Origin of the sequence: Rhodopseudomonas sp. NSM, assembly GCF_052445935.1 — a bacterium.
Lineage (GTDB): Bacteria > Pseudomonadota > Alphaproteobacteria > Rhizobiales > Xanthobacteraceae > Rhodopseudomonas.
The window spans coordinates 57672-113871 of sequence record NZ_JBQTCH010000010.1 but is presented as its reverse complement, the minus strand read 5'-3'; the positions used below and the strand labels follow the sequence as shown (position 1 = coordinate 113871).

Below are 56200 nucleotides of genomic sequence, written 5' to 3'. Positions count from 1 at the left end.
AGCACCAGGATGGTGCCCTGCAGCAGCGGCAGGTCGCGCTGGAAGATCGCGGAGTTGAGCAGCAGCCCCGAGCCCGGCCAGGAGAACACCGTCTCGATCAGGATCGAGCCGCCCAGCATGTAGCCGAGCTGCAAGCCCATCACCGCCAGCGCGGTCGGCGCTGCGTTCTTCAGCACGTGGCGGAACACTTGCGTCTCGCGCAGGCCCTTGGCGCGCAGCGCCTCGACGAAATCCTGCGACAGGATATCGCCGGTGAGCGAGCGCACGGTGCGGGTGACGATGCCCATTGGAATGACCGACGTGGTGATCGCCGGCAGCACCAGATATTTCAGATGCGCCCAGTCCCAGCCCCATTGTCCCGAGCCGCCGGGGCCGGCGCCCACGGCGGGAAGCCAGTTGAGCTGCACCGAGAAGATGATCACCAGCACCATGCCGAGCCAATAGTGCGGCACCGACACGCCGGTGATCGCGATCGAGGTCGAGACCTTGTCGATCCAGCTGTCGCGGAAGTAACCGGCCAGCAGGCCGAACATCAGCCCGAGCGAAAAGCCGATGATCGCCGCGGCGATCGCCAGCGTCACGGTGTTGCCGACCGCGCGCAGCACTTCGGTCAGCACCGGGCGGCCGGTCGCGATCGAGGTGCCGAGATCGCCGTGCAGCGCCTTCCACAGCCACAGCCCGAACTGCACCGGCAGCGGCCGGTCGAAGCCGTAGGCGGCGCGCAGCTGCGCCGCGAGTTCCTGCGACGCGTCCGCCGGCAGCACCGCGACCAGCGGATCGCCGGGCGTGATGTGCACCAGCAGAAAGCACACCAGCGCGACGCTGAGCACGATCGGAATCACATAGACGATGCGGCGGGCGATGTAGACGAGCAAGGTTCACCTTCGATTCAACAGAGCCGGCGACGGCTCTTCTTCCTTCTCCCCTCGTGGGAGAAGGTGGCGCGGACGAAGGCCGCGCCGGATGAGGGGGCGAGGCGGGACGAGAGCCCCCTCACCCGTCTGCGCGCCCAGCGGCGCGCATCCACCCTCTCCCACGAGGGGAGAGGGAAGACGCAAGGCGCCGCCTTACGGCGCCATCGACACCGGCGAGAAGTCGACGAACCAGCTCTTCGGCTGCACGAAGCCCTTGACCTTCGGGCTCATCGCGCGCGGGCCGACGTCGTGGGCGACGTAGAGGAAGGCCGCGTCGTCGATCGAGGCGGCGTTCAGCTCGGCCAGCGCCTTGTCGCGCTCGGCGGCGTCGAAGCTGGTCCGCGCCTTCTTCACCAGTTCGTCGAACTTCGGATTGTTGATGTAACCCCAATTGTTCGACACCGGCGGCGCCATCGACGACTGCAGGAAGCGCACCAGCGCGAAGAACGGGTCCATCGCCGCATAGGTGACGTTGGTGGCGTTGGCGCCGTTGGCCGAGGGATCCTTGACGCCACGCCGCCAGTTGGTGAACAGCGTGTTCCATTCGATGACGTCGAGCTTGACGTCGAAGTAACACTCCGCCAGCGCCTGCTGCAGATACTCGTTCATCGGCAGCGGCAGCATCTGGCCGGAGCCCGACGCCGAAGTCTGCACCTTGACGCTGAGCTTCTTGTCGGGGCCGAAGCCGGCTTCCTTCATCAGCTTCTGCGCCGCCGGCAGATCGTACTTGATCTGGAACGACGGATTGCCGCGCCACGGATGGCCGGGCTCGAAGGTGCCGGTCGCCGGCACCATCAGGCCGGCGAGCAGCCCGTCACGCAGGCCTTCGCGATCGATGCACAGATTGGCGGCCTTGCGGACGCGGATGTCGTTCCACGGCGAGCCTTCGATCCGCGAGAACTGCCACGGCCAGACATGCGGCTGCTCGTTCTTCTCGATCTTGAAGCCGCGGCCCTCGATCTCCTTCACGGCGTCCGGCGCCGGCGCCTCGATCCAGTCGACCTGACCGGACAGCAGCGCCGCGGTGCGCGCATTGGCTTCCGGCATCGGCAGCAGCACCATGCGGTCGGTCTTCGGCACCCGCGCCTTGTCCCAGTAATTGTCGTTCTTCACCAGTTCGAGCCGCTCGCGCGGCGTGAACTTCGCCATCTTCCACGGGCCGGTGCCGGCGGCGTCCTTGGCGAACGCGGCCCAGGCGGCCTGCGACTTCGCCTTGGCGTCGGCGCCTTCGGCCCGCTCATACAGCACCTGCCATTTCGACGGGCTGACGATGAACAGATTGGTGAGGTTGATCGGCAGGAAGCTGTCCGGCTCCTTGGCGGTGAGTTCCACCGTCATGTCGTCGATCTTCCTGGCCGACACCAGCGTCGGCATCCGCGACGCGGTGACGCCGACCTGGCTGGCGTCGAACTGCGGCGCGTCCTTGTTCAGCACCTTGTCGACATTCCACACCACCGCGTCGGCGTTGAACGGCGTGCCGTCGTGGAAGGTGACGCCGGGGCGCAGCTTGAAGATCCATTTGGTCTTGTCGGCATCGTCGACCTTCCATTCGGTCGCGAGCCCGGGAATCACCACGCTCGCCTTGGTGGCGGACGACAGGTCCCACATCGTCAGCCCGTCATACATCGTCAGGCCGGTGAAGCGGTTGCCTTCGAATCCCTGGTCCGGCTGGCCGAGCGTGCGCGGGATATCCGCCGCCGTCATGCCGATCCGCAGCACGGTTTCGGCGTTGGCGTGAAGCGGCACCATCACCGTCGATGCCATGGCGAGCATCGTCAGAGCGGTTGCCAGTCGGCCGGAGTTGAGAAGCGGAATTCGCATCGTGATGGGTTTCCTGTTGAACGCGACTGGTCAAAACTTATGCAACGGCCGTGCCAGAAGACGCGACCTACCGATCGACGCCTACTGATTCAGCAATCCAGCCATGAAAGCGGTGAAATGCATGCGAGGGCGATGAACTGGCATCAGGCTTGCTCCAGGTCGGGCTTACCCCGCACCTTGGAGCTGAGTTCATGGGTTTTCGGAAGTCGATCGTCCTCGCGGCAATCGCCGTCGCCATTGGTTCTGCGTCCGCGCGCGCCGAATCGGTGGTGCGTTATGGAATCTCGATGGCGGACATTCCGCTCACCACCGGCCAGCCCGATCGCGGTGCAGGTGCCTATCAATTCACCGGCTACACGATCTACGACCCGCTGGTGGCGTGGGAGATGAATGTCGCCGACAGGCCCGGCAAGCTGGTGCCCGGCCTCGCCACCGAATGGAAGGTCGACGAGTCCGACAAGACCAAGTGGCGCTTCACGCTGCGCAAGGGCGTCAAGTTTCACGACGGCAGCGACTTCAATGCCGACGCGGTGATCTGGAATCTCGACAAGGTGCTCAACGAAAAGGCACCGCAGTTCGACAAGCGGCAGAGCGCGCAGGTCAAGACCCGGCTGCCGTCGGTCAAGAGTTACGCCAAGATCGACGATTCAACCATCGAGATCACCACCAAGGCGGTCGACTCGTTCTTCCCCTATCAGATGCTGTGGTTCCTGGTGTCGAGCCCGGCGCAATACGACAAGGTCGGCAAGGACTGGGACAAGTTCGCGGCCCAGCCGTCGGGCACGGGTCCGTTCAAGCTCACCAAGCTGGTGCCGCGCGAACTCGCCGAGCTCACCAGGAATAGCGACTATTGGGACAAGTCGCGGCTGCCGAAGACCGACAAGCTCGTGCTGGTGCCGATGCCCGAAGCGCTCACCCGCACCAATGCGCTGCTCGCGGGGCAAGTCGACCTGATCGAGACGCCGGCGCCCGACGCGGTGCCGCAGCTCAAATCGGCCGGGATGAAGATCGTCGACAACGTCACGCCGCATGTCTGGAACTATCACCTCAGCGTGCTGCCGGGCTCGCCGTGGACCGATGTGCGGCTGCGCAAGGCGCTGAATCTCGCAATCGATCGCGACGCGGTGGTCGGACTGATGAACGGCCTCGCCAAGCCGGCGGTCGGCCAGGTCGATCCGTCGAGCCCGTGGTTCGGCAAGCCGACCTTTAAGATCAAATACGATCTCGCTGAGGCCAAGCGGCTGGTGAAGGAAGCCGGCTATTCGCCTGAAAAGCCGCTGAAGGCGAAGTTCATCATCGCCACCGGCGGCACCGGCCAGATGCTGTCGCTGCCGATGAACGAGTTCCTGCAGCAGAGCTTCAAGGAGATCGGCATCGACGTCGAGTTCAAGGTGGTCGAACTCGAAGTGCTGTACACCGCGTGGCGCAAGGGCGCGGCCGACGAGAGCATGGCCGGCATCACCGCCAACAACATCGCCTATGTCACCTCCGACCCGCTCTACGCGATCGTGCGGTTCTTCCACTCCGGCCAGGTGGCGCCGGTCGGCGTCAACTGGGGCGGCTACAAGAACCCCAAGGTCGACGCGCTGATCGACGAGGCCAAGCAGACCTTCGATCCGGTCAAGCAGGACGAATTGCTGGCGCAGGCGCACGCCCAGATCGTCGACGACGCGGCGCTGGTCTGGGTGGTGCACGACACCAACCCGCACGCGCTGTCGCCGAAGGTGAAGAGCTTCGTGCAGGCGCAGCACTGGTTCCAGGACCTGACCACGATCGGGCTGCAGTAGACCGGTTCATCGCTTGACTGAAGCCACGCCGCATTCTCGCGTGCTACTCGTCATCCTGAGGTGCGAGCGAAGCGAGCCTCGAAGGATGCGGCCAAGGTGCTTGCGGCTCATCCTTCGAGGCCCGCTGGGCCGCGCATGGCGCGGCCCAGCGGGCACCTCAGGATGACGCCGGTGATTCCATCAAAATCAGAGCTTCTCTAGGCGGCCGTACTCGGTCCCACGCCTTCAAGCCGAGGCTGCGCGGCTCGCGCAGCCTCTCCCCCTCGGCAATCGATCTCTCCCCACGCGCTAGACTCCGCGGCCTGCGCGATGGCCGACGCTCAGCCGCGCGCGAGCGCGGCGTATTCCTGCTGATATGGCGCGTAGGATTCCTTCAGGCTCGCCGAGTTGAGCAGCATGGTGGCGACCAGCCGGCCGCCGCTGTCGTAGGCCTCGGTTCGCGCCCAAAGGCTCTCGGTCCGTTTGCTGCCGGACAGCGCCACGACCTTGCGCTGAACGCGATAACTCTCGCCGACGAACAGCGGCCCGGCGACCAGGCGGATCTCCTGATCGGCGAACAGGCCGACGGCGGGGCCGCGCACCGGCAGGCCGTCCTTCTTGCTGAGATACTGGAACAGCACGCTGAGCATCTCGAGGGGAATGATCGGCCGGCCCCACGGCGATACGTCCTGATAGTAGGGCGACGGCTCGGTGATCACTTTCAGCTTGTCGGCCAGCGAGAACGGATACAGCTCGCCCATGTTCTGGTCGAAATCCATTTTCACGGACTGCGGCGCCGTGGTCATGCCGACACTGACGTCGCGCAGGATCACGGCGTCGGTCAGCGGCTTGAGTTCGGTCAGCCGCAGATCGAGCGCCGAGGGCGGCGCGTCGGCACCGACCGAGACGCTGCCGCGCAGCACTTCGGTGCCGTCGCGCTTGACCATCCGGATCGCGGCGTGGCGCGCGCCTTTCGCCGGCTTGTCGACAATCGCCTGCACGTCCTCGCCTTCGAACGCCGCGTTGCGATAATGCGCCGAGATGCAGCCGCTCTCGAACCAGTCGCGTCCCCACAGCCGTTCGCACAGCGGCACGAACTGGCTGAAATGGGTCGGCCCCTCGATCGTGCCGCCCCGGAAGCCGAGCTTCTGCGCGGTGGCGTCGTCGTGGATCGAGGCGTGGGAGTCGTAGACCTGCGCGTGCAGCATCTGGTGCGGCTGGCGCCACGGCCCGGCCAGCGCATCGCCGGTGTCGTCGATCGGCGTCTCGAAAGCGGCTTGCGTCATCGTTTGCTCCGTCTCAACAACAGGTCTTCAAACTACCAGGCGTCGATGCAAGGCCGCTTGCGCCCCTCGCGCTGCGGCGGCGTCGGCACCGAGCGCAGCCCAGCCATAATCCAGCGCCGCGTTTCGGCCGGATCGATCACATTGTCGATCTCGCACACCGAGGCGATCGAGACCGCCTTGCCGTTGGCGTACATCTCGGCGACCTTGTTCTTGTAATAGGCCTCGCGCTCGACCGGATCGGCGATCGCCTCCATCTCCTTGCGGAAGCCGAGCCGCACATAGCCTTCCAGCCCCATGCCGCCGAATTCGCCGGTCGGCCACGCCGCGGTGAAGAACGAGGCGTGGAAGCCGCCGCCGATCATCGACTGCGCGCCGAGGCCGTAGCCCTTGCGCAGCACGATGCCGAACAGCGGCACCGTGAGACTGGCGCCGGTCACGAACATCCGCGCGACGTGGCGCACGATCGCGGTCTTCTCGGCCTCGGGGCCGACCATGAAGCCGGGCGTATCGCACAGCGACACGATCGGAATGTCGAAAGCGTCGCACAGCTGCAGGAAGCGCGCCGCCTTGTCGCCGGCCGCCGCATCGATCGCGCCGCCGAGATGCTTCGGATTGTTGGCGATCAGGCCGAACGGCTTGCCCTCGATGCGGATGAAGGCGGTGACCATGCCGACGCCGAAATCGCGGCGGATTTCCAGCACCGAATCTTCGTCCGCGATCAGATCGATGACATGGCGGATGTCGTAGACCCGCAGACGATTTTCGGGGATCGCGCGCCGCAGCAGCCGCTGGTCCGCCGCGCGCCAGTCTTTCACTGGGCCCTGGAAATAGGACAGATATTTCTGCGCGACCCGCGTCGCCTCCTCCTCGTCCTCGACCAGAATATCGACCACGCCGTTCGGCGACTGGAACGACACCGGGCCGACTTCGGCGGGGTGATACACGCCGAGCCCGCCGCCCTCGATCATCGCCGGGCCGCCCATGCCGATCGAGGCGTTTTGCGTCGCGATGATCACGTCGCAGCAGCCGAGCATCGCCGCGTTGCCTGCGAAGCAATAGCCGGAGACCACGCCGATCACCGGCACCAGGCCGGAGAGTCTGGCGAATTGCACGAAGGACGGCCCGTCGAGGCCGGTGAGGCCGAGCCGGTCGGTGTCGCCGGGGCGCCCACCGCCGCCTTCGGCGTAGAACACCAGCGGCATTCGCCACTGCTCGACCAGCGTCAGCATGCGGTCGATCTTCTTGTGGTTCATGTGGCCCTGGGTGCCGGCCAGAACCGTGTAGTCGTAGGCGATCACCATGCAGCGCGCGTCGTGCTCGCCGAACTGCTTGGCGTTGACGGTGGCGACGCCGGTGACGAGGCCGTCGGCCGGGGTGTTCTTGATCAGGTCGTCGAGCGCGCGGCGGCGGCGCTGGCCGGCGATCGCGAGGCTGCCGTACTCCATGAACGAGCCGTCGTCGACGAGCTGCGCGACGTTCTCGCGCGCGGTGCGCTGATTGGTCTTGCGCCGCCGCGCGACCGAGTCGGGCCGGTTCTCGTCGAGCGTATTGCCCTGCCGCGCCAGCATCTCGGCGAGGTCGGGGCGGATATGGTCGAGATCGACCTCGGCCTCCTCGACGGCCTGGTCGCCTTCGACGTCCTGCGGCTCGAGATACAGGATCGCCTCGCCCTGCATCAGCGTCACGCCGTCGGCGGTGACGATGCGGCGGATCCGGCCGCCCTGCTCGGCGGCGACGAGGTGCTCCATCTTCATCGATTCGATCACCGCGAGCTGCTGCCCCGGTCGCACCACGTCGCCTTCCGCGACCGTGATTGCCACCACGGTGCCCTGCAGCGGCGCGGCGATCGCGACAGCGCCTTCGGGCGCGGCCTCGGCCGCGGCCTTCGCGCCGCCGTGCTGCGCATCACCACCCGGCAGCGCGATCAGTGGCGCGGCGAGCTTGTCGGCGGCGCCGACCAGCTCCGCGATGGTGCGGTCGATGAAGCTGGTGCTGACCTTGTTGGCCTTGAAGTCCGGATGCGCCAGGATCGCCTGGATGAACGGGATGTTGGTGGCGACGCCGTCGATGCGGAATTCGCGCAGGCTGCGCGCCGCCTTGGCGACGACGTCCGGCCATTGCGACGGCGTGTGCACGATGACTTTGGCCAGCAGCGAGTCGAACGCCGCGCTGGTCCTGTAGCCGGCATAGCCGAACGTATCGACGCGCACGCCCGGACCCGACGGCGGCTCGAAGATCGAAAGCGTGCCGCCGGTCGGATGCGTCGCGCCGCTCGCGTCCATCGTCTCCATGTTGATGCGCAGCTGCATCGCGAAGCCGCGCGGCCGCGGCACCGCTTCCTGATCGAGCCCGAGCGACGCCAGCGTCGCGCCGCCGGCGACCGCGATCTGCGATCGCACCAGATCGATCGCAAGGACTTCCTCGGTCACGGTGTGTTCGACCTGCAGCCGCGGATTGGCCTCGATGAACGCGAACGCGCCGTCGCCCTCGCCGGCTTCGCCATCGACCAGGAATTCGAACGTGCCGAGACTGTCGTAGTTCGCCGCCGCCGCCAGCGTCTTGGCGGCTTCGAGAATGCGTCCGCGCAAGCCATCACTCAGCGACGGACTCGGCGCGATCTCCACCAGCTTCTGGTTGCGACGCTGGATCGTGCATTCGCGCTCCCACAACTGACTGATGCCGCCGTGACGATCGCCGATGATCTGCACCTCGATATGCCGCGCATTGCGGATCAGCCGCTCGGCATAAACGCCGTCGCTGCCGAACGCAGCCTTGGCTTCGGACTGGCAGCGCGCATAGGCCTCGTCGAGATCCTCGGCGCGTTCGACCACACGCATGCCGCGACCGCCGCCGCCGGCCATCGCCTTGATCATCACCGCGGCATGGTCGCCGAGCGAGCCGAAGAACGCCTTCACCTCATCGAGAGTCGAAGGCCCCTGGGTGCCGGCGATGATCGGCACGCCGGATTTCTTGGCCAATTCCTTCGCCGCAACTTTGTCACCGAATAGCCGCAAGGCTTCGGGCGACGGACCGATGAACCGGATACCTTCCTCGGCGCAGCGCCGCGCCAGATCGGGGTTCTCGCTGAGGAAGCCGTAGCCGGGATGCAGCGCGTCGCAATGCGCCGCCTTGGCGGCCGCGATCACGCCCTCGATATCCAGATAGGCCCGCGCGCCGCGCCCGGGAATCTCCCGCGCCTCGTCGGCGATCCGCACATGCAGCGACGCCGCATCGTCGGCGGGATGGATCGCGACGGTGGCGAGCCCGGCATCGGCCGCGGCCCGCGCGATGCGGATCGCGATCTCGCCCCGATTGGCGATCAGCAGCTTGCGAAAAGGCATTCGAATATCCTCGTGAAATCATGACCTTGGTAGCTGGTCCGCGTCGCCGCGGCGGCAATGTCAGAGCGGCGCGCTGGCATTCAGCTCCTGCTTCTTCACCTTGCCGGTCGCGGTCATCGGCAGCGCCTCGATGATGCGGATTTCCGGCACCTTGTAGACCGCCATTCGCTCGGCGCACCATGCCTGCAGTTCGGCCGCAGTGATCGTGCCCTCGGCCTCCGGCTTGAGCTGGATGAAGGCGACCGGCACCTGTCCCTTGCCGGGATCGTCGCGGCCGACCACGCCCGAGCCGAGCACCTTGGGATGCTGCCCGAGCAACGCTTCGATCTCCGGCGGAAACACGCTCATCCCCTTGACCTTCAACATCTCCTTGCGACGGCCGAGAAAGTGCAGAAAGCCCTGCGGATCAATGGTGCCGATGTCGCCGGTGCGCAGCCAGCCGTCGACCAGCGACTCCGCGGTGGCCTGCGGCTTGTTCCAGTAGCTCTTCAGCAGCGACGGCGTCCGCACCCGGATCTCGCCCTCGCCGCCGAGCGGCACCAGTTCGCCGGTCTCGAAATCGGTGATCTTGAATTCGGCGCCCGGCACCGGCAGGCCGACGAAGATCGGCTGCGACACCAGATCGAAGTCGTCGTCCTGAAAGCCCGCCGTGAACGTGTTGGATGTATGCGTCTCGGTCATGCCCCACGAGGCCTCGGTGAGGATGGTGCCGGTGAGATCCTTCCAGCGCTTGCGATAGACCGGGTTGAGCTTCTTGACGAACGAGACGACCCGCACCTGCTTCAGCGAAGACAGATCGAACTCCTTGAAGCGCGGATGATCCATCAGCTCGACCGCACCGTCGACCGGCATCGCGGTGACGTCGACCTTGTAGCGGTCGATCGCCGACAGCACCCCGACCGCATCCCACCGCGCCAGCAGCACCAGCGTCGCGCCGGCGAACAGCGGGAAGATCAGGCCGAAATTCTCGCCCGCGATCCAGAATTCCGGGAAGAAGGACAGGAACACGCTGTTCTCGTCGCCCGCGACCGAAATGCCGTGATTGGCGGCGGCGGTGTAGACCATATCGCGCTGGGTGTGGACGCAGCCCTTCGGCATGCCGGTGGTGCCGCCGGTGTAGTTCAGCGCCGCGATATCGTCGAGCGCTGCCGGCGGCAGCGGCTCCGGCGCCGGCATCGCCGCCAGTGCGGACAACAGATCGGTCGCGCCGGCCACCGCCACGCGCGGACCGCTCACTGAATCGGGGACAGGAATCGTCGGCTGCGCGGGAATGACGTCGGCGAAGCTGGTGACGATCACCTCGCGCAGACTGGTCTCGCCGCGGACCTGCTCGACCACCGGGACGAGCTGATCGAGCGCGACGATGACTTCGGCATCGGTGTCGTTGAGCTCGTAGGACAGTTCGAACGCGCGCGACAGCGGGCTGACCGGCACATGGATCGCGCCGAGCTTGAGAATCCCGAAGAACACGATGTGAAACTGCGGACAGTTCGGCAGGAACACCGCGACGCGGTCGCCCTTGCGGACGCCCTTCTGCATCAGCAGCGCGGCGAAGCGATCGCTGAGCCGATCGAGCTCCGCATAGGTCGTGACGTGGCCGTAGAAGATCACCGCCGGCCGCTGCGGCGCGCGCTTCGCCCAGACACGCAGATATTCGCTCAGCGCGATTTCGCCGTGCGGATATTGCGGCGTCGTGGGAATCCCCTTGGGCCAGGCCTCGGCCCACAGCCCGTGCAGCGTCGCGAGATAGTCGGCTTCGGTGGGGGCAGCGCTCATAGTCTTGTCCTTGTTGTTCTTGTTCTTGTTCTTGATCTTGGTCTTGTCAGTTGCGCTTCATGGTCGGGTCGAGCGCGACCCGGAGCGATTCGCCGAGCGTGTTGTAGGCGAGGGCGGTGAACAGGATCGCGAGGCCGGGCGGATACATCTGCTCCGGCGCGATCTCCATGTTCTGATAGGCCCGCGCCAGCATCGCGCCCCAGCTCGGATCCGGCGGCTGAATGCCGAGGCCGAGGAAGCTGAGGCTGGCTTCGGCGAGCAGCGCCGCCGCCAGCAGCAGCGTGACCTGCACGATCACCGGCTGGATCGCGTTGGGCAGCACGTGGCGCCACAGGATGCGGCCGGTCGAGCCGCCGAAGCAGCGCGCGGCGTCGACGTAGAGCTCGTGGCGCACCACCAGCGTGCGCGCACGGACCAGCCGCGCGAGCTGCGGCGCGAACACGATGCCGACCGAGATCATGCCGTTGGTGAGTCCGATGCCGAGCGCGCCGGTGACCGCGATCGCCAGCACGATGGCGGGGAAGGACAGGAAGCTGTCGATGACGCGGCTGATCATGGTGTCGACCCAGCCGCCGAGATAGCCGGCGAGAATGCCGATCGGCACGCCGATCAGCACCGCGATCGCCACCGCGAGGAAGCTCGCATACAGCGACGCCATGCCGCCGTAGATCAGCCGGCTCAGCGTGTCGCGGCCGAGATCGTCGGCGCCGAGCCAATGCGCCGCCGACATCGGCGCCAGCGCCGCGTCGACGTCCTGCGCGAGCGGATCGTAGGGCGAGATCCACGGCGCGAGCAGCGAGATCACCAGCAGCACCAGCAGGAACGTCAGGCTGACCGCGCCGCGAATGTCGGAGACGAACCACCGCACGAAGCGCCGCATCCGTCGCGGCCGATGCGCCGCAATCATCGCCACATCGGTCATGCCGCGATCCTCGGATCGAGAACGCTGTAGAGGATATCGGTCAGCAGATTGAGCGACACCACGATCAGCACCATCGTGAACACGACGCCCTGCACCACGGGAAAGTCGCGATGCATCGCGGCGTTGACGATCAGGCCGCCCATGCCGGGAATCGCGAACACCGCCTCGACCACCACCGTCGCCGCCAGCATCCGGTTCGCCAGCAGGCTGATCACGGTGAGCAGGTTGACGCTGACATTCTTGAGGCCGTGCCGCCACAGGATCGACGACGGCGGCAGGCCCTTGGCGTGCAGCGTCCGGACCTGCTGCGACGACAGGATCTCGACCAGCGACGATCGTAGCTGCCGCGCCACCTCGGCGATGCCGCCCGAGGCCAAGGCGACCGCGGGCAGGATGGCATGACTGAGAGAAGCCCATGGATCTTTCATGAACGCCACCGCCCCGGTCGCCGGCAGCCAGTTGAGCTGCAGCGAGAAGAACGCCACCAGCAACATGCCCAGCCAGAAATTCGGCACGGCGACGCCGAGCGACGCGATCGCCATCACCACGCTGTCGATCCACGACCCCGGCTTGGTCGCCGCCGCGATGCCGAGCGGCACGCCGATCAGCAGCGCCGTGAACAACGCCAACGCCACAATCAGCAGCGTATGCGGCAGGCAGCGCTGGATCGAAGTCAGCACCGCTTCATTCGACACCAGCGAATTCGACAGATCGCCCTGCACCGCCTTCGCCAGCCACGAACCGTATTGCAGCAGGAACGGCTGGTTGAGGCCGTAGACTTCGCGAATCTCGGCGATCCGCTGTTCCGACGCGTTGTCGCCGGCGAGCGTCACCGCGACGTCGCCGGGCACCAGCTTGAGCAGGCCGAACACGATGAAGGTGGACAACACCACCACCGGGATCGCCTGCAGCATCCGGCGTCCGACGATATGAAGACGTGCAACGTTCAACATGGGAACTCGATCCGGAACGGGCGCCGCAAGCCGTGCGGCGCCGTTCGCTCACGCGAGGGAGATGTTTTCGAACTTCGGCTTGCCGAGCAGATTGGGCTTGAAGCCCTTCACCTTGGACGACAGCGCGTCGAGCTCGAACTGGAATGCCAGCGGCGCCGACAGCGCCTGCTCGACCGTGATTCGCTGGATCCTGGCGAACACTTCGGCGCGCTTGGCCAAATCCTCGCTGACGCGGCTTTCCAGAATCAGCTTGGACAGCTCCGGATCGGCGGTGCGGCCGGCGTTGTAGTACGCGCCTTTGTCGAAGCCGAGCCCATAGGTCATGCTCGGATCGGGCCGTCCGGTCCACGCCGACACCAAGAGGTCGAACTTCTTTTCCTGCGCGAAGAACTGCGCGCTGATTTCCGCGATAGTGCCGCGGGTGAACTTCACGCGGATGCCGGCCTTGCCGAGCTGATCCTGGATCACCTCGCCGCGGCGCACCGAATCCTGATCGGTGTAACCGCCGATCGTCAGTTCGAGGCCGTCTTTGTAACCAGCCTCGGCGAGGAGCTGCTTTGCCTTCGCGATATCGTGCGGATAGGTGCCGGCGACGTCCTTGTTGAACGCCCAGTGCGAACTCGGCAGCGTCATCCGGGCGGGTTCGCCGAGCCCGCTCAGCGCCGCCTTGACGAAGGTGTCGCGATCGAACGCGAAGTTGATCGCCTGCCGGACCTTGAGATTGTCGAGCGGCGCGCGGGCGTAGTTGAAATACACCTGGATGCAATACAGCGTCGGCGAGCTGACCATCGTCAGGTCCTTGGCGCGCTCGATCACCGGCTTCAGCCGCGCCGGCAGTTGGAACGCCATGTCGTTCTGGCCGGCGACGACCGAACGGAGCGCCGTGGCGTTTTCGGTGATGATGTTGAACTCGATGCCGTCGAGATAAGGCCGGCCCTTGCGCCAGTAGTTCTCGTGGCGCGTCACGACGATGATCTCGTTGTCGTTCCAGCGCACCAGCTTCCAGGGGCCGGCGCCGACCGCCTTTCGGTCGGTCTCGTTGCCGAGCGCCTTGATGTTGGTCGGCGACACCATCATGCCGGCGCGGTCGGACAGGATCGCCGGCAGGGACGTATCCGGGCTCTTCAGTTTCAGCGTCACCTGTAGCGGGCCGGTGACCTCGATCGACTCGATGCTGGCGAGATCCGACTTGATATTGGACCGCTGATCGGAGCGGTTGCGGTCGAGGTTGAACTTGACGGCTTCGGCATCGAGCGGCGTGCCGTCGTGAAACTGGATGCCGGCGGTGACGTCGAGCACCATCGTCTTGGGATCGGGATACGACCATTTCGCCATGCCGGGCTTCGGCTTCAGCGTTTCGTAGTCCCATTCCACCAGCGTATCGTAGATCGTCCAGAGAATGCTGTGATCGGAGCCGGCGCCGCCGGTGGCCGGATCGAGCGACGACGGATTGGCGGGCGCCGCGACCTTCAGCACGCCGCCCTTCTTGGGCTCCTGCGCCATTGCCGGCAGACCGACCGCGGCGGCCGCGGCGCCGCCGCCGATCAGCGCCAGAATATCGCGGCGGCGCAAGGTTCGTGATCCCAGATCGAATACGCGCATGGTGTCCTCCCAATGATCCTGATTTTGATTACGACGCGGATCGCGCCTGTTGATTGTCGGCCGGCGGCCCTTCGGCCGTCGCGAAGTGGCAGGCGACGCGATGCCCCGGTCTGACGTCGCGCCAGGCCGGCACCTCCTCGGCGCAACGCGGCTGCACCGACGGGCAGCGCGTGCGGAAGCGGCAGCCCGAGGGTGGCGATACCGGGCTCGGAATCTCGCCTTCCAGAATGATGCGGCGATCGACCCGCAGATGCGACGGCAGCGGGATCGGCTCGGCCGACAGCAGCGCGCGCGTATAGGGATGCAGCGGCCGCTCGACCACGTCCTCGGCGGGGCCGAGCTCCATCAGCCTGCCGAGATAGGTCACCGCGATGCGATCGGAGATGTGCGACACCACCGAAATGTCGTGGGTGATGAACACATAGGTAAGGCCGAATTCGCGCTGCAGATCGGCGAACAGGTTCAGCACGTCGCCGCGGATCGAGACGTCGAGCGCCGCGACGACCTCGTCGCAGACGATGACCTTGGGCCGCAGCGTCAGCACCCGCGCGATGTTGACGCGCTGCTTCTGCCCGCCCGAGAGCTGATGCGGATAGCGATCGGCCGCCTCGGCGGCGAGACCGACGCGCTCCAGCACCTCGATGCCGCGGCGGCGGCGCGAGGCGGCGTCGCCCTCACCGAGGACTTCGAGCGGCTCGACGACGCTGTCGATGATCGTCATCCGCGGATTGAGCGCGGCATTCGGATCCTGGAAGATGATCTGATAGTCGCGGCGATGCTTGCGGAACGCCCGGCTACCCAACGTCGCCGGGTCGGTGCCGTCGTGCAGGATGTGGCCGTGGCTCGGCCGCAGCAGCGACACCAGAGCGCGCCCGAGCGTGGTCTTGCCGGAGCCGGATTCCCCGATGATGCCGAAGGTCTCGCCGGCGTGGACTTCGAAGTCCATGCCGTCGATCGCCTTGACGGTGTCGCGGCCATCGCGCGACGGAAACAGGATGCGCAGATCGCGCACCGCGAGAATGCCGGCGTCGGCGTGGTTCTGTTGCTGAGCAGCCATCAGTTCACCGCCCCAGGCAGAGCGAGGTCCGGCGCGCGCCAGCATCGCGCGGCGTGGTCAGGATCGATCGCGATCATGCGCTGGTCCAGCTCGCAGCCCGGCGCCGCATGGGAGCAGCGCGAGCGGAAACGGCAGCCGGCGGGCATCGCCTGCGGCGAGGGAACGCGGCCGGGAATCGAGGCGAGCACGCCGCGGCGTTTGCTCAGTCCCGGCAGAGACCGCAGCAGCCCGGACGTGTAGGGATGGCGCGGCCGGGTCAGCACGTCGTCGACCGGCGCGTCCTCGACGACTTCGCCCGCATACATCGTGATCATGCGGGTGCAGGTCTCGGCGACCACGCCGAGATCGTGGGTGATGAAGATCAGCGCCGTGCCGGTGCGCTCGCTCAGCGAGCGCAACAGATCGGTGATCTGCGCCTGCACGGTGACGTCGAGCGCGGTGGTCGGCTCATCGGCGATCAGCAGCTTCGGCTTGCAGATCAACGCCATCGCGATCATCACGCGCTGACGCATGCCGCCGGAGAGTTGATGCGGATACTCGTCGCAGCGCCGCTCCGGCGCCGGAATTCCGACTTCGCGGAGCGCCGCGATGGCGCGCTCGCGCCCTTCCGCCTTGCTGGCGGGAAAATGGATGCGATAGGCCTCGCTGATCTGGTCGCCCACGGTGAACACCGGATCGAGCGCGCTCATCGGCTCCTGAAAGATCATCGCGATGTCCCGGCCGCGCACCGCGCGCATCCGCCGCGGCGACAGCTTCAGGAGATCGGTGCCGTCGAACAGCACGTCGCCCTCGATCCGCGCGGAGTGCACCGGCAGCAATCGCAGCAGCGACAGCCCGGTGACGGTCTTGCCGCAGCCGCTTTCGCCGACCAGGCCGACACGCTCGCCGGGCGCGACCGTGAAGCTGACGTTCCGGGTGACCGGCAAGGCGCCGGCGGCGGTCGCGAACGACAGCGACAGATTGCGCACCTCGAGCAAAGGCCGCATCGCGATGTCGGGACGCACCGCGCGGGGCGCGCCGGTGCCGGTCGATGCGGACGCCTCGATCATGCCCATCATGCCGCTTCGGCGCGTAGCCGGCGGCGCGCGTCGAGCACGCAATGCAGAAAGATCATCGCGGCAGACGCTGCCGCGAGACGCCCGACACGGAGCGACGCGTCATGCCGGGGTAGTTGGAGCCGAACATGGTTCGGCGCGGACATCGTCACCATTGATCCTCCCATCCGTCCGATCTGCGTCGGTCCGGTGCATCGCGGTCCGGCTGTCGGCCGATTTCGGTGACGCGATGCCCGCCAATCAAAAGCCATCGATTGTCGATTGTCAACAATTGACTGTTGGGCTATTTTGTCCCGCGTGGCGGAAGGATCGAGAGTGGTGGGGGACATCGTGGCAGCGACGTATCGCAGGCCGGCGACCGGGAATGACGGCACCCACGAGCGGCGGTTTGCACCGCGCACGCTGCCGGATCAGGTCGCGGAGGAGCTCGGCGCCGAGATCGTCTCCGGCCGGCGCAAGGCGGGCGAACGTCTCGTCGAACTCGATCTGGCGCGCGACTTCGGCGTCAGCCGTGGCCCGATCCGCGAAGCGATCCGGATTCTCGAGCGCCGCCGGCTGGTCGAGCTGCTGCCGCGCCGCGGCGCCTATATCAAACCGCTGTCGCTGAAATCCGTCGCCGATCTGTTCAACGTCCGCACCGCGCTGTCGATGCTGGCGGTGCGAACCATGGCGACCACGCCGGTCGAAAGCTATGTCGACACGCTGGCGCGCCGCTGCGCGGAACTGAAGGCGCAGGTCGAACCCGACGATCCGATCGCCTTCGCGCGCACCACGACGCGTGCGGTGAAGACCATTGCCCGCGGCTCCGGCAACCAGCTTCTCGTCGATCTCCTCACCGATCTCGCCGATCAGACCGTGTGGACGACGATCTGGAAATCACCGCTGGATTATCAGACGCAGGAAATCCGAAGGCTCGCCGCCGATCTGATGGCGTCGACCCTGAAGGCGGTCCGGCAGCGCCGGCCGAATGCGGCCGTGACCCATCTCGGCCAGCTTCTCGAAGGCGACCGCGACCGCGCGCTGGCGACGCTGTCACAGATCCGCGGCGAGGCCTTCGATCTCAGCGCGCTGGCGCATGTCGATGAGACCGGCGCGGCGCCCCCGACCATTGCGGGCAGCGCCCGGACGGCCTGACTCCTCGGGGCCGGGTGCAGGGTCTACCTGACCTGCCGCTTTTCGAGTTTGCGCGCCAGCGTCCGGCGATGCATGCCGAGCCGCCGCGCGGCTTCGGAGATGTTGAACTCGCTTTCGATCAGGGTCTGGTGGATGCGTTCCCATTCCAGCGTCTTGATCGAGGTCGGCTGGCTCGCCAGCGCGATGTCGGCATTGCCCTCCGCCTTGCGGAATGCGGCCTCGATGTCGTCGGTGTTGGACGGCTTGGCGAGATAGTGGCAGGCGCCGAGCTTGATTGCCTCGACAGCGGTGGCGATGCTGGCAAAGCCGGTCAGGACGACGATCAGCATCTCCGGATCCTGGGCGTGGAGCAGCTCGACGCAGGCGAGCCCAGAGGCGACGCCGAGCTTGAGATCGACCACGGCGTAGCCGAACGAGCGGTCGTCCAGCGCGTCACGCACGTCCTCGATGGTCGAGGCGTGCACCACCTCGTAGCCGCGGCGCTCGAACGAGCGCTTCAGCGTCCGGGCGAAGCCGGCGTCATCCTCGACGACGATCAGGGAACGTTCTTCAATCAAACTTGTCTCCGATCGCGAGCGTCGAGAGCGGCAGCACCAGCTTGACCTTGGCGCCGCGGTTGCGGAGATTTTCGGCGGTGATCGAGCCGCCGAGCTTGCGCACCACATTCATCACCAGGAACAGGCCGAGACCGCCGCCGGCCCGGCCCTTGGTGGACTGATACGGCTTGCCGATCTGCGTCAGCATGTCCTGGGGAAATCCGGGGCCGCGGTCTCTGACCGACAGAACCAGATTGTCGCCGTCGCGTTCCGCGACAAGTTCGATCCAGTGGCGTGAGACTTCGAAGGCATTGTCCAGCACGTTGAAGATCGCCTGCTTCAGCGTGACGTCGGAGACGATCGGCAGGTCTTCCCCGAACACGTTGACGACATGCAGCGTCGCCTTGCAGCGCGCGCCCTGCCATTCCTCGGCGATCGCGGACAGGAATGCCGACACCGTGGTCGGCGAAGAGCCTTCGCCGCGCGCCTCGCCGGCCGAGACGAGAATCCCGGTGACGATCGACTGGCAGCGCTTCAGCGCCGTTTCCATTTCGGTGAGATCCTCGGCGAGTTCACGATTGGCCGTGATCTGCGGCATCCTGCGCCAGTCGCTGAGAATGACCGAGACCGACGCCAGCGGCGTGCCGAGTTCGTGCGCGGCGCCGGATGCGAGCAGCCCCATCCGCACGATGTGATCCTGCTCCGTCGCATGCTGGCGCAATGCCGCCAGATGCGCGTCGCGCTCCCGCAGATTGCGATGGATCCGCGTGACGAACACCACCAGCAGCACCGCGTTCAGCGCGAATCCGATCAGCATTCCGGCGACGGCCAGATTGACCGGATCGCCGGCGGCCGGCGGCAGCACCAGCGGGCGCGATGCTTCGGTCAGCCAGATGAAAGCCGTGAACACGACGGCCACCAGCGACCAGCTCGAGCGGCTGTCGAGCAGCACCGCGCCGAGCGTCACCTGCAGCAGATACAGCGAGGTGAACGGATTGGTGATGCCGCCGCTGAGATAGAGCAGAGCCGTCAGCGCGACGACGTCGAGAATCAGCGCGACCAGCAGATCGCGATTGCTGATCGCGACCCGATAGCGCATCCATGCCAGGCTCGCGATATTGAGCGCGATCAGCCCGAGCACGACGGCGCCCATCGGCATGAGCGGCAACGGGGCACCGAGCCACAGATGCACTGCGCCGATGGTGACGATCTGACCGATCACCGCGGTCCAGCGAAGCTGGATCAGCAGCGCCATGTTCTTGCGGTCGGTCGCATCGTCGCCCGGTATCACTTCACCGAGGCGCGGCACGGGCGTCGACGCCGACATCTCCTGTCGCGGCCTCCAGCCGGCCTTGTCGTCAGCGATGCCCGGAGATCGGTCCAGCATGTGATCCTGTCGCGGGGGCGGTGCTCGCCGCTCTGCCCGGTCTGCGGCCGGGGTCTGCGCGGCGGAGAAATCCCCCACCGAAGGCGACACCAAGCCAGCCGGCCAGCATAAATGCCAGGCAAAACCACGTGAGCGCATAGACCAGGTGATTGTTGGGGAACCGGATGACGGTCAACCCGCCGATCGGCTGGCCTTCCGCATTGAGCGAAGCGTCAGCGTCGATGAAGAAAGGTGCGACATTCTCGACGTTGCGCCTCTGCGCGATCGCCACGACGTCGCGGGAATACCAGCGATCGGCGACGGGATCATTGTGGCGCAGGAAGCCCCCGCCGGGTTCCGTCACGCGTAACAGACCGTTAACCGTGATCTCGCCGGAGGGCTCGCCGTCCCGTCGGGTCGCACGGTCGCGCTGGGCGGGCAGAACGAACCCGCGATTGATCAGCACATTGCCGCCGTCGGCGGCGCGCAGCGGCGTGATCACCCAGAACCCGCCGCCGAAATCGGTGACGGCCTGTACCAGCGTCTCGCGGTCGTGCTGGAAGCGGCCGGTCAGCGTGACGCGCCGATACTCTTCGCGGGCGGCGGTCACCTCGGGCCACGACGCGATCGGGGGCAACGAGGCGGGTGCGGCATGCGCGCGCTGCTCGACCCGCTCGATCAGCGCCAGCTTCCAGGCGCGCCGCTCGATCTGCCAGACGCCGAGCGCGATCAGTCCGGCCACAGCCGCAACGGCAGGGATCGTGAGCCACAGCGAGGGGCGCCGCGCGGAGCTGCGGCCGCTTCCCGTCGGATCGCTGTCGGGCGTCACGATCGCATCGTCCTCACCGCCGGATCATGTCGTGAGCCGGCATCATATTGGTGGTGAGATGGTGCATCACCCACAGCGAGCCGGCCAGCGCGATCACCACCATGACGATGGTGAAGATCAGCGCCATCATCGTCCAGCCCTCTTCGGCTGCGGTGGTCATGTGCAGGAAGTAGATCATGTGCACCACGATCTGCACCGCCGCGAACGCCATGATCACCAGCCCGGTCGCCTGCTTGTTGCCGAGCACGTCGCCCATCACCAGCCAGAACGGGATCGCGGTGAGTACCACCGACAGCCCGAAGCCGATCAGATAGCTCTTCAGCGTGCCGTGGGCGTGGGCCGCCACATGGGCCTCTTGGCCGTGGTCGTGGCCGTGCGCGTCGACGTGGGGAGAATTGATGCTCATCGCAAGGTTCCCAGCAGATAGACGAAGGTGAAGACGCCGATCCAGACCACGTCGAGGAAGTGCCAGAACATGCTGAGGCACATCAGCCGCCGGCGGTTGGCTTCGATCAGGCCGGCGCGCGCGACCTGCACCATCAGCGTCACCAGCCAGATGATGCCGAACGTCACGTGCAGGCCGTGGGTGCCGACCAGCGTGAAGAACGACGACAGGAAGGCGCTGCGCTGCGGCGTCGCGCCCTCGTGAATCATGTGGTGGAATTCGTAGAGTTCGATTCCGAGAAACGCGAGACCGAACAGGCCGGTGACGCCGAGCCAGGCCAGCGTCGCGCCGACCTGCCGCTTCTCCATCGTCAGCATGGCGAAACCGTAGGTGATCGACGACATCAGCAGCATCGCGGTGTTGACCGCGACCAGCTTCAGATCGAACAGGTCCTTCGGCGCGGGGCCTGCGGCGTAATTGGCGCCGAGCACGCCGTAGGTCGCGAACAGGATCGCGAAGATGAGGCAATCGCTCATCAGATAGATCCAGAAGCCGAGCATCGTGCTCGCGCCTTCCGGATGCGCGTGCTCGTCGACGACGTGGAACACCGGCTCTTCAGCCGACGGGGCGGCGGCGGCGACGCTCATGGCTTGGCTCCCGCGGCGAGCAGGCGCGTCCGCTCGTCCTCGACGCGAACGACCTCATCGGCGGGGATGTGGAAGTCGCGGTGATAGTTGAAGGTGTGGCCGATCGCGACGGCGAGCAGCGCGATGAAGGACAGCGCAGCCAGCCACCAGATGTACCAGATCAGCCCGAACGCCATCACCAGGCTGAGCCCGGACAGGATGATTCCGGTGCCGGTGTTGCTCGGCATGTGGATCGGCTTGAAGCCTTCGAGCGGCCGCTTGTAGCCGGCCTTTTTCATGTCCCACCACGCATCGGAGTCGCGCACCATCGGCGTGAAGGCGAAGTTGTAGTCCGGCGGCGGCGACGACGTCGCCCATTCCAGCGTGCGCCCGTTCCACGGGTCGCCGGTGACGTCGCGAAGCTGCTCGCGGCGCATCACGCTGACGGCGATCTGGACCAGGAAGGCGATGATGCCGATCAGGACCAGGAACGCGCCGAAACCGGCGATGATGAACCAGATCTGCAGGCTCGGATCGTCGAACACCCGCAGACGACGGGTGACGCCCATCAGGCCGAGCACATACAGCGGCATGAAGGCGAAGTAGAAGCCGACCACCCAGCACCAGAACGAGATCTTGCCCCAGAACACGTCGAGCTTGAAGCCGAACGCTTTCGGGAACCAGTAGGCGATGCCGGCGAACAGGCCGAACACCACGCCGCCGATGATGACGTTGTGGAAATGCGCGACAAGGAACAGGCTGTTGTGCAGCACGAAGTCGGCCGGCGGCACCGCGAGCAGCACGCCGGTCATGCCGCCGATCACGAAGGTCAGCATGAACGCGATCGTCCACATCATCGGCAGGTCGTAGCGGATTCGTCCGCGATACATCGTGAACAGCCAGTTGAACATCTTCGCGCCCGTCGGGATCGAGATGATCATCGTGGTGATGCCGAAGAACGAGTTGACGCTGGCGCCCGAGCCCATCGTGAAGAAATGGTGCAGCCACACCAGATACGACAGGATGGTGATGACCACCGTGGCGTAGACCATCGAGGTGTAGCCGAACAGCCGCTTGCCGGAGAACGTCGAGGTCACCTCCGAGAAGATGCCAAATGCCGGCAGGATCAGGATGTAGACCTCCGGATGGCCCCAGATCCAGATCAGGTTCACGTACATCATCGGGTTGCCGCCGAAGTCGTTCGTGAAGAAGTTGGTGCCGACATAACGGTCGAGCGACAGCAGCGCCAGCACCACGGTCAGCACCGGAAACGACGCGACGATCAGGATGTTGGTGCAGAGCGAGGTCCAGGTGAAGATCGGCATCCGCATCATCGTCATGCCGGGCGCCCGCAGCTTGACGATGGTGCAGATCAGATTGACGCCGGACAATGTCGTCCCGACGCCCGCGACCTGCAGGGCCCATATGTAATAGTCGACGCCGACGTCCGGACTGTAGCCGATGTTCGACAGCGGCGGATAAGCCAGCCAGCCGGTGCGGGCGAATTCGCCGACGAACAGCGAGATCATCACCAACACCGCGCCGGCCGTGGTCATCCAGAAGCTGAAATTGTTGAGGAACGGGAACGACACGTCGCGCGCACCGATCTGCAGCGGCACGACGTAGTTCATCAGGCCGGTGACCATCGGCATCGCCACGAAGAAGATCATGATCACGCCATGGGCGGTGAACACCTGATCATAGTGATGCGCGTTGAGATAGCCCTCGGAGCCGTTGAAGGCCATCGCCTGCTGCAGCCGCATCATCACCGCGTCGGCGAAGCCGCGCAGCAGCATGACGATGCCGAGGATCATGTACATGATGCCGATGCGCTTGTGATCCACGGTGGTGAACCATTCGCGCCACAGATAACCCCACAGCCGGAAATAAGTGAGGCCCGCGACCATCGCGGCGCCGCCGATGGCGACGGCGACGAAGGTGAGCACGACGATCGGCTCGTGCAGCGGCAGCGATTCCAGCGTCAGCCGGCCGAAGATCGCCTTGACGATATCAGGATTGGTGAACATGCGATCCCTCAGGACTCGGATTTCGACGCCGGGCCGAACAGCAGCGAGGTGGACGACCCGAGCGGCGTGAACAGCGACGGGCGCTTCAGCCCGGCGCCGAGCAGCGGCGTGTTACCCCGCGCCTCGGCGGTGGCGCGACCCTGCGGCTCGTCGACCGTGCAGGTGCCGGCGACGAAGCTCGGCTCCGGCCCGAGCGCGGTGCCGCGGCGGGCGTATTTGTCGTAGGCGAGCGGCAGCGTGTTGCGCAGGCCGGCCATGCCGTTGCCGCCGCGCGCGTCGATCGCCATCATCTCGCTCATGCACATCTTGCCGGGCTCGACGCACATGTTGAGGATGGCGCGGTACAGATCGCTATCGACCGTGCCGAAGCCGCGGGCGGGCTCGTTGCTGCTGGGCTTCTCCAGCGCCAGATATTCGGTGCGGCCCAGCGCATCGGGGCTCGCCTTGATGCGCGCGATCCACTGTTCGAAGCCGGCGTCGTCGAGCCCGTGAAACGCGAAGTGCATGCCGGAGAAGCCGGCGCCGCTGTAATTCGCCGAGAAGCCCTTGTACTTGCCGGCGTGATTGACCACCGCGTGCAGCTTGGTCTCCATCCCGGGCATCGCGTAGATCTGGCCGGCGAGCGCAGGAATGTAGAACGAGTTCATCACCGAGGACGCGGTGATCCGGAAGCTGATCGGACGGTCGACCGGCGCGGCGAGTTCGTTCAGCGAGGCGATGCCGTATTCCGGATAGATGAACAGCCACTTCCAATCGAGCGCGACCACGTTCACCTCGAGCGGAGCCTTGGCGCGGTCGATCGGCCGGTCATGGGCGATGCGGTCGAGCGAGCGATACGGATCGAGCAGATGCGTACCCATCCAGGTGATCGCGCCGAGGCAGATGATGATCGCCAGCGGCGCCGACCAGATCACCAGTTCGAGGCCGGTCGAGTGGTCCCAGTCGGGATCGTATTTTGCGGCATCGTTGGAGTGGCGATAGCGCCACGCGAACCACACCGTCAGCGCCATCACCGGCAGGACGATCAGCAGCATCAGCACGGTCGAGATCACGATCAGATCGCGCTGTTGCGCGGCGATGTCGCCGGCCGGCGCCATCACGACGAAGTTGCAGCCACTCAACAATACCGCCAAAGGTAGCAGAGCCAGGATTTTGAGACGTGCCAACGTTCCGCCCTTTGAGAATGAGAATATCTCGCAAGGCAGGGCCTAACTGCGGCGCAGCAATCGGGACATTGGACAATTTGTCCAATGTTGCGGTGCGGGATCACCCCCCAAACAGAGGCACGATTGCCGCGCTATTGAGAGGCGATCGCAGTGAATTTCCTCAGTTTCACAACGGCAGAGCGCGATGACAGAAACGACGACCGCGGGACTTGGCTCTGATCCGGCGCGCAAGCAGGCCAATCCCGGCGAGATCGCCATCGGCGTCATCATCGGCCGCACCGCCGAGTTCTTCGACTTCTTCGTCTATGCGATCGCTTCGGTGATCGTGTTTCCGCGACTGGTGTTCCCGTTCGCCAGCGAACTGACCGGCACGTTGTATTCATTTGCGATCTTCGCGGTGGCCTTCATCGCGCGGCCGCTCGGCACCGTGATCTTCATGGCGATCGATCGCCGCTACGGCAAAAGCGCCAAGCTGATCAGCGCGATGCTGCTGCTCGGCACCGCCACGGTCGCGATCGCCTTCCTGCCCGGCTATTCCCAGATCGGCGCGGCGTCGATCTGGCTGCTGGCGCTGGCGCGCGCGGCCCAGGGTCTGGCCTGGGGCGGCGCCTGGGACGGGATGGCGTCGCTGCTGGCGCTGAACGCGCCGAAAGAGCAGCGCGGCTGGTACGCGATGGTGCCGCAGCTCGGCGCGCCGCTCGGACTGATCGTCGCGAGCGCCTTGTTCGCCTATTTCACCGGGCATCTGTCGTCCGAGGATTTCTTCAGCTGGGGCTGGCGCTACCCGTTCTTCGTCGCCTTCGCCATCAATGTCGTGGCGCTGTTCGCGCGGCTGCGCATGGTGGTGACGCCGGAATATGCGTCGCTGTTCGAAAGCCGCGAATTGCAACCCAGCCGCGTTCTCGCAACGCTCGGGCACGACGGCCGCAACATCATCATCGGGGCTTTCGCGCCGCTCGCGAGCTTCGCCCTGTTCCATATGGTCACGGTGTTCCCGCTGTCCTGGGTGTTCCTGTTCACCCGGGAGAGCCCGGTGCGGTTCCTGATCATCGAGACCATCGGCGCGATGTTCGGCGTCGTGGCCATCATCGCGTCGGGCATGCTCGCCGACCGCATCGGCCGCAAGCCGCTGCTGATGGGCTCGGCGATCGCGATCGCGGTGTTCAGCGGCTTCGCCCCGCAGATGCTCGACGCCGGCCCGGTCGGTGAGACCGCCTATATGATCCTCGGATTCATCCTGCTCGGGCTGTCGTTCGGCCAGTCGTCCGGCGTGATCGCATCCAGCTTCCGGACCGCCTATCGCTACACCGCGTCGGCGCTGACCGCCGACCTCGCCTGGCTGTTCGGCGCCGGCTTCGCTCCCTTGGTGGCGCTGCTGCTCGCCACCGATTTCGGCCTGATCTCCTCGGGCGCGTACCTGCTGTCCGGCGCGGTCGTCACCATTCTGGCGCTGTGGATCAGCGGGTTGCGGGAGTCGGAAGAGTACAAGTGAGGCGGCATACCCCGGCCGCTTCGACAAAGGCAGAACTGGCGGAGAGGGAGGGATTCGAACCCCCGATAGGCTTGCACCTATGCCGCATTTCGAGTGCGGTGCATTCGACCACTCTGCCACCTCTCCGCGGCGCAAGCGGGCATGATCCCGCCGCTGGTCGGGCGGAGTTCTAGGTGAGGCCGCGCGGATAAACAAGTCGGCGCAGGTCTCGAGCCGGCCGCACCGCCCACAACCGGGGCAGAGCGCCCTCGGACGGATCGGCGGGGCCGGTTTGGCGGGTGGGATCCCGGAGGGCCTTGGGCCGATCCTATGCCGCCCCCCGCAAGCGCCATCCTTTGAGTGCCGGCGACCGGACTTGGCTCCCGATGCCGGCCGCTCAGGCCTTCTCCTTGTCCTTGCGGTCCTTGTCCTTCGCCTTACCCTTGTCGTCCTTGGTCTTGTCGTCCTTGGCCTTGTCTTTCTTGCCCTTGTCTTTGGCCTTGCGGTTGGTGAAGCGGGCGTTGCCGAGGCCGGTGCCGATGGTCAGCACGCCCCAGCGCTCGAACGCCTGCATGAACGGCACTTCGCTCAGCCCCTGGGCGACGCCGTCATTGTGCATCAGGATCGCGGTGTCGTGGCCGCCGATGGTGGGGATGCCCTCTATCAGGCTGCGCGGCAGGTGAAACCGGCTGCTTTCCCAATTGCCCGGCAGGTTCTGGGCGCCCTTCTCGATGGTGCCGTCGGCGTTGATCACGCCGGGGCAGGAAATCCCGATGAACGGCGCGAGCTTGAAGCCCTCCTTCTCGGCGTCGGCGATCAAATCCTTCAGCATCTTGGTCAGTCGCTTCACCGCGCCTTCGCGGGTCGGCTCGTCTTCGGCATGGCGCCACAGATCGACCTTCCAGACCGAGGCCTTCGAGAGGTCCTTTGCCTTTTTCCATCCGGTTTCGACCACGCCGCAGCGGATGTTGGAGCCGCCGATATCGACCGCCAGAATGCTGTCGTGTCCCTCGAAGATCCACGATGGCGCTAGATGCAGGCAGCCGATCAGCCCGGCCTCGTCCGGATCGAACCGGATCGGCACCAGATCGATCTTCAGCCCCTCGGATTTGAGGATGATGTCGGTGCGGGCGATCGCCAGTTCCCCGACCCGGCCCTGGCGGAAGCCGCCGCCGACCACGATGCACTCGGTATCGGCCCAGGCCTTGGTCTTGAGAAACCGGCGGGTGACGTAGGCCAGTTCCTGGGCGAATTCCTCGATCACGCCGTGCACCAGCGCGGCGGCGTGGAGGTCATCGCCGTTCACAACATCTTCGAGCGTTCCCTTGGAAATCTCCTCTGTCGGCTTCTTGCCCAGCGGATCGTCGCCATTCTTGCGCAGCGGCTTGCGCGAGGCGTCGAGCATGCGCTGGAATGCGCCCTTGCTGGCCCGGTCGCCGAGAAATCCATCGTCATCCTTGAGCTCGATATTATACGTATCGACGTCGACCGACGGCAGCCGCGCGGCGCCGTGAGCGGCGATGCCGGCGTTGGTGGTGGTCAGCGTGTCCTCGGCCATGGTCATTTCCCCGTGTAAAACCGGGTGACAACGATCCGGGAACCCGTTGGTTGCACCGCCCTGCGACATGGCGAGCACCCACTTCCCCTTGCACGGACTCGGCTTTTCGCCGCTTCCGCCTTGACTTGAGGCGACCCAAGGCTATAAGTCCCGCACCCGGCGTGGGCAGGTCCCGCGCCGATTTTGCTTTGTGTGACCAGCGCCGAAGCCCCGTCAGAGGGCCACGCCATTCACACGGATTCAAGCGACCATTCAGGTCGCAACCCGCAACGACTGAACAAAAAGCCGGCCCGGTTCACCCGAGGCTGGGATCGAACACGAAGGATGAAAACGATGTTCGCAGTCATCAAAACCGGCGGCCGGCAATACCGTGTCGTTCCGGATGATGTTCTCGAAGTAGGCAAGATCGAAGGCGAGGTCGGCACGATCGTGCAGCTCGGCGAAGTCCTGATGCTCGGCGGCGACACGCCCCAGCTCGGTCTTCCCATGGTTGCCGGCGCCAGCGTCGCCGCCGAAGTGCTGGACCACAAGCGCGGCCCGAAGGTGATTTCGTTCAAGAAGCGCCGCCGCAAGAATTCGAAGCGCAAGCGCGGCTATCGCGACGAGATCACGGTGCTGCGGATCACCGAGATCCTCGCCGACGGCAAGTCGCCCTCGATCGGCCCGCGGCCGAAGCGCGTCAAGGCCGAGCCGGCGCCCGCAGCGGACGCAGCCGAATAAGGCAGCGACCGCGACACAAACAAAAAGTGAGATGATTCCCTGACGGAATCGGTCTAGAGATCACTCGGAATTTTGGAGACGGGCTATGGCTCATAAAAAAGCGGGCGGTTCATCGCGCAACGGGCGTGATTCTGCGGGCAAGCGCCTCGGGATCAAGGCCTATGGCGGCGAGCATGTGATTCCCGGCAACATCATCGCGCGTCAGCGCGGCACCACTTGGCACCCCGGCCTCAATGTCGGCATGGGCACAGACCATACCTTGTTCGCCAAGGTGGAAGGTCATGTGGAATTCCGTGCCAAAGCCAACGGCCGCACCTTCGTATCGGTACTTCCGATTGCGGCGGAGGCGGCTGAATAGACGGTGGACTGATCGTGTGTCCGCCGGTCCTGTCAAACCGGCGGAGCACAAAAAGGGCTCCAGGGGAGGCGGGATAACCGGCCTCCCCTTTTCGTTTTGCGTGCATTTTTTCAGAAGCGCATTCAGGAGCCCGCCATGTTGCAGGAAATCCCGACCCCCACGCCCTCGTTGCGAGAGCCGAGACCTTGCGTCCTCGAGACCGGGCGGCTGACGCTGCGCAAACCGGCTCTCGCGGACGTCAACGCCATCGCGCGCCTCGCCAACGACCGCCGGGTCGCCGAGATGACCCGCCGGCTGCCGCATCCCTATACGCGCGACGACGCCGCACGCTTTGTCACCTCGCTCGGGCAGGACCACGAGACCGTGTTTCTGATCGAAGCGGATTTCGAGCCGGTCGGCATGGTCGGCGTCGACTGGCGCGACCGCGACGCGCCGGAGCTCGGTTACTGGCTCGGCGTCGCGCATTGGGGCAACGGCTACGCCACCGAGGCGGCGCGTGCGGTGATCGACTTCACCTTCGAGGAACACGCGATCGGGCAGATGGTCTCGGCGGCGCGCGTGATCAATCCGGCGTCGCGCAACGTGCTGGAGAAGTGCGGCTTCCAGTGGACCGGCGTCGAACTGCACCGCATGGAGGCGATCGGCTCGTCGACGCCGGTCGACTGCTTCCGCCTGACCCGCGGCGTGTGGTCCTCGCTGAAGAGCTGGGGCCAAACCCGGCGCAGCCGCTGAGCGCGACGATTGAGCGGCCGGGCATGGCCCGGCCGCCGAAATACGTGGCCGGCCGTGATCGTTGCAAGTCGGCGCTTTACCGCGAGAGATCCTTAACCAGCGCGACATCCGCTGGGGTGATCCCGAGTACGCAGCGTCGCCGTGACCGCTTAGCAGTCGCTCCGCAAACAAGGAGTTCGACATGCTGACCCAACGCTACATTCAGGCCCTCATCACTCACGACATCGCCGACGGCATCGCGCGCAGCACCGACGTGGTCGAGAAATGCGAACGCGCGCATCGCGTAGCCGAACAGCACGAGCCCGCCGAGCAACTGAGCTTCCGGTTCGTCGATCTCGACCGCCGCTTCGGAATCTGATGTCCGGGCACCCTCGCTCGTTCGCAGATGTTTAACGACGAGACCCGGTTTCCTCCGGCGAACACCGCCGGAGCATCAGGTCTTAATCAGCTCGCCGGTAGGGTGTGGCGAGTCCAGAAGAGTTTCCGGATACGAACAGGGAGCTTGCCATGTCCGACCACGCCGAACTGATTGCCGTCGCCAATGTCGAGGATCAGATCCTTCGGGATCTCGAGGCATTCGAAGCGCGCGAACGCCGCCTGTTGGCAGAGGACCGGCGCGAACGCGCCCGCCAACTCAACGCGCGCTTCGCCGGCCTCAAACTGACGATCGAGTAACGGGCGTCAGTTTGTCTGCGGCGGCGGTTCGTCCGGCGCCTTGCGATCGCGCAGCGCGAGATACAGTCCCGCGCCGACAATGACGACGACGCCGACCAGTGTCGACAGCGTCGGCACGTCGCCGAAGAACAGCCAGCCGAGCGCGGCGGCGAAGATGATCATCGTGTACTGATACGGCACCACGACGCTCGCGGGCGCCAGCCGCAGCGAACGATTGACGCACAACAAGCCCGCGGCCGAGCCCACCCCCGCCAGCACGAACCAGATCCAGTCGGACGGCGGCGGCGCAATCCAGCCGGACGGCGCCAGCAGCACCGAGCCGAGCAGTGCGGTGCCGATGAATTGCTGCGTCGCCAGCGCGATCTCCGCGGTTCGCCGCAGGAACCGGGTGATCAGCATCAGCGCCGCGAACAAGATGCTGGCGAGGATCGCGATCAGCGCCGGCCAGCTCATGGTCTGCGGCGACGGCTGCAATGCGATCAGCACGCCGACAAAGCCGACCATGATCGCGATCGCCCGCGCCCGGTCGATGGTCTCGCCGAGAAACAAAGCGGCGCCGACCGACACGAACAGCGCCGAAGCCAGATAGAACGTGATGACGTCGGCGAGCGGCAGATACACCGTGGCGAGGAAGAACGCCGCAACTTCGAACGCCGAAACCAGCATGCGCACAAATTGCAGCCCCGGCCGCTCCAGCCGGGTGAAGGCGGCGCGCTGCCGCCAGATCAGCGGCGCGAGCAGCACCAGACCGGCCAGAGCCCGCAGCAGCAGGAATTCGCCGACCGGATAGGTCGCCACCACCTTCTTGCCGAGCGCGTCCGCAAACGAAAACGCCAGCATCGCCAGCAGCATCAGGGCGATACCAGCCGCCTGCGCGCCATTTTCGCCGGGGCCGATGGAGATCTTGCGGAACAACCCCATATCTGGCTCTGGTACCTTGCGAACCGGAACAGCTCGACAGCCGGCGCTTATGGCCCGGCGGCTCGCGGCAGCGCAAGGCCGGTGGCCGGCAAAAGCTCAAGCAAATCGCCGCACGGCGAAGCGACGCCGCTCCGGCGATCGAGTTGTTGCCGCGCCCCCTCCCTGTACGATACGGATAGCGTCATGAAATTCCTCGATGAAGCCAAGGTTTATATCCGCTCCGGCGATGGCGGGAGCGGCTGCGTCGCGTTCCGGCGCGAGAAGTTCATCGAGTTCGGCGGGCCGAACGGCGGCAATGGCGGCCGCGGCGGCGACGTCGTGGTCGAGGCCGCCGACGGCCTCAACACGCTGATCGACTATCGCTACCAGCAGCACTTCAAGGCCCAGAAGGGCGTCAACGGCATGGGCAGCGACCGCCACGGCGCCAACGGCAAGGACATCGTGCTGAAAGTGCCGGTCGGCACCCAGATCATCGATGAGGACAAGGAAACGCTGCTCCACGACTTCACCAAGGTCGGGGAACGCTTCGTGCTGGCCGAAGGCGGCAATGGCGGCTTCGGCAACGCGCATTTCAAGTCGTCGACCAACCGCGCCCCGCGCCACGCCAATCCCGGCCTTCCCGGCGAGGAGCGCTGGATCTGGCTGCGCCTGAAGCTGATCGCCGACGCCGGCCTCGTGGGATTGCCCAACGCCGGCAAGTCGACGTTTCTCTCCAAGGTCAGCGCCGCCAAGCCCAAGATCGCCGACTATCCGTTCACGACGCTGCATCCGCAGCTCGGCGTGGTGAATGCCGACGGCCGCGAATTCGTGCTCGCCGACATTCCCGGGCTGATCGAGGGCGCGCATGAAGGCGCCGGCCTCGGCGACCGTTTCCTCGGTCATGTCGAGCGCTGCCGCGTGCTGCTGCATCTGATCGACGCCACCTGCGAGCACGCCGGCCGTGCCTACAAGACCGTGCGCGGCGAGCTCGACGCCTATGCCGAAACGCTGGCCGACAAGATCGAGATCGTGGCGTTGAACAAGATCGACGCGGTCGAGCCGGACGAGCTCAAGAAGCAGAAGGACCGGCTGAAGCGCGCCGCCAAGAAGACGCCGCTGCTGATTTCGGGCATTACCGGCGCGGGCGTGCCGGAAGCACTGCGCGCGCTGGTCGCGGTGATCGGCGAGGCGCCGGTCTCCGACAAGGCGAAGAACGCGGCCGGGAATGCGGCCGACGCCAAACCGTGGGCGCCGCAGGACGCGTAGTCGGTTCGTCCCGGGCCGGGACAGCAGACGCGGCTTGCGCGGGCTGGCGCGGTGCTGCACAACGGAATCCCGTTCCGACCGTCGCCGCGTCGATTGCCGCGACCATGACCTCGACCGACACCGATGGCCCGCCCGAAGCTCCATGATTTCCGACGCATCGTCGTCAAGGTCGGCTCCTCGCTGCTGATCGATTCCGGCGCCGGCGAGGTCCGGGCGACATGGCTCGCCGCGCTCGCAGCCGACATCGCCGAACTGCATCGCGACGGCCGCGACGTGATGATCGTCTCGTCCGGCTCGATCGCGCTCGGCCGCAGCCGACTGAAGCTGCCGCGCGGCGCGCTGAAGCTCGAGGAAAGCCAGGCCGCCGCGGCCGTCGGACAAATCGCGCTGGCGCGAACCTGGTCGGAGGTGCTGGGCCACCACGGCATCGGCGCGGGGCAGATCCTGGTGACGTTGCAGGACACCGAGGAGCGGCGGCGCTATCTCAACGCCCGCTCGACCATCGCCAAGCTGCTGGAATGGCGCGCGGTGCCAGTGATCAACGAGAACGACACCGTCGCCACCAACGAGATCCGCTACGGCGACAACGACCGCCTCGCCGCGCGGGTCGCGACCATGGCGAGCGCCGACCTGCTGATCCTGCTGTCCGACATCGACGGCCTGTACACCGCCCCGCCCGGCAGCAATCCGGATGCGAAGCTGATCCCTGTCGTCGATTCGGTCACCGCCGAGATCGAGGCCATGGCCGGCGCCGCCGGCTCGGAGCTGTCGCGCGGCGGGATGCGCACCAAGATCGAGGCCGCCAAGATCGCAACCAGCGCCGGCACCCACATGCTGATCGCGTCCGGCAAGATCGAACATCCGCTCAAGGCCATTGCCGGCGGCGGCCCCTGCAGCTGGTTCCTGACGCCCGCGAACCCGGTGACGGCGCGAAAACGCTGGATCGCCGGCTCGCTGGAGCCGAAAGGCACGCTGACGATCGACGCCGGCGCGGTGACGGCGCTGCGCGCCGGCAAGAGCCTGCTGCCGGCCGGCGTCATCCGGGTCGACGGCCAGTTCGCCCGCGGCGACGCGGTGATCGTGCGCGGCCCGGACACCCACGAGATCGGCCGCGGCCTGGTCGCCTACGACGCCGACGACGCCGACAGGATCAAGGGCCGCTCGTCGCCCGACGTGATGAGCATCCTCGGCATCAGCGGCCGCGCCGAGATGATCCACCGCGACGATCTGGTGGTGGGGACCGCGCCGGCGTGACGCTTACTTGAAGTCTTCAGGCGAGTTGCGGCCTTCGGACTTGATGCGCTCGAACATGTCGCCCACGCCCTCCATTGGCCCGCTGTCCAGCCTCTTCTGGATCTCGGCTCGAAGCGCCTCGAGCTTGGCTTCGCGCGCCTGCATCAGGCGCAGGCTGTCGCGCAGCACGTCGCCGACCGTCTCGTAGCGGCCACTTTCGACCAGGCTTTCGACGAAAGCCTCGGACTGCTCGTCGAGGGTATAGCTGCCGGTCATTTGCGCCTCCTGGGGACACGCAAAATGATAGTGATCGCCCGGTTTCTCCGCAACCAGCTTGGCGTCCCGGCAATTTCCGCCTATTTACATGACACGACACGGATTTTCAGGCCGGACCGCCATGACCGCATCGCTCAAAGCCATCGACGGCAGCGCAGAACTCGCCACGCTGATGAACGACCTCGGACGCAGCGCGCGTGCGGCCGCGCGGGTATTGGCGCAGGCCGCCCCGGAGCAGAAGAACCGCGCGCTGGAGGCGATGGAGCGGGCCATTCGCGCCGGCGCCGACAAGATTTTGGCCGCCAATGCCGAGGACGTCGCCGACGCCAAGGCCTCGGGCGCCAATTCCGCGTTTCTCGACCGGCTGACGCTGACGCCCGCACGGATCGAAGCCATGGCCGAAGGCATCGCCGTGGTGCGCGGCATTCCTGATCCGGTCGGCGCCGTCACCGAAAGCTGGCAGCGTCCGAACGGCATGACCATCGAGCGCGTCCGGGTGCCGCTCGGCGTCGTCGCGGTGATCTACGAGAGCCGCCCCAACGTCACGGCGGATGCCGGCGTGCTGTGCCTGAAATCCGGCAACGCCGTGATCCTGCGCGGCGGCTCGGAGAGCTTTCGCTCCGGCCGTGCGATCCATGAGTGTCTGGTGCAGGGTCTTCGCGAGGCGGGGCTGCCGGAAGCCGCCATCACGCTCGTGCCGACCCGCGACCGCGCCGCGGTGGGCTTGTTACTTGGCGGGCTGAGCGGCTCTGTGGACGTGATCGTGCCGCGTGGCGGCAAGAGCCTCGTCGCGCGCGTCGAGAGTGAGGCGCGGGTACCGGTGTTCGCGCATCTCGAAGGCGTCAATCACGTCTATGTCGATCGCAGCGCCGATCTCGACATGGCGAAGTCGATCGTCCTCAATGCCAAGATGCGGCGCACCGGTGTCTGTGGCGCCGCCGAGACGCTGCTGATCGACCGTGCCGCCGCCGATACGCACCTGGCGCCGCTGGTCGGGATGCTGATCGACGCCGGCTGCGAAGTCCGCGGCGACGCCGCCGTGCAGCGCGCCGATGCCCGCGTGAAGCCTGCGACCGATCAGGACTGGGACACCGAATATCTCGACGCGGTGATCGCCGCGAGGGTCGTCGACGATGTCGACGACGCGATCGTGCATATCCACGACCACGGCTCGCACCACACCGACGCGATCGTCGCCGAGGACGCGCAGGCCGCCGCGAAATTTCTCGGCGAGGTCGATTCCGCCATCGTGCTGCACAACGCCTCGACGCAATTCGCCGACGGTGGCGAATTCGGCTTCGGCGCCGAGATCGGCATCGCCACCGGCAAGTTCCACGCCCGCGGTCCGGTCGGCGCCGAGCAGCTCACCACCTTCAAATATCGCATTCACGGCACCGGGCAGACCCGGCCGTGAGCGCCCCGACCCGCCTGCGCGGAGCATGAGTTGACGCCGGATCCCGTGGCCGCCCGCCGCGCCGTTCCGGCCTACAGTCGCGGCATGCGGATCGGCCTGCTCGGCGGCTCGTTCAATCCGCCCCACGAAGCGCATCGCGCGATCAGCCGCTTCGCGCTGACTCGGCTGAAGCTCGACCGTGTCTGGTGGCTGGTGTCGCCGGGCAATCCGCTGAAGGACGTCACGGCGTTGCGCGAGCTCGACGCCCGGGTCGCCGCGGCGCAGGCGATGGCCGACGATCCACGCATCCAGGTGAGCGGCCTCGAAGCCGCGATCGGCACCCGCTACACCGCCGACACCATCGATTATCTGCTGCGGCACTGCCCCGGCGCGCACTTCGTCTGGATCATGGGCGCCGACAATCTGGCGCAGTTCCATCGCTGGCAGCGCTGGCAGCGGATCGCGGCAGCGCTGCCGATCGCCGTGATCGACCGGCCGCCGGCCACCTTCCGTGCCCTCGCAGCACCCGCCGCTCAGACGCTCAAACGCTACCGCCTGGCGAGCAATGCAGCGGCAACGCTGGCCGACCGGACGCCGCCGTCGTGGATATTCCTGACAGGGCTGAAATCGCCACTGTCCTCGACCGCGCTACGGAACCTCGACGGAAGTTGGAAGAAATGAAGCTTGCTCGCCGTCTGGAATGTTGAAACCGCCAACCCCACATGCCTAGTATGGTTTTCAGGCGCCGGGATTCGGCGCGCGCGCGATACAGTGAAAGGAAAGGTCCCTGACCACATCTGTATTGTCCAAGTCGGCTCTGCCGAAGCCGGCCACAGCAAAAGCGGTCAAGTCCAAGGCGGCGCCTTCGAAAGCGGTTACTTCGAAGGCCGCGGCGTCAAAGACCGCAACGCCGAAGGCCGCAGCCTCGAGAACGGCTGCATCGAAGAAGGCCATTGCGACGACCGCCGCTCAGCCATCCGCAGCCGTCACGGAAGCCTTTGCACCCGACGCGATCTCCGGGCTCCGGTTGACCGCGGAGGAAACCCTGCAACTGATCCTCTCCCGCCTCGACGACATGAAGGCGGAAGAGACGATCGCCATCGATATCCGCGGCAAGTCGGCGATGTTCGACTATGTAGTCGTCACCAGCGGGCGGGTGAACCGTCATGTCGGTGCGATCGCCGACAACGTCTCCAAGGGACTGAAAGAAGCCGGCATCGTCAACATCCATACCGAGGGCATGACCAATTGCGATTGGGTGCTGATGGATTGCGGCGACGTGGTGCTGCACGTGTTCCGGCCGGAGGTTCGCGAATTCTACAACATCGAACGGTTGTGGACGCAGGGACCGCAGCCGGCGAAGACGCTGTAGAAGCCGCCGTCTTGCGCGCGCTATCCGAGAGCGCGTGCGCGCAAATGCGCGTCTGTCAGTCGACGCCTGACGCACGACGGCGCAGCGCAGGGAGCGCAAGCCGATGCGGCTGACAGTGATTGCCGTCGGCAAACTCAAGCAGGGCCCCGAACGCGAACTCGCCGAGCGCTATCGCGCCCGCTTCGACGATATCGGCCGCAAGCTCGGCTTTCGCGGCCTCGACATCCACGAAATCGCTGAGAGCCGCGCTCGCGAGGCCGCCGCGCGGATGGCCGAGGAAGCCGCCGCGATCGCTGCGCTGGTTCCCGAAGGCGGCGCGATGGTCACCCTCGACGAGCGCGGCAAAAGTGTCGACAGCGCGACCTTCGCGGCGCAGCTCGGCCGCTGGCGGGACGAATCGGTGCCCGGTACTATTTTCGTGATCGGCGGGGCGGACGGACTTTTGCCTGATTTGCGGCGCAAGGCAAAGCTGTGCCTGTCGTTTGGTGCCGTGACGTGGCCGCACCAGATGGTCCGCGTGATGCTGCTGGAGCAGATCTACCGGGCCGCGACGATTTTGGCGGGACATCCTTATCACCGTGCCTAGCGAGCGCCGCAGCGATCCGATGCAACACCAACTTGCCATGGCTGCGAAGGACCAAGCCTCGGGCGCAGGCTGGCCGTCGGTCGCACTGCTTTCGGCGAGCCTCGTCTCCGGCGGATTGGTGTTGATCTCGGGCCCAATGGTTGTTGCCGCGCAGGCCCAGACCGCCCCGGCAGCGGCGCCCGCGCCGTCGCCGACGACCGATCTCATCCGGCAGCGCGAGCAGGAACTCGAAGCCGCGCGCCAGCAGCAGAAACGCGCCGCCGAGTTGCAGGACAAGCTCAAGGCCGATCTCGCCGCGATCGGTGAGGATCGCACCAAACTCAATCAGCAGCTGATCGACATCGCCGCCAAGGTCCGCGCCGTTGAGACCAGGATCAGCGAGGCCGAAGCGCGCCTGGTTCCGCTCGACGCCCGCGAGACGCAGATCCGCACCTCGCTCGACCAGCGCCGCGGCGAAATCGGTGAAGTGCTGGCGGCGCTGCAGCGCGCCGGCCGCCGTGCCCCGCCGGCGCTGCTGGTACGGCCCGAAGACGCGCTGCAATCGCTGCGCACCGCGATCCTGCTCGGCGCCGTCGTCCCCGATCTGCGCGAGCGCGCCGATCGGCTCGCCACCGATCTCGGAGAACTGATCGCCGTGCGCAAGACGATTGCGGCCGAGCGCGACCGGCTCGCCGCCGACCGCAGCAGCATGACCGCCGACCAGACCCGGCTCGCCGCGCTGATCGGCGAGCGCCAGCGCAAACAGAGCGCGGTCGAAAAGGACATCGAGACCGAGCGCGCACGCGCACTCACGCTGTCGCGGCAGGTCGACAGCCTGCAGGGCCTCATCGCCAAGATGGAGCAGGATCTCAAGAGCGCCGCCAAGGCCGCCGCTGCCGCCACCCAGAAGGGTACCCCGGTGGCGCTGAACGGCCAGCCCAATCTGGCGGCGCTGAAGGATCCCGGCCGGCTCAGCCCGGCGGTCGCCTTCGCCTCGGCCAAAGGTCTGCTGGCGTTTCCGGTGAACGGCAGCAAGATCCGCGAATTCGGTCGGCCCGACGGCGTCGGCGGGGTGGAACGCGGGATTTCGCTGTCGGCGAGGCCCGGCGCGCAGGTCACAACCCCGTGTGACGGCTGGGTTGTCTATGCCGGACCGTTTCGCTCCTACGGACAACTCTTGATCCTCAATGCCGGTGGCGGATATCATGTCCTGATCGCCGGGATGGAGCGCATTTCGGTTAACATCGGCCAGTTCGTGCTCACGGGGGAGCCGGTGGCGACCATGGGATCGACGTCGCAGGTCGCTTCGATCCTGGCGGCGAATGTCAGTCAGCCCGTGCTCTATATCGAGTTCCGTAAGGACGGCACTCCCATCGATCCAGGCCCATGGTGGGCCGCAAATGAAGGCGAAAAGGTTCGCGGATGATGCGCAAGACTTCGGTAATCCTCCTCAGCGCCGTCACCGGTGCTGCGCTGACACTTTTCGTCACCCAGCCGCGTTCGGTGCTGATGGGCTCGACCGCGCGCGCCGCGACGTCCGACACCTACCGTCAGCTCAATCTGTTCGGCGACGTGTTCGAGCGGGTGCGGAGCGACTATGTCGAGAAGCCCGACGACAGCAAGCTGATCGAATCCTCGATCAGCGGCATGCTCACCGGACTTGATCCGCATTCGAGCTACATGGACGCCAAGAGCTTCCGTGACATGCAGGTGCAGACCCGCGGCGAGTTCGGCGGGCTCGGCATCGAAGTCACCATGGAAGACGGCCTGATCAAGGTGGTGTCGCCGATCGACGACACCCCGGCGTCGAAGGCCGGCATCATGGCCAACGACATCATCACCAATCTCGACGACGAGGCGGTGCAGGGCCTGACCCTGAACCAGGCGGTCGAGAAGATGCGCGGCCCGGTCAACACCAAGATCCGGCTGAAGATCATGCGCAAGGGCCAGGACAACCCGATCGAGGTCACGCTGGTGCGCGACAATATCCGGGTCCGTTCGGTGCGCGCGCGCGTCGAATCCGACGACATCGGCTACATCCGCATCACCACCTTCAACGAGCAGACCACCGAAGGCCTGAAGCGCGAGATCGCCAATCTGACCAACCAGATCGGCGCGGACAAGATCAAGGGCTTCATCCTCGACATGCGCAACAATCCGGGCGGATTGCTCGAGGAGGCGGTGACGGTGTCCGACACCTTCCTCGATCGCGGCGAGATCGTTTCCACCCGCGGCCGCAATGCCGAAGAAACCCAGCGCCGCTCCGCCCATGCCGGCGACCTCACCAAGGGCAAGCCGGTGATCGTGCTGATCAACGGCGGCTCGGCCTCCGCGTCGGAGATCGTCGCCGGCGCGCTGCAGGACCACAAGCGCGCCACGCTGGTCGGCACCCGCTCGTTCGGCAAGGGCTCGGTGCAGACCATCATCCCGCTCGGCTCCGGCAACGGCGCGCTGCGGCTCACCACCGCGCGCTACTACACGCCGTCGGGCAAATCGATCCAGGCCAAGGGCATCACCCCCGACATCGAGGTGCTGCAGGACGTGCCGGACGATCTCAAGGCCCGCACCGACACCAAGGGCGAAGCCTCGCTGCGCGGCCATCTGAAGGGCCAGGACGGCGACGAGAAGACCGGTTCGCAGTCCTACGTGCCGCCGGAGGCCAAGGACGACAAGGCACTTAAGACCGCCGCCGATCTGCTGCACGGCATCAAGGCCACCGCCACCACGCCGGCCGCGCCGGTGACCGGCGAGAAGGCGGCGATCGACAAGCCGGCCGGCAACAAGGCCGCCAACTGATCGATCGCGACGACACGGTTCTGTGCGAAGGGCGGCTCTCGGGCCGCCCTTTTTGATGACCAGGTCCGCGGGTTGCGGGCCGGTGGTCCCGCCCCTGAGCTGCGACGTGGTATCGTCGCGCAGGTGATTCGGGAGACGGTCGGCAGTGTCCGCGGACGAACTGAGCACACCGCTGGGTCAGAAGCGCGGCCGGCTGCGCCGCTTTCGCTTGCCGTTCACCGCGACGCAGGCGATCGCGACACTGCTCGGCCTGTTCCTGCTGGCCTTTGTGGGCTTCGCGCTGTTCAACGACGACCCGCTCGGCGGTGAACCGATCGCCCACATCACCCTGAAGCCGCCCGGCCCTGACGACACCAAGCAAGCCGCTGCGGCAGCCGACACATCGAATGCCGCCAAGGCGGAGAAGTCCGAGCGCGCCGAGGCCAAGGACGCCTTGCAGCCCGGGCAACGGACCATCACCATCATCGACGGCTCGAAGGGCACCCGGCAGGACGTCGTGGTCTCCGCAGGCAATGACGACAAGGCCGACGTGCCGCCCGCCGAGCCGGCGATCGCGGGCGGCATCAATCCGCGGCTGCTCGAGCAGTCGCGCTACGGCATGATCCCGGTCATGGCCGGCGCGCTGAAGCCGTTTTCGGCCTATGCGATGTCCACCGATGCGGAGCGCGCCAAGGCCGACAGGATGCCGACGATCGCGATCGTCGTCACCGGCCTCGGCGTCGGCGCCGCGCGCACCAACGATGCCGTCATGAAGCTGCCCCGCGCGGTGACGCTGGCCTTCACGCCCTACGGGTCCGATCCCGGCAGACTGGTCGAGCAGGCGCGCGCCAGGCAGCACGAGGTGCTGCTGCAGATCCCGATGGAGCCGTTCGACTATCCGGACAACGACCCCGGCCCGCAGACGCTGCTGACCTCCGGCGCGCCGGAACAGAACCTCGACCGCCTGAACTGGCACCTCAGCCGGATCCAGGGCTATGTCGGGCTGTCGAACTTCATGGGGGCGCGTTTCGTCGCGACCGATGCGGCGATGCAGCCGATCATTCGCGAAGCGGCCAAGCGCGGATTGGGCTACCTCGACGACGGCTCGGCGCCGCGCAGCGTCGCGCCGGGCCTGGCGAAATCGCTGGCGATGCCGTTCGCCCGCGCCGACCTCGCGATCGACACCGTGCCGACCGGGGGCGACATCGACAAGGCGCTGGCGCGGCTGGAGGCGCTCGCCAAAGAACGCGGCAACGCCATCGGCACGGCCACCGCGCTGCCGCTGTCGATTGAACGAATTGTTAGCTGGAGCAAGAGCTTGGAAAGCCGCGGCATCCTGCTGGTGCCATTGACAACGGCGATGCTGAAATCAAAATCAACCTAGCGCCTTGGTTCTGATCGAATCGGGATCGAGGCTCTGGACTCCAGTTTCGATGCGTTTTCGTCACGCGACGGTCCCCGCTTCGCTCGAAAACGTTCTACAGTCCGGGAAACGGACGAGGCACTGACCGAATGGCGCGTTACGAAGATCTGCCCTATCGAACATGCGTCGGCATGATGCTGATCAACCGGGCGGGTCTCGTCTTCATCGGGCGTCGCACCGGCGGCATCGAGCACGTCGACGACACCCACGTCTGGCAGATGCCGCAAGGCGGCGTCGATCCCGGCGAAGACACCTGGGAAGCCGCCAAGCGCGAGCTCTACGAGGAGACCAACGTCCGCTCGGTGGAGAAGATCGGCGAGGTTCCCGAGTGGCTGATCTACGATATCCCGCGCACCGTCGCCGGTCGTGCCTGGAAGGGCCGCTATCGCGGCCAGCGCCAGAAATGGTTCGCGGTGCGCTTCACCGGGCCGGACTCCGAGATCGACGTCGCCGCCCCCGGCGGGCACAAGCCGGAGTTCACCAGCTGGCGCTGGGAACCGATGCAGAATCTGCCCGATCTGATCGTGCCGTTCAAACGCCCGGTCTACGAGCGCGTGGTGAAGGAATTCTCCCAGCTCGCCGTCGCGGTCTGAGCCTGAAAGCGACCTGCAATGCACATCATTCGTCATGGCCGGGCTTCGTCCCGGCCATCCACGTCTTGGGCGCCGCAAAGACGTAGATGCCCGCGACAAGCGCGGGCATGACGAGGTGTGAGGATGGCCGCCGGTCAGAGCGGCAGCCGCCTCACGCGCGGTCCGGCGCCAGCGCCATTTGCAGGATATGGTCGCAATGCGCCTTGACGGTGTGGTGAGCGAACACGTGCTCCCGCGCCGCCTGCGCCATCGCGCGCAGCTTGTCCTTGTCGGCCAACGCCGCGATGACGGCGCGTTCCAATCCACCTGGCTCGATGTCGTAGTACACGCCATGCACGCCCGACAGCAGCGGCGCATAGCGCATGATGGTCGGGTTGTTCATCACCGGCACCGCCTGCACGATCGGCGCCTCGTAGTGGCGGTAGCAGTCCCAGCCCATGCCTTCCGGCGACCATGCCAGCCATGAGTGCGACATCCGCTCCATGAAGGCGTCGTAGGGCAGCCGCTCCGTTGGCTGGTCGATGCTGACGCCCATCGCGCGCAGCCGTTCCAGCTCCGGCAGGCCGGCGGCGCGCACCGTCGAATTGCCCTCGATCCCGCCCGAAAAGAAAATGTCGTGGGTCTTCTCCGGGAACGGCGCGTCGCGCCAGCGCGGCTCAAAACGGTATTGCGGCAGCGAGATCGGCTGCAATTTGGCGATCCGGCGTTTCCACTTGTCGCTGCGGCGATAACGCAGCGTCGGCAGGTGCGGATGCACCGAGCCGGACAGCACCTGCCAATTGTCCGCCGGCAGTTCGCGCTTGAAATAGGCCTTGGCCTTGTCGAGCAGGAACACGCTGCTCTTCGAGATCCCGAAGTGATCGTCCATCTCGACCGCGACCAGCGGCACCGGCACGTTCAGCCAGCGCAGCATCGCCGGGCCGAACTGCCGCGTCAGCGACGCCCAGGGATCGGTGGGCGTATAGAACATCCCCCGCGCCCAATAGCGCGGATGCCACGGCGAATAGCGCAGTGTGTTGACGACGACGACGTCGTATTTGCCTTCGCGCGCGGCGCGCAGCTCGCGCCAGATCCGGTCCGGCGTCGAGAAGCCGTCGAGCGCGCCGAAATCATTGGTGAGCTTGGTCCAGGTCCACAGGCAGGTGGTCCGCTCGGGATATTGCAGCTTGAAATAGCCGCCGCCGATTTCGAGGATCCGGGCGGTTGCGATATCGACGGGCGCGGACATTGCGGGAGATCGCCTGCGGGCGCCGAGGCCCTCGGTTCGAGCGGGATCGACGTGATCCGGGGCCGCGGCCGGCACTGTGCCGACGGGTAAGGGCCGGTTTCGGCGCTTGCCTAGCATGGGGTTTCTTGCCATTCAATGCGGCGGACAACGGCCGTCGCGACATCGGGGCGGGATCACCCCGGGATGCACATGCGACTTTCTCGACGAATTCTCGTGAGCGGCGGCGCCGGCTTCATCGGCTCGCATTTGTGCGACAAGCTGCTCGCCGAGGGCCACGAAGTCCTCTGCGTCGACAACTACTTCACCGGCTGGCGGCGCAATATCGAGCATCTGGTGGGCGCGCCGCGCTTCGAGGTGATGCGGCACGACGTCACCTTTCCGCTCTATGTCGAGGTCGACGACATCTACAACCTCGCCTGCCCGGCCTCGCCGGTCCACTACCAGCACGATCCGGTGCAGACGCTGAAGACCAGCGTGCACGGCGCGATCAACATGCTCGGCCTCGCCAAGCGCACCCGCGCGAAGATCTTCCAGGCCTCGACCAGCGAGGTCTATGGCGACCCGACCGTGCATCCGCAGCCGGAGAGCTATTGGGGCCACGTCAATCCGCTCGGCATCCGCGCCTGCTACGACGAGGGCAAGCGCGCCGCCGAGACGCTGTTCTTCGACTACCACCGCCAGCACAAGGTGCGTATCAAGGTGGCGCGGATCTTCAACACCTATGGGCCGCGGATGCATCCGAATGACGGCCGCGTGGTGTCGAACTTCATCGTCCAGGCGTTGTCCGGCAACGACATCACGATCTATGGCGACGGCAGCCAGACGCGCTCGTTCTGTTACGTCACCGATCTGCTCGACGGCTTCGCGCGGCTGATGGCTTCCGGCGACGATTTCATCGGGCCGGTCAATCTCGGCAACCCGGTCGAGTTCAGCATGCGCGAGCTCGCCGAGATGGTGATCGCGATGACCGATTCGAGATCGAAACTGATCTACCTGCCGCTGCCGGCGGACGATCCGAAGCAGCGCCAGCCGGATATCACGCTGGCGCGCAGCGCGCTCAACTGGGAGCCGAAGGTCGCGCTCGCCGACGGGCTGAAGGAGACGATCGACTACTTCCGCAAGCTGCTGGCCTCGTGAGCACGAGCCCACTTCTCGACCCGCTGCCGTACCGGCGCAATGTCGGGATCGCGCTGTTCAATGCCGAAGGTCGCGTGCTGATCGGCCGCCGCTTCCGCGACGACGGCCCGGAGATCATCCTGCCCGGCCTCGAATGGCAGATGCCGCAAGGCGGCATCGACGAAGGCGAAGAGCCGCAGGCGGCGGTGATGCGCGAATTGTGGGAAGAAACCGGCGTTCAGCACGCGCAGCTGCTCGGCGAGAGCGACTGGATGACCTACGACTTCCCGCCTTATGACGGCCCGCCGCATCGGCTCGGGCATTTTCGCGGCCAGCGGCAGAAATGGTTCGCGCTGCGCTTCACCGGCGACGAGCGCGACATCGACCCGCTCGCGGTGCGCAACGACATGCCGCCGGAATTCGACGCCTGGCGCTGGGAGCGGCTCGACCGCGTCGCCGATCTGGTGGTGCCGTTCCGGCGCGAGGTCTATCGCGAGGTGGCAAGGAGCTTTGCGCGGTTCGTCTAGACGACAGTAGCCTCACCACGGTCATTCCGGGGCGCCGCGCAGCGGCGAACCCGGAATCTCGATGTGCCATGAACCTCTGGATTCCGGGTTCGCTTGCTGCGCAAGCGCCCCGGAATGACGGCACCTGGGCCAAAAAAGCAAATGGCCGGGACGATGCCCGGCCATTCGAAATCCTGCTGCGGCCGCGACGCCGCTCAGTGCATAGCGGTCGTGGAGAGCTCGTGCTGGATGCTCTTGTAGTGATCCAGCCGCTCGATCGAGCGGTCGAGTTCGTCGCCGACCTTGCCGGGGAGCTGCTGCTCCATGGTGGTGATCGTCTCGGCGAAGTCCCGCATGTCGATATCGGCGGTCGCGGTGGCGACGTCGGCCAGCACGGTCAGACCCTTGTCGGACACTTCGGCGATGCCGCCCAGCACCACGATCTTCTGCTGCGCGCCGCCGGCGGTCACCGTGAGAATGCCGGGACGGATCACCGCCACCACCGGCGCGTGGCCGGCGAGCACGCCGAAATCACCCTCGGCGCCCGGGATGTCGACCTGATCGACTTCGCCGGAGAAGGCGACTTGTTCGGGCGAAACCAGATCGAAGTGGAAGGTGGCCATGGAGCTACTCTCTCGGCTGTCACCCGCGGGCTTGACCCGCGGGTCCATCAATCAATGACATTGGTTCGAGATGGATTGCCGGGCAATTTCACGTAGACGCGCTTCGCGCTCTTGCCCGGCAATGACGAGATATTTAGGCCGCTTCCGCGGCCAGCTTCTTGCCCTTTTCGACCGCCTCTTCGATGGCGCCGACCATGTAGAAGGCGGCCTCCGGGAGGTGATCATACTTGCCTTCGCAGATCGCGCGGAAGCCCTTGATGGTGTCGGCGAGGTCGACGAACTTGCCCGGCGAGCCGGTGAAGATCTCGGCGACGAAGAACGGCTGCGACAGGAAGCGCTCGATCTTGCGGGCGCGGGCGACCGCGAGCTTGTCCTCTTCGGACAGTTCGTCCATGCCCAGAATGGCGATGATGTCCTGCAGCGACTTGTACTTCTGCAGCACCTGCTGGACCATACGGGCGGTCTGGTAGTGCTCCTCGCCGACGATCAGCGGGGAGAGCATGCGCGAGGTCGAGTCGAGCGGGTCGACCGCCGGATAGATGCCCTTTTCGGAGATCGCGCGGTTGAGCACGGTGGTGGCATCCAGATGCGCGAAGGAGGTGGCGGGCGCCGGGTCGGTCAAGTCGTCGGCCGGCACGTAGATCGCCTGCACCGATGTGATCGAACCCTTGTGGGTGGTGGTGATGCGCTCCTGCAGCGCGCCCATGTCGGTCGCGAGCGTCGGCTGATAGCCCACCGCCGACGGAATACGACCGAGCAGCGCCGACACTTCCGAGCCGGCCTGGGTGAAGCGGAAGATGTTGTCGACGAAGAACAGCACGTCCTGGCCCTGGTCGCGGAAATGCTCGGCGACGGTGAGACCCGACAGCGCGACGCGGGCGCGGGCGCCCGGCGGCTCGTTCATCTGGCCGTAGACCAGCGCGCACTTCGAGCCTTCGCCGCCGCCCTTCTTGTTGACGCCCGACTCGATGAACTCGTGATAGAGGTCGTTGCCTTCGCGGGTGCGCTCGCCGACGCCGGCGAACACCGAGTAGCCGCCGTGGGCCTTGGCGACGTTGTTGATCAGCTCCTGGATCAGCACGGTCTTGCCGACGCCGGCGCCGCCGAACAGGCCGATCTTGCCGCCCTTGGCGTAGGGCGCCAGCAGGTCGACGACCTTGATGCCGGTGACGAGAATCTCGGCTTCGGTCGACTGGTCGGTGTAGGTCGGGGCTTCCGCGTGGATCGGGCGAAGGCCCTCATTGGCGACCGGGCCCTGCTCGTCGACCGGCTCGCCGATCACGTTCATGATGCGGCCGAGCGTGCCGACGCCGACCGGCACCATGATCGGGTTGCCGGTGTCGGTGACTTCCTGGCCGCGCACCAGACCCTCGGTGGTGTCCATCGCGATGGTGCGGACGGTCGATTCGCCGAGATGCTGGGCGACTTCGAGCACCAGACGGTTGTCGCCGTTCTTGGTCTCGATCGCGTTCAGAATGGCCGGCAGATGGCCTTCGAACTGCACGTCGACGACGGCGCCGATGACCTGGGTGATGTGTCCGGTCTGATTGGCGGGTGTAGCCATTAAACTCTCTCCCTGAAGTCCGAAATCGAAATCGCGGTCGTCGACCGGATGTAAGCCTGAAGTGGTGTCGTCAGATCGCCTCGGCGCCCGAGATGATCTCGATCAGTTCCTTGGTGATCATCGCCTGCCGGGTGCGGTTGTAGATCAGCGTCTGCTTCCTGATCATGTCGCCGGCGTTGCGGGTGGCGTTGTCCATCGCGCTCATCTGGGCGCCGTAGAACGACGCGTTGTTTTCCAGCAGCGCGCGGAAGATCTGGACGGCGAGGTTGCGCGGCAGCAGCGTCGAGAGGATCTCGTCCTCTTCCGGCTCGTATTCGTAGGAGGTGGCGACGGAGCCCGCGGCCGGCGCCTCGACCACCAGCGGGATCAGTTGCTGCGCGGTCGGGATCTGCGAGATCACCGATTTGAAGCGCGAATAGAACAGCGTGCAGACGTCGAATTCGCCATTGTTGAAGCGGGCGATCACCTTCTTGGCGATGTCCTCGGCGTTGACGAAGCCGAGCTGGCGCACCGAGCGCAGCTCGAGGTTCTCGATGATCTGCTTGTCGAAGGTGCGGCGCAGCTGCTCGTAGCCCTTGCGACCGACGCAGAAGAATTTGACTTCCTTGCCCTGGTTCATCAGCGCCAGCGCACGCTCGCGGGCGAGGCGGACGATCGAGGAGTTGAACGCGCCGGACAGGCCGCGCTCGCCGGTGCAGACCAGCAGCAGATGGACCTGATCCTTGCCGGTGCCGGCGAGCAGCACCGGTGCGCCGGGCGAGCCCGCCGCGGCGCCGGCGATGTTCGAGATCACCGAATCCATCTTTTCGGCGTAAGGCCTGGCGGCTTCCGCAGCCATCTGGGCGCGGCGCAGCTTGGAGGCCGCGACCATCTGCATCGCCTTGGTGATCTTCTGCGTCGCCTTGGTCGAGGCGATGCGGACGCGCATGTCTTTAAGTGAAGCCATTCTCAGTCCACCCCGGCAATCAGATCGATGACCCGACCGCAACCCTCACATTCGTCATGCCCGGGCTCGTCCCGGGCATCCACGACTTGAAATGCTCCACGCCAGAGGCGTGAATGGCCGGCTGACGCCGGCCATGAGCCTTACGCGAACGTCTTGGCGTAGTTCTCGACGACCGACTTGAGCTTGGCGGCGGTGTCGTCGGAGAGGTCGCGGCTGGTGCGGATCGCGTCCAGAATGCCGACTTCCTTGCCGCGCAGCAGCGACAGCAGGCCGTCCTCGAAGGCACGCACCTTGGCGACCGGAAGCGCGTCGAGATAGCCGTTGACGCCAGCGTAGATCACCACGACCTGCTCTTCCATCTTCAGCGGCGAGAACTGCGGCTGCTTCAGGAGTTCGGTCAGTCGGGCACCGCGGTTCAGCAGGCGCTGCGTCGAGGCGTCGAGGTCGGAGCCGAACTGCGCGAACGCCGCCATTTCGCGGTACTGCGCGAGCTCGCCCTTGATCTTGCCGGCGACCTTCTTCATCGCCTTGGTCTGCGCCGACGATCCGACGCGCGACACCGACAGACCGACGTTCACGGCGGGGCGGATGCCCTGGAAGAACAGGTCGGTTTCCAGGAAGATCTGGCCGTCGGTGATCGAGATCACGTTGGTCGGAATGTAGGCCGACACGTCGTTGGCCTGGGTCTCGATGATCGGCAGCGCGGTCAGCGAGCCCGAGCCGTGATCTTCGTTCAACTTCGCGGCACGCTCGAGCAGGCGGGAGTGCAGATAGAACACGTCGCCCGGATAGGCTTCGCGGCCCGGCGGGCGGCGCAGCAGCAGCGACATCTGGCGATAGGCGACGGCCTGCTTGGACAGATCGTCATAGATGATGACGGCGTGCATGCCGTTGTCGCGGAAGTATTCGCCCATCGTGCAGCCGGTGAACGGCGCGATGTACTGCATCGGCGCCGGGTCCGACGCGGTGGCGGCGACGACGATCGAATATTCCAGCGCGCCCTGCTCTTCGAGCACCTTGACGAACTGCGCGACGGTCGAGCGCTTCTGGCCGACCGCGACGTAGACGCAGTACAGCTTCTGGGCTTCCGGCGCGCCTTCGACGTTGAGCGGCTTCTGGTTCAGGATGGTGTCGAGCGCGATCGCGGTCTTGCCGGTCTGACGGTCGCCGATGATCAGTTCGCGCTGGCCGCGGCCGACCGGGATCAGGGCGTCGATCGCCTTGAGGCCGGTCGCCATCGGCTCGTTGACCGACTTGCGCGGGATGATGCCGGGCGCCTTGACGTCGACGCGCTTGCGCTCGGTCGCCTGGATCGGGCCCTTGCCGTCGATCGGATTGCCGAGCGCGTCGACGACGCGGCCGAGCAGGCCCTTGCCGACCGGCGTGTCGACGATCGAGCGGGTGCGCTTGACGGTCTGGCCTTCCTTGATCTCGCGGTCGGCGCCGAAGATCACGACGCCGACATTGTCGGTTTCGAGATTCAGCGCCATGCCGCGCGTGCCGTTCTCGAACTCGACCATCTCACCGGCCTGGACGTTGTCCAGACCATAGACGCGGGCAATGCCGTCGCCGACGGACAGCACCTGTCCGACTTCGGTGACTTCGGCTTCCTGTCCGAAATTCTTGATCTGGTCCTTGAGGATCGCGGAAATTTCCGCGGCGCGGATGTCCATCAGCCTGCCTCTTTCATCGCGTGCTTGATCGAATTGAGTTTGGTGCGGATCGAACTGTCGACCATGCGGCTGCCGAGCTTGACGACAAGCCCACCGATGATCGCCGGATCGACGTTGATATTGAGGGTGACGTCCTTGCCGGTCACCGCCTTGAGGGCGGCCTTCAGCGCCTCGAGATTCTTGTCGTTGAGCTTCTCGGCGACGGTGACGTCGGCGGTCGCCTCGCCCTTGAACCGCGCCACCAGCGCGCGATAGGCGCGAATCACGTCGGCGACCACGAACAGGCGGCGATTGGCGGCGAGCAGCTTCAGGAAGTTGGCGCTGATGCCGGTAATCCCGGCCTTGTCGAGCACCGCGCCGAGCGCCTTGGTCTGCGCCTCGGCGCCGAACACCGGGCTGCGAACCAGCCGCAGCAGATCGGGACTGTCCGCCAGCATGGCGGTGAACTTGTCCAGATCGGCGGTGACGGCATCGACGACTTTCTCGTCGCGGGCCAATTCAAACAGGGCGGTCGCGTAACGACCGGAGACTCCGGATACCGATGGATCTTCAGATGCCACAGACGCGCTCTTTTGTGCTGTCAAATTGCCAAGAAGAAAACCGTCGCCAAGTCGCGGCGCCCCCGATTTAAGCCCTTGGAATTCAAGCTGGACTTCGATTTTCGACCGGTACGATCGTAGCCGGCGGCCTTTAAAATCGCGGCTTTGCTAACATAGCGCGCGCGCAGGCGCAACATGACGTGCCATGGGGAAGACGGTCTGTCGCATTCTTCGTTGCGCAGCTTCGCGGCGCGGAATTCCCCCACTGCGGCCGCATCAACGCAGCTTGCCCGGCGAAAGATCGGCGGCTCAGGAAATCCGCGATGGCAGATCGAGCGCCCTGCGCGCCTTCACAGCATGATTGCGAATTCTTGAGTTTGATTTGGAGCGTCCAGTCTTTCGCTAACAAAGACTTACGTCTTTAGTATTCGCGTGTATACGAAAGTACTAATAAAATTGTCGGTGCAACGCAGTTCGGGGCTTTTTGATCCAGCGCATCGCTTCAAAAGATGTTTCAGCGGAGAAACGATTCGATTGTTCGTCAATTTGTCGCCTCATTACGCAGCGAACGGTCCGACATCGCAAACGGGACGGGGGTTCCACTTGCCGCGCATGTGGCAATACTGAGGGCTTACATTTATGACTAACGCCAAGAAGTCTCCGCCGGGAATCGTACCCCGGCCACGCACCGCGGCTGCTCTGATCGCCGCAACGGTTCTGCTGAGCGGGGCGGTCGTCACTGAAGCTTCGGCACGGTCGAAACACCGGACTCATCATCACGGCCATCATCAGCGCCATCACGTCCAGAACGACTGGCGCAACGCCAATGCCACGCTCGAATCAAGCGGCGGCGGTCGCACCTTCTCCGGCGTCGCGTCCTACTACGGCAATGAATCCGGCAGCCGCACCGCATCGGGCCAGCGCTTCAACGCCAGCGCCATGACGGCTGCCCATCGCAGCTTGCCGTTCGGCACCAAGCTGCGCGTCACCCATGGCGGCCGCAGCGTCGTCGTCACCATCAACGATCGCGGTCCGTTCATTCGCGGCCGCGTGCTCGATCTGTCGACCGGCGCCGCGCGCGCGATCGGTCTGACCAGCCGCGGGGTCGGCCGGGTCGTCGCGGAAGTGATGTAACCGCGGGGCGCGGCTCGCTTCCCGGCAATCAAGAAAAGCACTTCGTCGTTATGGCCGCGATCATCGCGCGCCCGGCCTGCCGTCAGCAATGACGGCAGGCTTTTTCCTGGCGCGTCGAGCTGTCGTGTATTGCGGCGGCTGTCCGAAACTACAGAAAGCTTTGCGGATCGACATCGACCTCGAGCTTGAGGTTACCCTTGGTTTTCGGCGCTTCCGCCAGCCATGACCGCAAGTAGTTCGACAGGTCGAACGCCCGCACCGACTTCACCAGCAGCCGGAATCGATAGCGGCCCTTGATCACCGCGAGCGGCGCTTCCGCCGGTCCCAGCACCTGCACGCGCTCGTCGACCGGCGCGCAGGACGCGAGCTTGCGCGCAAAGCCTTCCGCGGTGGGCCGGTCGCCCGCAGAGATGATCAGACTCGCGAGCCGGCCGAACGGCGGATACAGCGTGCGCTCGCGCGCGTCGATTTCACTGGCGTAGAACGCCTCGCGATCGCACGCGACCAGCGCCTTCATCACCGGATGCTCCGGCTGATGCGTCTGCAGGAATCCGACGCCGCGGCCCTGATCGCGGCCGGCGCGGCCGATCACCTGATTGAGTAACTGGAAGGTGCGCTCGGCGGCGCGCGGATCGCCATTGCTCAGCCCGAGATCGGCATCGATCACGCCGACCAGGTTGAGCCGTGGGAAGTTGTGACCTTTCGCCACAAGCTGGGTGCCGATGATGATGTCGACCCGGCCCTCGGCGATGTCGTTGAGTTCGCTGCGCATCGCCTCGATCGAGGTGATCAGGTCGCTCGACAGCACCATCGTGCGCGCGTTCGGAAACAGGCTGGCCGCCTCCTCCTGCAGCCGTTCGACGCCGGGCCCGACTGCGACTAAAGATTCCTCGGCGCCGCAATGCGGGCATTGATGCGGGCGCGGCATCGAAAACCCGCAATGATGGCACACCAGCCGCTGCCGGAAACGGTGATCGACCAGCCACGCATCGCAGATCGTGCAGGCGAAGCGGTGGCCGCAGGCGCGGCACAGCGTCAGCGGCGCATAGCCGCGACGGTTGAGAAACAGCAGCGCCTGCTCGCGGCGCTCGATGGCGTGGCCCACCTGCTCGGCCAGCGGCGGCGAGATGAAGCGCCCGCGCATCGGCGGCGCGCGGCGCAGATCGATCGCCTCGATCTGCGGCATGTGCTGGCCGCCGAATCGCTGTGGCAGCGGAATCCGTTTGTAACGGCCCTTGCGGGCATTCACCTCGGTCTCGACCGACGGCGTCGCCGAGGCCAGCACGATCGGGATCTTCGCGATCGAGGCGCGCACCACCGCCATGTCGCGGGCGTGATAATGCGCGCCGTCCTCCTGCTTGTAGGCCTGGTCGTGCTCCTCATCGACGATGATCAGCCCCAGATCGGCGTAGGGCAGAAACAGCGACGAGCGCGCCCCGACCACGACCTGCGCCTCGCCGGCCGCGATCGCCGCCCAGTTGCGGGCGCGGGTGCGCGGCGTGAGTTCAGAATGCCATTCCAGCGGCCGCACGCCGAAGCGCAGCGCGAAGCGGTCGAGGAATTGCCCGGTCAGCGCGATCTCTGGCATCAGGATCAGCGTCTGCCGCCCCTGACGGATGACCTCTGCGACCGCCTCGAAATAAACCTCGGTCTTGCCGGAGCCGGTGACGCCGTCGAGCAGCGCCGCCTGAAAGCCTCCATCCGTCACCAGCGCCCGCATCGTCACCGCGGCCGCCGCCTGCTCCGGCGAGAAATCCGCCGGCGCAAAATCCGGATCGGGCCTCGGCGCGGCGGGCTCGCGCGGCATCGGCTCGACGCCGAGCGTGCCCTCGTCGACCAGCCCGTCGATCACGCCGGGGCTGACGCCGGCTTCCTTCGCCGCATCCGATTTGCCGTGCAGCAGCCCGTCGGACAAGATCTCGATCAGCCGCCGCCGCGCCGGCGTCATCCGCTGCGGCTGCGGGCCGACCAGCCGCACGCCCGTCCGCACCCGCTCCGGCCCGAGTTCGCCCATCCGCAGCGTCATCCGCAGCACCTGACCGCGCGGCGACAGCGTGTAGTTGGCGACCCAGTCGACCAGCCGGCGCAGTTCCTCGCGCAGCGGCGGCACGTCGAGCTTTTCGGAGACGTCCTTGAGACGGTTGTGCAGTCGCGGGTCCGGATTGGCGTTCTCGGCCCAGACCACGCCCATCACCTCGCGCGACCCGAGCGGCACCGCGACGACGTCGCCGGGCTTCAGCTCAAGCCCGCGCGGCACCCGGTACGAATAGGCCTGGTCGATCGCGACCGGCACCTGCACGTCGACCACGCGCGTGGTGGCGTTCGGGGCCGGGCTGCTGCGGGAGTCGTCCATCGCGCCGGTGTGCCGCTAAAGCGGCCTTTCATCAATGGGAAAGGAAATCGGCTATGATCCTTGGACCATCTCCCGTCATTGCGAGGCGGCGAAGCCGACGAAGCAATCCAGGGGCGCCGGGCCCTGAGCCCCTGGATTGCTTCGGCGCTTTGCGCCGACCCGTTGGCTCGCAATGACGGAAGCGTGCTTTCCTCGCCCGCATGGAACCAAATGGCCAAAGCCCCCGCCCCCTCGCCGATCGACCTGCCTTGCGCCAGCGCCGATCTCAACGCCGAGATCACCCGCTGGCTGTCGCATCTGCGCGCCGAGCGGCGGCTGTCGGGCAAGACGCTGGAGGCCTATGCGCGCGATCTGCGGCAGTTCCTGTTCTTTCTCGCCGGCCATTGGGGCGGCGAGGTGACGCTCGGCCGGTTCGCCCGGCTGGAGGCGACCGACGTGCGCGCCTTCATGGCGGCGCGACGGGGCGACGCGATTGCCGGCCGCTCGCTGATGCGGGCGCTGGCCGGGCTGCGCTCGTTTGGCCGCTTCCTCGAACGCGAGGCCAAGGGCAGCGTCGGCGCGCTGTCGGCGGTGCGGGCGCCCAAGATCAAAAAGAGCCTGCCTAAGCCGATCCAAATCGCCGCCGCCAAACGGCTCGCGGACGCCGACGAGCGCGCCGGCGAAGATCGCGAGACCTGGGTGCTGGTCCGCGACGCCGCCGTGATGGCGCTATTGTACGGCTCGGGCCTGCGCATCTCCGAAGCGCTCGGGCTGCGCCGCCGCGACGTGCCGGCGCCCGGCCAGGGCGATACGCTGATCGTCAACGGCAAGGGCAACAAGACCCGGATGGTGCCGGTGCTCGACACCGTGCTGGGGCAGATCGCCGACTACGCCAAAGCCTGCCCGCACCCGCTGCCGCCGGAGGGGCCGATGTTCGTCGGCGCCCGCGGCGGGCCGCTCAGCCCGCGAATCATCCAGCTGGCGATGGAGCGGCTGCGCGGCGCGCTGGGATTGCCGGACTCGGCCACCCCGCATGCGCTGCGCCACTCCTTCGCCACGCATCTTCTGAGCCGCGGCGGCGATCTGCGCGCGATCCAGGAATTGCTCGGCCACGCCTCGCTGTCGACCACGCAGATCTATACCGGCATCGATACCGAGCGGCTGCTGGAAGTCTACGCCAGCGCCCATCCGCGCGCCTGAGCGATCCCGCGAAGTTGTTAGCACGCCGTCACCGGGCTTGACCCGGTCTGCCTTCCAACTGACAAGGTCCTGATCTGATCATCAGTTGCCCGGCCGGTGCCGGGCATGACGAATTCATGACGGGAGTTAAGGACATGGGCGCGCACGAGAGCATGGAGCATGCCGAACATGCGGAGCATGCCTCAGGCTCGAACAAAAAAATCGCCCTGCTGATTGCCGTGATCGCGCTGTTCCTCGCCTTCTCCGAGACGCTCGGCAAGGCCGCGCAGACCGAATCGCTGGCCAAGAACGTCGAGGCGTCGAATCTGTGGGCGTTCTTCCAGGCCAAGAGCATCCGCCGCACGGTGGTGCAGACGGTCTCCGAACAGGCGCGCCTGAGCATGGGGACGGTCGGCGACGACGCCGCCAAGGCCGCGCTGCAGAAGCAGATCGAGGAATGGCAGAAGACCTCGCAACGCTATCGCTCCGAGCCGGAGACCGGCGAGGGCTCCGAGCAGCTCGCCGCGCGCGCCAAGCACGCCGAGCACGACCGCGACCTCGCGCAGGCGCGCTACCATCATTACGAGCTGGCGTCGGCGGCGTTCCAGATCGGCATCGTGCTGGCATCGGCGACGATCATCACCGGCATGATCGCTCTGGCGTGGATTTCAGGAGCCTTGGCCTTGACCGGCCTCGCCTTCACGGCGATCGGCCTGTTCGCGCCGCATGCGGTGCATCTGTTCTGACGTCGTCGCGCTGACGCAGCCTTGTCCGCGCGGCGCTCAGCGCGAGGCGCGAATACGGTTGCGGACCTGCATCGCCTTGCGCAGCAGCCGCTGCACCGGACCATCGCCGTCGCCGATCAGGGCGCGAAACCGTGCCCGGATCGCCGCCATCACCGGCGCCACGATCTCGCGTGCCTTGGCCTTGACCGTCAGCACGAACTGATACGCGCGCACGAACCACGCCATCTGCATCAGCTTCGGCTTGGTGACGTCGAAGATGAAGGCGATCAGGCCGAGGCCGACGAACTGCGCGAGCACGAAGGCGAGCAGGCCGGCGACGAAATGCTGCGTTGCCATCAGCCACAGCGCGAACAGCTTGAACGGATATAGCGGGATCAGCGGCACCGCGAACACCACCAGCGCCAGCGGCGGCGACAGGTGCGCGATCCGCTCCGCCGTCCACGCCTTTAATTCGCGCAGCGGGATCAGCGCGACGAGCCGCTCCACCCACGGCTCGAGGTGTTCCCACAGCCATGCCTCGATCAGGAAGAGGACGGCGAGGATGAACCACAGCGGTTGCAGCAGGCGGCGCTTCATGGACTCGTCCGGTTTCCGGACGATGCCGGGGCTCTCTCACATATGGATGGCGCGCTTTCCAACCGCAAGCGCGGCTTCCTTGACCGCTTCGGAGCGGGTCGGATGGGCGTGGCAGGTGCGCGCGAGGTCTTCGGCCGAGCCGCCGAACTCCATCAGCACCGCTGCC

The 56200-nt window shown here is 66.1% G+C and carries 53 protein-coding genes and 1 tRNA gene (2 of these 54 only partly in view); 23 read left to right on the top strand and 31 right to left on the bottom strand.

The features are described 5' to 3' along the window. Positions 1-875: the 5' portion of an ABC transporter permease gene (locus tag ACTZWT_RS22095; RefSeq protein WP_444771825.1), read on the bottom strand. Its footprint begins 79 nt before the window's first position; 875 of the gene's 954 nt are visible here — the first part of the coding sequence; it begins with the start codon at positions 873-875; its stop codon lies beyond the left edge, outside the window. A gap of 192 nt (positions 876-1067) precedes the next feature. After that, positions 1068-2687: an ABC transporter substrate-binding protein gene (locus ACTZWT_RS22090; RefSeq protein ID WP_444771920.1), complete on the bottom strand. Its 1620-nt coding sequence runs from the start codon at positions 2685-2687 to the stop codon at positions 1068-1070. A gap of 239 nt (positions 2688-2926) precedes the next feature. Here ACTZWT_RS22090 and ACTZWT_RS22085 point away from each other — a divergent pair, with 239 nt between their 5' ends. After that, a complete protein-coding gene (locus ACTZWT_RS22085; RefSeq protein ID WP_444771824.1) occupies positions 2927-4522 on the top strand; it encodes an ABC transporter substrate-binding protein in 1596 nt (531 codons plus the stop codon). Between the two features lie 320 nt (positions 4523-4842). On the opposite strand, the gene ACTZWT_RS22080 is transcribed toward ACTZWT_RS22085, so the two are convergent. The 8 genes from ACTZWT_RS22080 to ACTZWT_RS22045 are packed head-to-tail and all read right to left on the bottom strand — an operon-like array spanning position 4843 to position 16487. Then, positions 4843-5787 carry a hypothetical protein gene (locus ACTZWT_RS22080; RefSeq protein ID WP_444771823.1) on the bottom strand — a complete coding sequence of 315 codons (945 nt, stop codon included), beginning with the start codon at positions 5785-5787 and terminating at the stop codon, positions 4843-4845. Positions 5788-5819: 32 nt separating this feature from the next. Then, on the bottom strand, positions 5820-9128 hold the full coding sequence (locus ACTZWT_RS22075) for a carboxyl transferase domain-containing protein (RefSeq protein WP_444771822.1): 3309 nt from the start codon (positions 9126-9128) through the stop codon (positions 5820-5822). Between the two features lie 60 nt (positions 9129-9188). Further along, positions 9189-10904, bottom strand: a complete 1716-nt coding sequence (locus ACTZWT_RS22070) for an AMP-binding protein (RefSeq protein WP_444771821.1) — start codon at positions 10902-10904, stop codon at positions 9189-9191. 46 nt (positions 10905-10950) lie between these two features. Then, a complete protein-coding gene (locus ACTZWT_RS22065; RefSeq protein WP_444771820.1) occupies positions 10951-11826 on the bottom strand; it encodes an ABC transporter permease in 876 nt (291 codons plus the stop codon). Further along, positions 11823-12779, bottom strand: coding sequence for an ABC transporter permease (locus ACTZWT_RS22060; RefSeq protein ID WP_444771819.1), 957 nt, complete (start codon positions 12777-12779; stop codon positions 11823-11825). The genes ACTZWT_RS22065 and ACTZWT_RS22060 overlap by 4 nt, the downstream gene beginning before the upstream one ends. 48 nt (positions 12780-12827) lie before the next feature. Beyond that, the gene (locus ACTZWT_RS22055; RefSeq protein WP_444771818.1) at positions 12828-14381 is read right to left on the bottom strand and encodes an ABC transporter substrate-binding protein; all 1554 of its coding nucleotides are present in this window, start codon (positions 14379-14381) and stop codon (positions 12828-12830) included. 28 nt (positions 14382-14409) lie between these two features. Further along, positions 14410-15438 carry an ABC transporter ATP-binding protein gene (locus tag ACTZWT_RS22050; protein ID WP_444771817.1) on the bottom strand — a complete coding sequence of 343 codons (1029 nt, stop codon included), beginning with the start codon at positions 15436-15438 and terminating at the stop codon, positions 14410-14412. Then, complete coding sequence (locus ACTZWT_RS22045) at positions 15438-16487, bottom strand: ABC transporter ATP-binding protein (protein WP_444771919.1); 1050 nt, start codon at positions 16485-16487, stop codon at positions 15438-15440. The genes ACTZWT_RS22050 and ACTZWT_RS22045 overlap by 1 nt, the downstream gene beginning before the upstream one ends. 333 nt (positions 16488-16820) lie before the next feature. Between ACTZWT_RS22045 and ACTZWT_RS22040 the strand changes: the two genes are divergently transcribed. After that, positions 16821-17627, top strand: coding sequence for a GntR family transcriptional regulator (locus ACTZWT_RS22040; protein ID WP_444771918.1), 807 nt, complete (start codon positions 16821-16823; stop codon positions 17625-17627). Positions 17628-17650: 23 nt separating this feature from the next. On the opposite strand, the gene ACTZWT_RS22035 is transcribed toward ACTZWT_RS22040, so the two are convergent. The 7 genes from ACTZWT_RS22035 to cyoA are packed head-to-tail and all read right to left on the bottom strand — an operon-like array spanning position 17651 to position 24562. After that, positions 17651-18184 carry a response regulator transcription factor gene (locus tag ACTZWT_RS22035; RefSeq protein ID WP_444771816.1) on the bottom strand — a complete coding sequence of 178 codons (534 nt, stop codon included), beginning with the start codon at positions 18182-18184 and terminating at the stop codon, positions 17651-17653. Next, positions 18177-19550 carry an ATP-binding protein gene (locus tag ACTZWT_RS22030; protein ID WP_444771815.1) on the bottom strand — a complete coding sequence of 458 codons (1374 nt, stop codon included), beginning with the start codon at positions 19548-19550 and terminating at the stop codon, positions 18177-18179. The genes ACTZWT_RS22035 and ACTZWT_RS22030 overlap by 8 nt, the downstream gene beginning before the upstream one ends. Next, positions 19522-20358 (bottom strand): SURF1 family protein, encoded by an 837-nt coding sequence (locus ACTZWT_RS22025; protein WP_444771814.1) that lies wholly within the window; start codon positions 20356-20358, stop codon positions 19522-19524. Before ACTZWT_RS22025 ends, ACTZWT_RS22030 begins: the two co-directional genes overlap by 29 nt. 13 nt (positions 20359-20371) lie before the next feature. Beyond that, entirely contained in the window at positions 20372-20764 is a 393-nt protein-coding gene (gene cyoD, locus ACTZWT_RS22020; protein WP_444771813.1) for a cytochrome o ubiquinol oxidase subunit IV, read from the bottom strand. Continuing rightward, positions 20761-21390 (bottom strand): cytochrome o ubiquinol oxidase subunit III, encoded by a 630-nt coding sequence (gene cyoC / locus ACTZWT_RS22015; protein WP_444771812.1) that lies wholly within the window; start codon positions 21388-21390, stop codon positions 20761-20763. Before cyoC ends, cyoD begins: the two co-directional genes overlap by 4 nt. Then, positions 21387-23396, bottom strand: coding sequence for a cytochrome o ubiquinol oxidase subunit I (gene cyoB, locus ACTZWT_RS22010; RefSeq protein ID WP_444771811.1), 2010 nt, complete (start codon positions 23394-23396; stop codon positions 21387-21389). Before cyoB ends, cyoC begins: the two co-directional genes overlap by 4 nt. A gap of 8 nt (positions 23397-23404) precedes the next feature. Beyond that, complete coding sequence (cyoA, locus tag ACTZWT_RS22005) at positions 23405-24562, bottom strand: ubiquinol oxidase subunit II (protein ID WP_444771810.1); 1158 nt, start codon at positions 24560-24562, stop codon at positions 23405-23407. Between the two features lie 184 nt (positions 24563-24746). Here cyoA and ACTZWT_RS22000 point away from each other — a divergent pair, with 184 nt between their 5' ends. Further along, entirely contained in the window at positions 24747-26054 is a 1308-nt protein-coding gene (locus ACTZWT_RS22000) for an MFS transporter (protein WP_444771809.1), read from the top strand. Positions 26055-26090: 36 nt separating this feature from the next. Here ACTZWT_RS22000 and ACTZWT_RS21995 read toward each other — a convergent pair. After that, positions 26091-26180 (bottom strand) — tRNA-Ser (locus ACTZWT_RS21995). A gap of 250 nt (positions 26181-26430) precedes the next feature. Beyond that, positions 26431-27591 carry an ROK family protein gene (locus ACTZWT_RS21990; RefSeq protein ID WP_444771808.1) on the bottom strand — a complete coding sequence of 387 codons (1161 nt, stop codon included), beginning with the start codon at positions 27589-27591 and terminating at the stop codon, positions 26431-26433. 333 nt (positions 27592-27924) lie between these two features. On the opposite strand from ACTZWT_RS21990, the gene rplU reads away from it, so the two are divergent. From rplU to ACTZWT_RS21965, 5 genes are all read left to right on the top strand, one after another. Next, the gene (rplU, locus tag ACTZWT_RS21985; protein ID WP_322515106.1) at positions 27925-28311 is read left to right on the top strand and encodes a 50S ribosomal protein L21; all 387 of its coding nucleotides are present in this window, start codon (positions 27925-27927) and stop codon (positions 28309-28311) included. 85 nt (positions 28312-28396) lie between these two features. Beyond that, positions 28397-28669 (top strand): 50S ribosomal protein L27, encoded by a 273-nt coding sequence (rpmA, locus tag ACTZWT_RS21980; RefSeq protein ID WP_444771807.1) that lies wholly within the window; start codon positions 28397-28399, stop codon positions 28667-28669. A 135-nt stretch (positions 28670-28804) separates the two neighbouring features. Continuing rightward, complete coding sequence (locus ACTZWT_RS21975) at positions 28805-29401, top strand: GNAT family N-acetyltransferase (protein WP_444771806.1); 597 nt, start codon at positions 28805-28807, stop codon at positions 29399-29401. Between the two features lie 181 nt (positions 29402-29582). After that, positions 29583-29759, top strand: coding sequence for a hypothetical protein (locus tag ACTZWT_RS21970; RefSeq protein ID WP_444771805.1), 177 nt, complete (start codon positions 29583-29585; stop codon positions 29757-29759). A 149-nt stretch (positions 29760-29908) separates the two neighbouring features. Beyond that, positions 29909-30076 (top strand): hypothetical protein, encoded by a 168-nt coding sequence (locus tag ACTZWT_RS21965; protein WP_444771804.1) that lies wholly within the window; start codon positions 29909-29911, stop codon positions 30074-30076. 6 nt (positions 30077-30082) lie between these two features. Here ACTZWT_RS21965 and ACTZWT_RS21960 read toward each other — a convergent pair whose 3' ends face one another. After that, positions 30083-30997 carry a DMT family transporter gene (locus ACTZWT_RS21960; protein WP_444771803.1) on the bottom strand — a complete coding sequence of 305 codons (915 nt, stop codon included), beginning with the start codon at positions 30995-30997 and terminating at the stop codon, positions 30083-30085. A gap of 183 nt (positions 30998-31180) precedes the next feature. On the opposite strand from ACTZWT_RS21960, the gene obgE reads away from it, so the two are divergent. Beyond that, on the top strand, positions 31181-32242 hold the full coding sequence (gene obgE / locus ACTZWT_RS21955; RefSeq protein ID WP_444771802.1) for a GTPase ObgE: 1062 nt from the start codon (positions 31181-31183) through the stop codon (positions 32240-32242). Between the two features lie 123 nt (positions 32243-32365). Beyond that, entirely contained in the window at positions 32366-33496 is a 1131-nt protein-coding gene (proB, locus tag ACTZWT_RS21950; protein WP_444771801.1) for a glutamate 5-kinase, read from the top strand. 3 nt (positions 33497-33499) lie between these two features. Here proB and ACTZWT_RS21945 read toward each other — a convergent pair whose 3' ends face one another. Continuing rightward, the gene (locus ACTZWT_RS21945; RefSeq protein ID WP_444771800.1) at positions 33500-33751 is read right to left on the bottom strand and encodes a type II toxin-antitoxin system ParD family antitoxin; all 252 of its coding nucleotides are present in this window, start codon (positions 33749-33751) and stop codon (positions 33500-33502) included. A gap of 121 nt (positions 33752-33872) precedes the next feature. Between ACTZWT_RS21945 and ACTZWT_RS21940 the strand changes: the two genes are divergently transcribed. Together ACTZWT_RS21940 and ACTZWT_RS21935 are read left to right on the top strand one after the other, a co-directional pair. Continuing rightward, positions 33873-35165 (top strand): glutamate-5-semialdehyde dehydrogenase, encoded by a 1293-nt coding sequence (locus ACTZWT_RS21940; protein ID WP_444771799.1) that lies wholly within the window; start codon positions 33873-33875, stop codon positions 35163-35165. Positions 35166-35195: 30 nt separating this feature from the next. Further along, the gene (locus ACTZWT_RS21935; protein WP_444771798.1) at positions 35196-35825 is read left to right on the top strand and encodes a nicotinate-nucleotide adenylyltransferase; all 630 of its coding nucleotides are present in this window, start codon (positions 35196-35198) and stop codon (positions 35823-35825) included. A gap of 57 nt (positions 35826-35882) precedes the next feature. On the opposite strand, the gene ACTZWT_RS21930 is transcribed toward ACTZWT_RS21935, so the two are convergent. After that, complete coding sequence (locus ACTZWT_RS21930) at positions 35883-36098, bottom strand: hypothetical protein (protein WP_444771797.1); 216 nt, start codon at positions 36096-36098, stop codon at positions 35883-35885. Positions 36099-36171: 73 nt separating this feature from the next. Between ACTZWT_RS21930 and rsfS the strand changes: the two genes are divergently transcribed. From rsfS to ACTZWT_RS21900, 6 genes are all read left to right on the top strand, one after another. Beyond that, a complete protein-coding gene (rsfS, locus tag ACTZWT_RS21925; RefSeq protein ID WP_444771796.1) occupies positions 36172-36516 on the top strand; it encodes a ribosome silencing factor in 345 nt (114 codons plus the stop codon). Between the two features lie 103 nt (positions 36517-36619). Further along, the gene (gene rlmH, locus ACTZWT_RS21920; protein WP_444771795.1) at positions 36620-37102 is read left to right on the top strand and encodes a 23S rRNA (pseudouridine(1915)-N(3))-methyltransferase RlmH; all 483 of its coding nucleotides are present in this window, start codon (positions 36620-36622) and stop codon (positions 37100-37102) included. A gap of 19 nt (positions 37103-37121) precedes the next feature. Continuing rightward, the gene (locus ACTZWT_RS21915) at positions 37122-38507 is read left to right on the top strand and encodes a murein hydrolase activator EnvC family protein (protein ID WP_444771794.1); all 1386 of its coding nucleotides are present in this window, start codon (positions 37122-37124) and stop codon (positions 38505-38507) included. Further along, positions 38504-39877, top strand: coding sequence for a S41 family peptidase (locus ACTZWT_RS21910; protein WP_444771793.1), 1374 nt, complete (start codon positions 38504-38506; stop codon positions 39875-39877). The genes ACTZWT_RS21915 and ACTZWT_RS21910 overlap by 4 nt, the downstream gene beginning before the upstream one ends. Positions 39878-40022: 145 nt before the next feature. Next, positions 40023-41240, top strand: coding sequence for a divergent polysaccharide deacetylase family protein (locus ACTZWT_RS21905; protein WP_444771792.1), 1218 nt, complete (start codon positions 40023-40025; stop codon positions 41238-41240). 128 nt (positions 41241-41368) lie between these two features. Continuing rightward, entirely contained in the window at positions 41369-41872 is a 504-nt protein-coding gene (locus tag ACTZWT_RS21900) for an RNA pyrophosphohydrolase (RefSeq protein WP_322515090.1), read from the top strand. Between the two features lie 151 nt (positions 41873-42023). Here ACTZWT_RS21900 and ACTZWT_RS21895 read toward each other — a convergent pair whose 3' ends face one another. After that, the gene (locus tag ACTZWT_RS21895) at positions 42024-43100 is read right to left on the bottom strand and encodes a glycosyltransferase (RefSeq protein WP_444771791.1); all 1077 of its coding nucleotides are present in this window, start codon (positions 43098-43100) and stop codon (positions 42024-42026) included. Between the two features lie 189 nt (positions 43101-43289). Here ACTZWT_RS21895 and ACTZWT_RS21890 point away from each other — a divergent pair, with 189 nt between their 5' ends. Then, positions 43290-44237, top strand: a complete 948-nt coding sequence (locus ACTZWT_RS21890) for a UDP-glucuronic acid decarboxylase family protein (protein WP_444771790.1) — start codon at positions 43290-43292, stop codon at positions 44235-44237. Next, positions 44234-44743: an RNA pyrophosphohydrolase gene (locus ACTZWT_RS21885; RefSeq protein ID WP_444771789.1), complete on the top strand. Its 510-nt coding sequence runs from the start codon at positions 44234-44236 to the stop codon at positions 44741-44743. The genes ACTZWT_RS21890 and ACTZWT_RS21885 overlap by 4 nt, the downstream gene beginning before the upstream one ends. Before the next feature lie 194 nt (positions 44744-44937). Here ACTZWT_RS21885 and ACTZWT_RS21880 read toward each other — a convergent pair whose 3' ends face one another. From ACTZWT_RS21880 to ACTZWT_RS21860, 5 genes are all read right to left on the bottom strand, one after another. After that, the gene (locus ACTZWT_RS21880; protein WP_444771788.1) at positions 44938-45345 is read right to left on the bottom strand and encodes a F0F1 ATP synthase subunit epsilon; all 408 of its coding nucleotides are present in this window, start codon (positions 45343-45345) and stop codon (positions 44938-44940) included. Between the two features lie 133 nt (positions 45346-45478). Further along, a complete protein-coding gene (atpD, locus tag ACTZWT_RS21875) occupies positions 45479-46909 on the bottom strand; it encodes a F0F1 ATP synthase subunit beta (RefSeq protein WP_444771787.1) in 1431 nt (476 codons plus the stop codon). A gap of 70 nt (positions 46910-46979) precedes the next feature. Continuing rightward, a complete protein-coding gene (locus ACTZWT_RS21870; RefSeq protein WP_444771786.1) occupies positions 46980-47855 on the bottom strand; it encodes a F0F1 ATP synthase subunit gamma in 876 nt (291 codons plus the stop codon). A 140-nt stretch (positions 47856-47995) separates the two neighbouring features. Then, complete coding sequence (gene atpA / locus ACTZWT_RS21865; protein ID WP_444771785.1) at positions 47996-49528, bottom strand: F0F1 ATP synthase subunit alpha; 1533 nt, start codon at positions 49526-49528, stop codon at positions 47996-47998. Next, a complete protein-coding gene (locus ACTZWT_RS21860; RefSeq protein ID WP_444771784.1) occupies positions 49528-50088 on the bottom strand; it encodes a F0F1 ATP synthase subunit delta in 561 nt (186 codons plus the stop codon). The genes atpA and ACTZWT_RS21860 overlap by 1 nt, the downstream gene beginning before the upstream one ends. A 618-nt stretch (positions 50089-50706) precedes the next feature. Between ACTZWT_RS21860 and ACTZWT_RS21855 the strand changes: the two genes are divergently transcribed. After that, entirely contained in the window at positions 50707-51201 is a 495-nt protein-coding gene (locus ACTZWT_RS21855; RefSeq protein ID WP_444771783.1) for a septal ring lytic transglycosylase RlpA family protein, read from the top strand. 148 nt (positions 51202-51349) lie between these two features. On the opposite strand, the gene ACTZWT_RS21850 is transcribed toward ACTZWT_RS21855, so the two are convergent. Then, a complete protein-coding gene (locus ACTZWT_RS21850; RefSeq protein ID WP_444771782.1) occupies positions 51350-53554 on the bottom strand; it encodes a primosomal protein N' in 2205 nt (734 codons plus the stop codon). A gap of 210 nt (positions 53555-53764) precedes the next feature. Between ACTZWT_RS21850 and ACTZWT_RS21845 the strand changes: the two genes are divergently transcribed. Both ACTZWT_RS21845 and ACTZWT_RS21840 read left to right on the top strand, forming a co-directional pair. Then, entirely contained in the window at positions 53765-54733 is a 969-nt protein-coding gene (locus ACTZWT_RS21845) for a tyrosine recombinase XerC (RefSeq protein ID WP_444771781.1), read from the top strand. Positions 54734-54867: 134 nt separating this feature from the next. Then, positions 54868-55458: a DUF4337 domain-containing protein gene (locus ACTZWT_RS21840; protein ID WP_444771917.1), complete on the top strand. Its 591-nt coding sequence runs from the start codon at positions 54868-54870 to the stop codon at positions 55456-55458. Positions 55459-55494: 36 nt separating this feature from the next. On the opposite strand, the gene ACTZWT_RS21835 is transcribed toward ACTZWT_RS21840, so the two are convergent. Then, complete coding sequence (locus ACTZWT_RS21835) at positions 55495-56034, bottom strand: hypothetical protein (protein WP_444771780.1); 540 nt, start codon at positions 56032-56034, stop codon at positions 55495-55497. A gap of 36 nt (positions 56035-56070) precedes the next feature. Beyond that, positions 56071-56200, bottom strand: partial view of a dihydrolipoyl dehydrogenase gene (gene lpdA, locus ACTZWT_RS21830; RefSeq protein WP_444771779.1) — the 3' end only. It continues 1274 nt past the right edge of the window; 130 of the gene's 1404 nt are visible here — the last part of the coding sequence; its start codon lies off the right edge, out of view; it ends in the stop codon at positions 56071-56073.

What these genes read in the sequence shown, in the direction of transcription:
- ACTZWT_RS22080 (WP_444771823.1), bottom strand. Translation starts at nt 5,787, where the DNA reads ATGACGCAAGCCGCTTTCGAGACGCCGATCGACGACACCGGCGATGCG.
- ACTZWT_RS22055 (WP_444771818.1), bottom strand. Translation starts at nt 14,381, where the DNA reads ATGCGCGTATTCGATCTGGGATCACGAACCTTGCGCCGCCGCGATATT.
- cyoC (WP_444771812.1), bottom strand. Translation starts at nt 21,390, where the DNA reads ATGAGCGTCGCCGCCGCCGCCCCGTCGGCTGAAGAGCCGGTGTTCCAC.
- ACTZWT_RS22050 (WP_444771817.1), bottom strand. Translation starts at nt 15,438, where the DNA reads ATGGCTGCTCAGCAACAGAACCACGCCGACGCCGGCATTCTCGCGGTG.
- ACTZWT_RS21895 (WP_444771791.1), bottom strand. Translation starts at nt 43,100, where the DNA reads ATGTCCGCGCCCGTCGATATCGCAACCGCCCGGATCCTCGAAATCGGC.
- ACTZWT_RS22075 (WP_444771822.1), bottom strand. Translation starts at nt 9,128, where the DNA reads ATGCCTTTTCGCAAGCTGCTGATCGCCAATCGGGGCGAGATCGCGATC.
- ACTZWT_RS21900 (WP_322515090.1), top strand. Translation starts at nt 41,369, where the DNA reads ATGGCGCGTTACGAAGATCTGCCCTATCGAACATGCGTCGGCATGATG.
- ACTZWT_RS21890 (WP_444771790.1), top strand. Translation starts at nt 43,290, where the DNA reads ATGCGACTTTCTCGACGAATTCTCGTGAGCGGCGGCGCCGGCTTCATC.
- ACTZWT_RS21975 (WP_444771806.1), top strand. Translation starts at nt 28,805, where the DNA reads ATGTTGCAGGAAATCCCGACCCCCACGCCCTCGTTGCGAGAGCCGAGA.
- ACTZWT_RS21990 (WP_444771808.1), bottom strand. Translation starts at nt 27,591, where the DNA reads ATGGCCGAGGACACGCTGACCACCACCAACGCCGGCATCGCCGCTCAC.
- ACTZWT_RS22030 (WP_444771815.1), bottom strand. Translation starts at nt 19,550, where the DNA reads ATGCTGGACCGATCTCCGGGCATCGCTGACGACAAGGCCGGCTGGAGG.
- proB (WP_444771801.1), top strand. Translation starts at nt 32,366, where the DNA reads ATGGCCCGCCCGAAGCTCCATGATTTCCGACGCATCGTCGTCAAGGTC.
- rpmA (WP_444771807.1), top strand. Translation starts at nt 28,397, where the DNA reads ATGGCTCATAAAAAAGCGGGCGGTTCATCGCGCAACGGGCGTGATTCT.
- ACTZWT_RS21915 (WP_444771794.1), top strand. Translation starts at nt 37,122, where the DNA reads ATGCAACACCAACTTGCCATGGCTGCGAAGGACCAAGCCTCGGGCGCA.
- ACTZWT_RS21840 (WP_444771917.1), top strand. Translation starts at nt 54,868, where the DNA reads ATGGGCGCGCACGAGAGCATGGAGCATGCCGAACATGCGGAGCATGCC.
- ACTZWT_RS21850 (WP_444771782.1), bottom strand. Translation starts at nt 53,554, where the DNA reads ATGGACGACTCCCGCAGCAGCCCGGCCCCGAACGCCACCACGCGCGTG.
- ACTZWT_RS21855 (WP_444771783.1), top strand. Translation starts at nt 50,707, where the DNA reads ATGACTAACGCCAAGAAGTCTCCGCCGGGAATCGTACCCCGGCCACGC.
- ACTZWT_RS21960 (WP_444771803.1), bottom strand. Translation starts at nt 30,997, where the DNA reads ATGGGGTTGTTCCGCAAGATCTCCATCGGCCCCGGCGAAAATGGCGCG.
- cyoB (WP_444771811.1), bottom strand. Translation starts at nt 23,396, where the DNA reads ATGTTCACCAATCCTGATATCGTCAAGGCGATCTTCGGCCGGCTGACG.
- rlmH (WP_444771795.1), top strand. Translation starts at nt 36,620, where the DNA reads ATGCGGCTGACAGTGATTGCCGTCGGCAAACTCAAGCAGGGCCCCGAA.
- atpA (WP_444771785.1), bottom strand. Translation starts at nt 49,528, where the DNA reads ATGGACATCCGCGCCGCGGAAATTTCCGCGATCCTCAAGGACCAGATC.
- ACTZWT_RS21880 (WP_444771788.1), bottom strand. Translation starts at nt 45,345, where the DNA reads ATGGCCACCTTCCACTTCGATCTGGTTTCGCCCGAACAAGTCGCCTTC.
- ACTZWT_RS22070 (WP_444771821.1), bottom strand. Translation starts at nt 10,904, where the DNA reads ATGAGCGCTGCCCCCACCGAAGCCGACTATCTCGCGACGCTGCACGGG.
- ACTZWT_RS21970 (WP_444771805.1), top strand. Translation starts at nt 29,583, where the DNA reads ATGCTGACCCAACGCTACATTCAGGCCCTCATCACTCACGACATCGCC.
- ACTZWT_RS22045 (WP_444771919.1), bottom strand. Translation starts at nt 16,487, where the DNA reads ATGATCGAGGCGTCCGCATCGACCGGCACCGGCGCGCCCCGCGCGGTG.
- cyoD (WP_444771813.1), bottom strand. Translation starts at nt 20,764, where the DNA reads ATGAGCATCAATTCTCCCCACGTCGACGCGCACGGCCACGACCACGGC.
- ACTZWT_RS21845 (WP_444771781.1), top strand. Translation starts at nt 53,765, where the DNA reads ATGGCCAAAGCCCCCGCCCCCTCGCCGATCGACCTGCCTTGCGCCAGC.
- obgE (WP_444771802.1), top strand. Translation starts at nt 31,181, where the DNA reads ATGAAATTCCTCGATGAAGCCAAGGTTTATATCCGCTCCGGCGATGGC.
- ACTZWT_RS21870 (WP_444771786.1), bottom strand. Translation starts at nt 47,855, where the DNA reads ATGGCTTCACTTAAAGACATGCGCGTCCGCATCGCCTCGACCAAGGCG.
- ACTZWT_RS21835 (WP_444771780.1), bottom strand. Translation starts at nt 56,034, where the DNA reads ATGAAGCGCCGCCTGCTGCAACCGCTGTGGTTCATCCTCGCCGTCCTC.
- ACTZWT_RS21940 (WP_444771799.1), top strand. Translation starts at nt 33,873, where the DNA reads ATGACCGCATCGCTCAAAGCCATCGACGGCAGCGCAGAACTCGCCACG.
- ACTZWT_RS21965 (WP_444771804.1), top strand. Translation starts at nt 29,909, where the DNA reads ATGTCCGACCACGCCGAACTGATTGCCGTCGCCAATGTCGAGGATCAG.
- atpD (WP_444771787.1), bottom strand. Translation starts at nt 46,909, where the DNA reads ATGGCTACACCCGCCAATCAGACCGGACACATCACCCAGGTCATCGGC.
- ACTZWT_RS21910 (WP_444771793.1), top strand. Translation starts at nt 38,504, where the DNA reads ATGATGCGCAAGACTTCGGTAATCCTCCTCAGCGCCGTCACCGGTGCT.
- ACTZWT_RS22090 (WP_444771920.1), bottom strand. Translation starts at nt 2,687, where the DNA reads ATGCTCGCCATGGCATCGACGGTGATGGTGCCGCTTCACGCCAACGCC.
- ACTZWT_RS21930 (WP_444771797.1), bottom strand. Translation starts at nt 36,098, where the DNA reads ATGGCCTTCTTCGATGCAGCCGTTCTCGAGGCTGCGGCCTTCGGCGTT.
- ACTZWT_RS21945 (WP_444771800.1), bottom strand. Translation starts at nt 33,751, where the DNA reads ATGACCGGCAGCTATACCCTCGACGAGCAGTCCGAGGCTTTCGTCGAA.
- ACTZWT_RS22085 (WP_444771824.1), top strand. Translation starts at nt 2,927, where the DNA reads ATGGGTTTTCGGAAGTCGATCGTCCTCGCGGCAATCGCCGTCGCCATT.
- ACTZWT_RS22060 (WP_444771819.1), bottom strand. Translation starts at nt 12,779, where the DNA reads ATGTTGAACGTTGCACGTCTTCATATCGTCGGACGCCGGATGCTGCAG.
- rplU (WP_322515106.1), top strand. Translation starts at nt 27,925, where the DNA reads ATGTTCGCAGTCATCAAAACCGGCGGCCGGCAATACCGTGTCGTTCCG.
- ACTZWT_RS22000 (WP_444771809.1), top strand. Translation starts at nt 24,747, where the DNA reads ATGACAGAAACGACGACCGCGGGACTTGGCTCTGATCCGGCGCGCAAG.
- ACTZWT_RS22065 (WP_444771820.1), bottom strand. Translation starts at nt 11,826, where the DNA reads ATGACCGATGTGGCGATGATTGCGGCGCATCGGCCGCGACGGATGCGG.